Source organism: Pseudomonas syringae pv. tagetis (genome assembly GCF_022557255.1).
Classification (GTDB): Bacteria; Pseudomonadota; Gammaproteobacteria; order Pseudomonadales; family Pseudomonadaceae; genus Aquipseudomonas; species Aquipseudomonas caricapapayae.
The window spans coordinates 1,085,515-1,142,017 of record NZ_CP092923.1 but is presented as its reverse complement, the minus strand read 5'-3'; the positions used below and the strand labels follow the sequence as shown (position 1 = coordinate 1,142,017).

Sequence of the window (56,503 nt, the reverse complement as noted above, 5' to 3'; positions counted from 1 at the left end):
GATCCGCAGTTGCTCAAGGCAATCGACGACGCCCTGAATGCGCTTCAGGCCCAGGTGCAGGGTCTTGATGCAACCGCGGCCGCCGCACTGGGCCAGTGGCGCGAGCGTCATATCAGACAACCGCTCGCCAACAGCCCGGAAGACGTCAGTCTTGCCCTGCTCGGCAATCGCGCACTGTTGATGATCAAGCCCGAGTCAGCCGACAAGGCTATCGGCCTGTTCAGTTCGGCGTGGAACAAACTGGCGCGCAGTCGCCAGCTGACCATCGGCGAAGAAACCGCCATGCCGCTCAGCGAGGACGGTCGTGTCGCGTTGACGCGTCTGGGTGGCAAGCCCGGCACGGTGGATGTACTGGCGAAAACCGACTGGAGCGCCTCGTTCCCGCTGGGCAGCGTGGCCTATGACGGTCGCGTGCCGGTAACGGCGATGATTGATATCGCGGCGGCACCCGGCGCGTCGGGAACGCCACCGGTCGCCACGCTGTTTCTCAATGACTACCTGATCGGCGCAATGCAACTGACTGCCGACGGCAAGAAGGAACGCATCGAAGCAAGGATTCCGCAGTACGCACTGGCGGCGCAGAACACCTTGCGGGTGTCCTTCCAGCGTCAGCCGGTCAGTAACCAGTGTCTGGAGACGCCGCAGGCGTTCCCGATTTCGGTGCTGCCGACCAGCCACGTGGTACTGGACAAGGTTACTCCCGATGAAAACTTCTCGGGCATGGCCGCACGCTTCGCTGCGGACACTCAGATAATGGTTCCCAAGGGCTACCTTGAGCGCCCGGCCAGCAGCCTGCCGCAAGTCATCCGCATTGCCAGTGCTTCCGGTGTCTCGCCGTTGCGCGCTCAACTCAGCGTCAGCGATGACGCCAGTGTAGCGGTGACGCCCGCCAAAGCGTTTCTGGCCTTCGAACTGCCAGTCAAGGACGGCGCCGAGTCGGTCAAGGCCAGCAACGACGGTCATCTGCTGATCAATCACAAAGAACAGACGCTGCTCGACCTCAAATCCCTCAATCACCTGGCCTCGCTGCAAGTGATCGACGCAGGCGGCCAGCACGGCATGGTCTATCGCACACTCGGCGGCCAGGCACCGATTTTCGAGCGTCCGCTACTGCTGGAGCGCGGTAACGCCACCGTGCTTGCCGACAACGGCCCGATCGCCACCTTTGACGCCAAGGATCCGACCGGCAGCCAGATGATCGAGGACGAGGAAAGCACCGGCCTCGACGCCTGGCGCAAACCGTCGCTGCTGTGGCTGATTCCGGCTGGCATCGTACTCTTTCTCATCCTGTTGCTGGCTGGCCGTAGCGCCCGTCGCAATCGCTCGTAACGGGCCGCCGCAATGACGTCGCTCTATTGGCCTTACTGGCTGGCCCATTACTACAGCGTGCTGGAAGTCGCGACGATCGTTGTCGGGCTGATTATCCTGGTATCGAGCATCGACGACCTGTTCATCGACATCTGGTACTGGGCCAGGCGGCTGTACCGCAAGTTCACCGCCGAACGCCGCTACCGGCCACTGACTGCCGAGCAGTTGATGGCCCGCGACGAGCAGCCGCTGGCGATCATGGTCCCGGCCTGGCTGGAATATGACGTCATCGCGCCGATGATCGAAAACATGGTATCGACGCTCGATTACCAGAACTACGTGGTATTCGTCGGCACCTACATCAACGATCAGCGCACCATTGATGAAGTGGAGCGCATGCGCCGCCGTTACAAGCAGTTGCACCGCGTAGAAGTGCCGCACGCCGGCCCGACCTGCAAGGCCGACTGCCTGAACTGGGTCATCCAGGCGATTTTTCTGTACGAGAAAACCCACGCCGTACAGTTTGCCGGGACCATCCTGCACGACAGCGAAGATGTACTGCACCCGCTGGAGCTGCGCCTGTTCAATTACCTGCTGCCGCGCAAGGACATGATCCAGTTGCCGGTCGTGTCGCTGGAGCGAAACTGGTACGAATGGGTGGCCGGCACCTACATGGACGAATTTGCCGAATGGCACGGCAAGGACCTTGTCGTACGCGAAAGCATGACCGATACCGTGCCTTCGGCTGGCGTAGGCACCTGTTTCTCGCGGCGCGCACTGATGGTGCTGGCGGATGAAAACCAGAATCAGCCCTTCAATACCGAAAGCCTGACCGAAGACTACGATGTCGGCGCGCGGTTGGCGAAATACGGCATGCAGGCGATCTTTGTGCGCTTCCCGGTGCAGTTTCGGGTGCTGCGCAAATCCTGGTTCCGCAAGCCCTATGAGTCGACGCTGGAGATGCCCCTGTGTGTGCGCGAATTCTTCCCGGACACCTTCCGTACCGCCTTTCGCCAGAAAGCTCGCTGGACGTTGGGCATCGGTCTGCAAGGCTGGGAGCAAATGGGCTGGAGCGGTTCGCTGGCCAACCGCTATTTGTTGTTCCGGGATCGCAAAGGTGTGGTGACCTCGTTCGTCAGTATCCTCGCTTATGCGATTCTGATTCAGTTGCTGGCGCTGATCGTCCTGCGCTCCAGCGGGCTGTGGAACACCAGCTTTCCGACCCCGTTTGAAACCAGCGGCCTCATTCAGTATCTGCTGGTGGCTAACGGCATCGCGTTGCTGTGGCGAATTCTGCACCGCTGCTACTTCACCACGGTTCTCTACGGCTGGCAGCACGGCCTGCTGTCCATCCCGCGCATGGTGGTTGGCAACTTCGTCAACTTCATGGCTGCGGCACGCGCCTGGCGGATGTTTCTGGTGGGCAAGGTGCTCAACCGCAAGCTGGTCTGGGACAAGACCATGCACGACTTCCCGTCGACCGATCTGGTGGCTGCCGCACCACGACGCCTGGGCAGCGTACTGCTCTCCTGGCAGGCCATAAACGATGAAAAACTGCAGACCGCATTGACTGAACAGCAGACTCGCCAAGTGCCACTGGGCAGGATTCTGTTAAGTCATGGCTGGCTCGATGACGAGACCCTGGCTGAGGCCATTGCGTTTCAAAACGACCTGCCGCGGGTCTTCGACATCGCAGGCAAACGTTCGGCAACCAGTGTCCTGGCCGACGAGTTCTGCCTGCGCTGGCGCGTCGTACCGCTGCAGATGAATGCGCTGGGCCGCCAGGAAATTGCGGTCGCCAGCCCGCTACCGGATGAAGGCCTGCAGCAGATTACCGAACAGTTGGGGGCCGAGCCGGTGCAACTGATTGCGCGTGAAAGCGACATCGTCGCGCAGCTGCGTCAGCTCCAGGCGGTAGAAGGCCAGCCGTTGCCGGCCACTGCCCCGCTGCTGGGTGATCTGTTGATCGAGCAGGGTTTGCTGGACCGCGATGTATTCCAGAAAGCCATGCTCGGTTATCGCCCGCATGTGCATGGGCGGATCGGCGATTACCTGGTCGATATCGGCGTACTGCCCAGAGAAACCATCGAACAGGCGGTGGCACGCCAACACAACCATTACCGGTCTGACGATCATACGGAGCAGCCACTATGAAGCGTCCCTTCATCCTGTCGCTGCTGGTGAGCGGCCTGAGTCTTGTTTCGCCGCTCAATCAGGCAGAAACACTGCCTCTGCCGTTGACCGGTCCTGCGTATGCCATCGCCAACGAAGCCTACCTAGCGTACAACCGCAAGGACTACGACCTCGCTATCGCCAAGGCACGCGAGGCGTTGCGTCAGCGAGGCGATGCCGACCAGCTGCGCGATCTGATTGCGCTGGCCGAACGTGACAAATACCGTCGCGATCACCCTGCACGCTTCCCCAAGGCCCGCCCCAAGCCCGGTTATCTGGAAGGTAATCAGGCGCTGCGCGCGTATGCCAACCGCGACTACGACGGCTCGGCAAGCCATGCGCGCAAAGCCATTGCCCAGGCACCGAACAATCTCGATTACCGCATGATGCTGATCGAAGCGCTGCAACGTCAGCAGCGTCTGGACGAAGCGCAGGTGGCGATCAACGAGGCGGAGCAGGCACTCGGCGCACAGCCGGTGTTGACTCGTCGCCGTCAAGCGATTCAGGAGCAGGTAGCGGTCGACAAGGCGGCCACCGGCTATAAGGCACTGGCACGTGGCGACAACGAAACCGCGGTCAGCGAAGCCCGTGACGCTGTCCGCAGCTTCCCGAAACAAATGGCCTACCGCAAGCTGCTGGTCAGTGCGCTGATTGCTCAGGGGCAGTACGCCGAAGCGCGCTCTGCGGCAACTGAAGCACTCGCGCTGAATGGCAACGATGCCACGCTGCTCGTCCAGCGCGGGCAAATGCGTCAACGCCTGGGCGATCAGGACGGGGCCCGTCAGGATTTTTCCCAGGCCATGGCGGTTGGCAATCTGCCGCTGCGTGAACAGGCTTCTTTATATGCCGCCATGGGCCAGCCGAGCGAAGCGCTGCAACGTTTGCAGAAAGCTCGCGATGCGGGCGAACTGCAACCGGGCGATGAGGTGCAGATTGCCTACTTCCTCAGCCAGGCTGGCGATGATCGTGGCGCGCTGAACGAATTCAAGCGCGTCGACCGAAGCTCCGGACTCAAGCCGCGTGAAGTTCAGGACGCGGCCTACAGCGCCATGCGTACACCGGACGACGTGCAAGCCATCGCCTACTTCAAACGGGTACTCGACTACCAGCGGACCGGTGATTTGCAGATGCCGGCACAACAGGTGTTCGATACCCGGCGTGCTGTCTCCGACCTTTCCCGTGAATGGGGCTTGACCAACACCACAACCTATCGCGGTGCAAGCACCAGCAGTGGCAGCGGCCTGAACAGCGCGCCAAGCAGCAACACGGACAGTGTGCAGAACAGCACCGAGGTGTTCTGGCGACCATTCGGCTACCGCTATGCGCGCTTCGTCGAGCTTTACGGGCGCGTAACCGACACATTGTGGAGCAAGGACGGTGAGTCCGACACCGGCGCGGATGCCTTGCAGGGTGCGCTGGGCATCAGGGTCAAGCCGTTCACTGCGGTCAACGTCATCGGTGCCTTTGAACGCACCTTCCCTCTGGGCAACTCAAACGCCGATGGCGACTGGCTTGTGCGCCTTGGCTATGGCTCCAGCATCGGCACCGATTTGCGCGTCGATGTACCAAGCTGGTGGACCTCGCAGCTGTACGCTGAGGGCGGGCGTTATCTGCAGGACAAGCGCAACTATTTCAACAGTGAATGGCAGGTCGGACGCAGCTTTCGTCTGGACAGCATCAGCCCCAGGCTGGTGGTATTCCCACATGTCGTCGCCGCAGTGGACTACGATTCAAAGATGCGCAGTGAAGTCGACAGCCTGGGCCGCAGCAGTACGTCATCCGGCAACGCTGGCGGCATAGGGGTGGGTGCTGGCGTGCGCTACTGGTTCCGCGAGGACACGTACAAGGCCCCCCAGTCGTATGTCGATTTCTCGGTGCAGTATCGCGAGAAAGTATTTGGCGAAGACCGGGCAGAAGGCGTGTTCGCACGCATGACGTTCTCGTGGTAATCATCCCGAGTGACCCATCAGGGAGTAATGTTTGAAGGCTTTGGCCGCACTGCTGCGACAGCCAACGTTGATCAGGACCTCACTGGCCGCCGTGCTGGTGGGTGCTCTGACCCTGGCCTCCAGCGAGCTTTATCAGTTGATACAGCCCAAAGGGCCGGGAGTCGTCGGCATCGTCTGGCAACCCGATAACGCAACGGTGGGTATAAGTGGCAATTGGGACAGGCTCGGCGCACGGCAATTGCTCGTGCAGTGGACGGCGGTCGATGACCAGTCGTTCATACCGGGCACCCAGATGCCCCATGTGCCGGTGCTGCCGGACTGGGCGCGGATCGGCAAGGAGCCTTGGGCGCAAGAGGTGATTCTCGGGCTGGCCGGGTACTTCAGCGAAAACCGTTCACGGGACAATATCGAACAGTTGGCGCTGCTGTCGGCGCAACTGGCCAAGGTGAAAACGCCACTTAATGTAACCGGCTGGTATTTTCCGGCCGAGGTCGACCCCAGCTGGAGTCGCGCAAAGGAGTTACCCGCGCTGCTGGCGAAACTGCCCAGACCTTTGTGGATCAGCATCTACGATGGCGCCAACATCGGCCCGATTGCCACTGCGGACTGGCTGAAAACCTGGCTGCCGGACGATATCGGCGTGTTCTTTCAGGATGGCGTAGGTGTGTATGCCCGCACCGCTCCGGTGGCCCGAACCTATGCAGACGCCTTGCGCAACAGGCTGGGCAAGAATCGGGTCAGAATCATCGTCGAAGCGTTTCGCCCGCAAGTGGGCGGCGGTTTCCGCCCAGCGACGGCTGCCGAACTGAAGCCGCAGATCGCCGCCTTCGATGGCTATCCGCTGTACCTGTTCGACGGCCCGCATTATGTGACGCCCGACTTGATAGAAGCCCTGAACAAGTAGAAACAAGTGACGCTGGACGAAATTCCCGCGCGGGGCTACAAAGAGTCTTCGTACTGGATTTTGAGCCGCACGGAGTGGTCGATGACTCCACGTCAGCATTGCCTGTCCTGCCTGCAAAAAACGCCACCCCTGGTGTTTGAGGCCGCGCTATGGGTGTCGACCGAGCATGACGCGCACTTTGCGCGACATGAGGTGATGAGCGACATGGACCAGTTGCAGCGCCAGATAGGCGCTGCGCTACCTGTCCTGCCCACTCCCGAACTCGCGCAACCCCTGTTGCGACAACTCAATGCGCTGGGGTTCCAGCAGGATGACTGGAACCCGCCCAAGCCCGATTCAGCGCTCCTGCACAAGGTCGTGCAACAGCGCCGAGGCCAGCCGTTGGGGCTGGCGATGGTCGCTCTGGAGATTGCACGGCGGCTGGAGATTGCGCTGGAAGGGGTAAACTTTCCGGGTCACTTCCTGCTGCGCGTGCCGGGTGCCGATCATTTGCTCGACCCCTGCAGCGGGCGCAGACTTTACCCCAAAGACTGCCGCGAACTGCTGATAAGGCAATTCGGCCCGACCATGCAGTTGCGCGCCGAGCACATGACGCGTGCCACACCGACCAGCATGCTGCAGCGGCTGTCACGTAACCTGAGGCACCTGCATCAGATCAACGACGATTTTCTCGCTGCTCTCAAGGACGCAGACCGAATCGTCGAGCTGGGCCAGGCGACCAGCAGCGATCACCTGGCCCGTGCCAGCCTGTATAAATTCCTGGAATGCCCGCAGGCCGAACGTTTCGACCTGGAGCGCGCGCTGTTGCTCAGTGAAGATCCGCTGCAACGCTTTGAGCTTGCCCAGCGCCTTAGCCGGCTGCCGGCAAGTAACAGGTTTCATTGAACCGCGTACGCTCTTTCTGCGAATTGTTACCTGCCCGGTAAGGGTGCATATCCCCTGCGGGGATTTTTCAGCGCAACGAGGGCAGGTAACCTGCGCGCGTTGAATCGACGTGGATTTGCAAGCTCCCTTGATCCTGCGTTTTGTTTGGCCGCTGCCTGTACAGGTACAGCGGCCTTTTTTATTGCCTGGGCAACCTCACGCCTTGGCATTCGGTGATCGTTTGACCAGCCCCTTGTTTTCCATATCCTTGATCTTGCGCATGTCGTAACTGTCGCCCGATTCGGCGAATGCCTGAAGATTCTGCATGATATGGATCGTCTTTATGTAATCCGGCAATAATATCTTGGCGTAAGGATCTCCGCTCATTGCCTTTTCTTTCATTTCAATGATCCGATTGGCAAAAAACTCCAGCGCATTGATTTCCTTGGCTGGATCGACAAGTTTGCCTTTCTTGTCGAACTCATCACCGGTTCGGCTCATGAGTTCGGCGGTGTGATTGTCGATCATGCCGAACTTGTACAAGATCATTCCGGCCCTGTTGAGGTCCTTCGGGGTAATCTGTTCGGGATTGAAGCCCTTGAACAGCGGCTTCATTTTGCGTTTCTCCATTGCCAGCGAATTAAGCGCAATTGCGTTTTCACCCACTTCCTGCAAAACCTGAATGACCTGTGCGGCAGCCTTTTTTATCTTGAGTCTTGCCGGGGGCGCGGCGACAGTGACCGGTGGCAAGTCACCCCACATTGTTTTGGCCATGTGATACTCCTGATATGAATGTAGTCAAACTTCATATCGGAGCTGACGCTGCCTAATTAATAGGCATAAAGAAATCCATCCCGTGCCTACAGTGTCACAAGACCGTTCTTACAACAGAAAGCAAAAACCCTTATAAAAAATTAAGTAATTATAAGCCCCATTGGCCAGACAAACACTTTTCTCTCCGCTGTCCGTCGTCTATAAGAACCTGATTAATTAACGTACTTTTGCAGATTGGCCATCATTTCTTTCAACGCCTCGATATTATCAGCGGGGTGCGCGGCGTTATCGAAATCCCCAATTGTCTGCCACTGCGCGGCGACGTCCTCGGGGCTGAAACCTGTCTGCGGGTCGAAGCAGGCTCCCTGACTGCGCTGCCAGCGGACCTTGCCGATCCAGCCGCCGCCCACTTCAAACAGGTCGCCGCTGCCCAGACATTGTTCACTGCCCAGGTACACCACCAGCGGGCTGACCAGTTCAGGTTTGAGCAACTCGAACACATTGGCCGGTATCAGGCCTTCGGTCATGCGTGTGCCGCCCGTTGGCGCTATGGCGTTGACAAGAATCCGGTTCTTGCGACCTTCCAGCGCGAGGGTGCGCGTCAGCCCGTAAAGCCCGAGCTTGGCCGTTGCGTAATTGGACTGTCCGAAGTTGCCGTAGATGCCGGACGTCGATGACGTGAAGATCACCCGTCCATAGTTCTGCTCGCGCAGGTGCGGCCAGGCGGCATGGGTCACCTTGTAGGCACCCTCGACATGGACGCGATAAACGAGATCCCAGTCGGCATCCTCCATTTTGGCGAAGGTCTTGTCGCGCAGGATGCCAGCGTTGTTGACCAGTACATCGATACGACCGAAAGCATCGAGCGCGTGCTGCACTATCCGCTCGCCGTCGATCACCGAGTCATGGTTGGCTATCGCCGTGCCACCGGCCTCGCGTATCTCGGCCACGACACGATCGGCAGCCGACGCACTGGCCCCTTCGCCATGCGCCGAGCCGCCCAGATCGTTGACCACCACGCGCGCGCCATGTCTGGCAAACAGCAGCGCATGAGAGCATCCCAGCCCGCCACCGGCACCAGTCACAATCACGACTTTATCTTCGAAACGTACCGACTCGCTCATCGCAGGCTCCAGGCTTAAAGGAAACGTTGCGATGAGTGTCGTCCAGGCACCTGCCGGTCACAATCAATACTCGCTGTGCTGAATCATGCTTGATAAAGCAGCAGGATGATTTCAGCCCAGGTGCTTGATGAACGCTGCCAGCCAGGGCTCGGCGTCGGTTTCCGGGGTCACGCTTTCACTTCCGTCCAGCCGCAGCATGTCCTGCACTTCATTCACACCCAGTTCAGCGAACAATTCGCGCATCTGCTCGCCGCCGGCACAGAAGGTGTCACCGTAGCTGGCATCACCCAGCGCAATCACTCCTCCCGGCAAACCGCGCAACCTGGCAGGCAGAAGATCACGTAACTCAGAATGGAGCGGCACGAGGTTGTCAGGCAATTCGCCCATTCCCGTGGTCGACGTCACCGCAAGGATTGCCTCGGGCCCGAAGGCCAGCACGTCAGGCAACGTCAGCCGAGGGTTGACGAGTGTCTCGTGACCCGCGGCACGCAACAGTGCAGAGGCGTGTCTGGCAACTTCTTCGGCCGATCCGTAGACCGTTCCACACACGATGGCAACTTTCATGGCTATTCCTGCAGTAGCTTAAAAAAAGTGAAACATTATGCCTTAGAATGCCATCTGAATTTTCTACGGACCATTATGCCTTTGGCCTGCACGGAAACCGCATGGCAAAGTTGAAACATTAAAAGGGAACAATACGATGAGCGGTCAGAACAACTTGCGGAATCAATGGTCTTTGTTCTCAATAACCGGTCAGACCGAGTCATCCGCCAATGCAACCTGATTCACTCCTCACACAGGCTGAACTGGACTTCATCCAGAGCATGCAGCGCAATCCGAAGCTGAACGTACGCGACAGTACGCGCAGTCTGTTGGTCAATGGCGGGGTTCAGATTCAGGATCTGCTGACGCGTCTGGCCGCTCACGAGCAGGTGACGATCCATGCGCAGTTCGAAAACCAGCAGATGAATTTCCCTCTGCACCTGGTGGAGGACGAATTTCATGCACTGCACCTGGAGCTGGGCGCACCGAGTATTTTCGAGGAAGGCCCGAAGATTCGCCCGTGGCGACTCGTGCTGGAAGAGCCTATCCCGCTCGAAACAGAAAAAGGCGCATTGACGGCGCTCTGGGTACACGAGCTGTCGTTCAAGGGCGTGCTGCTTGAGTACCGCAAGGAAGGCAAGCTGCCGAGAAACTTTTCGGCCTGGTTCAACCCGCCAGGTCATGCGCCTATTCCGATGCGCGGCAAGCTGGAGCGAATGACCGAGCCCAATGTCGGTGCCTATCACTTCAGCAAGCACGGCAAGGACGACGCCGAGCGTTTGCGTCAGTACATTCTGCAGGAGCATCGTCGCAAGCATCCGTCCTTACACAAGTAATCCGCCGACGCAGCAAATCTCTACCGGTCGCGCAGCGTTTAAGGAATAATCCTTGCTTGCCTTTCAAGTGAAGCTGTCGCGACCCATCACCCCGGATCGCGGCATGTGACCTCCCTACCCGGGAATCTCACGCCTCTACCGGAGATACACAATGTCTACCTCCCCCGTCACCCTGATGGTTGCCCGCCGCGTGGCGCATGGTCGCTACCATGAAATGATGGCCTGGTTGCACGAAGGCGAACAGTTGGCCACGGATTTCCCGGGCTATCTGGGCTCTGGCGTGCTGGCTCCCCCGCCTGGCGATGATGAGTTTCAGATTATTTTCCGCTTCACCGATGAGCACACCATGCACGCCTGGGAGCATTCCGCCTCCCGACGCTCCTGGCTGGTGCGCGGCAGCGGTCTTTTTGCGCAACCTTCGGAACATCGCGTCAGCGGTATCGATGGCTGGTTTGGCGCAATCGATCAGCGCCCGCCCCGCTGGAAACAGGCCGTTGCGATCTGGCTGGCGTTTTTTCCGGTATCACTGATCTTCAACTTCCTGCTCGGTCCGCTGCTCAATCATCTGGACCTGCTGCCTCGTATCATGATCAGTACAGCGGTGCTCACCCCGCTGATGGTCTATCTGTTCATTCCCCTGTCCACGCGTCTGCTCGCGCCCTGGCTGCAAAGCGCACCAGCGACACCTGCACGCCCGACACAGTCGCCATCCCCTCGCTGATATCGAAAAGACCTGTACACGCCTGATACTCAGGTACAGGTCTTTGCAACCCCGACACACGCTCAATTCTCCATGACGCTTACGGACAGCGCTTGCTCACGCTGCCTCTACATGCGCTTGATATCACCCAGGGTTGTACAAAAAAATTCTCTGGTATAACTTTGCCTGTGAACCGGAAGAAACAATCGACCGTACAATCCCCGTCCACTTCGGACAACTGATACGTGAGCTGTCGATGGCCTTATCTTCTGCACCGATCCTGATCACCGGCGCCAGCCAGCGCGTGGGCCTGCATTGCGCCTTGCGCCTGCTCGAGCATGGGCATCGGGTTATCATCAGTTATCGCACCGAACATGCGAGTGTGACGGAACTGCGCCAGGCCGGAGCAGTGGCGCTCTACGGCGACTTTTCCTGCGAAACCGGAATCACGGCGTTTATCGATCTGCTGAAAACCCAGACCTCGTGCCTGCGTGCCATCGTTCACAATGCGTCCGAGTGGCTGGCAGAAACCCCTGGCGAAGAAGCCGAAAATTTCACCCGCATGTTCAGCGTGCATATGCTGGCACCCTATCTGATCAATCTGCACTGCGAGCATTTACTGAATGCCAGTGACGTCGCTGACATCGTGCATATCAGCGATGACGTAACCCGCAAGGGCAGCAGCAAGCACATGGCCTATTGTGCAACCAAGGCCGGCCTGGAAAGCCTGACGCTGTCCTTCGCCGCAAGGTTCGCCCCTCTTGTCAAAGTCAACGGCATAGCACCTGCGCTGTTGATGTTTCAACCCAGGGACGATGCAGCCTACCGCGCCAACGCCCTGGCCAAGTCGGCCATCGGCATAGAGCCTGGTGCAGAAGTGATTTACCAGAGCCTGCGCTACCTTCTGGACAGCACCTATGTCACCGGCACAACACTGACCGTAAACGGCGGACGGCACGTCAAGTAAGCCGCCCCGAGGAACATTCTGATGAGTTCATCCCTGCCACAGCACTACCGGGAAATCCTTCTGGGCCTCGGTGAAGATCCAGACCGTGAAGGTCTTCTGGACACCCCGAAACGCGCCTCCAAAGCGATGCAGTATCTGTGTCATGGCTACACCCAGAGCGTCGAAGAGATCGTCAATGGTGCCCTGTTCGCTTCCGATAACGATGAGATGGTGATTGTCCAGAACATCGAGCTGTATTCGCTCTGCGAGCATCACCTGCTGCCATTCATAGGCAAGGCGCATGTGGCTTATATCCCGACCGGCAAGGTACTGGGCCTGTCGAAAATTGCACGCATTGTGGATATGTTCGCCCGCCGCCTGCAGATCCAGGAAAACCTGACCAAACAGATTGCCGACGCCATTCAGGCAGTCACGGGGGCCGCAGGTGTCGCCGTGGTCATCGAGGCCAAACACATGTGCATGATGATGCGCGGTGTCGAAAAACAGAATTCGACCATGAACACGTCAGTGATGCTGGGTGCCTTCCGCGATTCGAGCACCACCCGCATGGAGTTTCTGCAATTGATCGGACGGAGCAGGCAATAATGGCAAGACTCGAACCTGGCACCGCACGCATCCGGGTCAAGGACCTGCGCCTGCGTACATTCATCGGTATCAACGAGGACGAAATCGTCAACAAACAGGATGTGCTGATCAACCTGACGATTCTCTACGCGGCACAGGAAGCCGTTCGGGATAACGATATCGAGCATGCACTCAACTATCGCACCATCACCAAAGCCATTATTCAGCATGTCGAAGGGAACCGCTTTGCCCTGCTGGAAAGACTGACGCAAGAAGTGCTGGACCTGGTGATGAGCCACGAAGCAGTGACCTACGCTGAGGTGGAAGTCGATAAGCCGCATGCGCTGCGCTTTGCCGAGTCGGTATCGATCACGCTCGCCGGTCAGCGCTGAAACTCTTATCATGGCGCGAACCGTCTATTTAAAGAGCCCGTCATGACCGAGCAAGAACGCCTCGAACTTGAAGCTGCAGCCTTCCGTCGTCTGGTCGCACACCTGGACAGCCGCAAGGATGTCCAGAACATCGACCTGATGAACCTGTCCGGCTTTTGCCGTAACTGTCTGTCCAAGTGGTACAAGGCCGCTGCCGATGAAAAGCACATCGACATCAGCCTCGATGATGCCCGCGAAGTGGTTTATGGCATGCCGTACAACGAGTGGAAAGCGCTCTACCAGAAAGAAGCGAATGCCGAACAACAGGCGGCGTTCGCCAAGGAAACCAGACATGACTGATCTGAACTCCCTGCGCAACAGCCTGCGCAGCGGCGAGCATGCATTCGCCGATACCCTGGCCTTCATCGCGCAAGGTTACGACTATCAGCCTCAGGCATTCAGAAATGGCAACGTTGACAACGCTGCCGGACAAAACGAAGGCTCTTGCAAGACACTTGGCCTGGCGTTACTGGAGGGCTTGAGCGACGAGGAGGCACTGCTGGCGTTCGGCGAACACTACCGCTCGGTGCAAGCCACCCCCGAAGGCAGCGACCACGGCAACATACGTGCGCTGATTGCGAATGGTCTGGCGGGTGTGAAGTTTGAAGGCGAGCCGCTCAAGCGCAAGGTTTGATCAAGCCCCTGTAAACCTGTCGTTGCTCACGGTCCAGCGTGGCAGTGTCTTTCCGACACTCCACGCTTGATCCGGTGCGTGCCGACTTGCATCGGCACGAGAGTGAATCAGACGGCAATCAGAACGATACGTCTGCCAGCCCGTCCAGGTAACGCTCTACGTCCAGCGCTGCCATGCAGCCCGCACCGGCCGAGGTAATTGCCTGACGATACACGTGGTCGGCCACGTCACCGGCAGCAAATACGCCTTCGACGCTGGTTGCTGTGGCGTTGCCTTCACGGCCGCCCTGTACGACCATGTAACCGTCCTTCAAGGCCAGTTGCCCGTCGAACAGCGAGGTGTTCGGTGTATGGCCGATAGCGATGAACACGCCGTCGACTTTCAGCTCGTCGCTGCTACCGTCATTGTTCTTCAGGCGCGCACCGGTCACGCCCATGTTGTCACCCAGCACTTCGTCCAGCGTGGCGTTGAGCTTGAGTTCGATCTTGCCTTCAGCAACGCGTGCGTGCAGCTTGTCGATGAGAATCTTCTCGGCGCGGAACGTTTCGCGACGGTGAACCAGGGTTACCTTGCTGGCGATGTTGGCCAGGTACAGCGCCTCTTCCACAGCGGTATTGCCACCACCGACCACCGCGACCTCACGGTTGCGGTAGAAGAAACCGTCGCATGTGGCGCACGCAGAAACACCCTTGCCCATGAAGGCCTCTTCCGAGGGCAGCCCCAGATAACGGGCACTGGCACCGGTGGCGATGATCAGCGCGTCGCAGGTGTAGGTTGCGCTGTCGCCCTGAAGGCTGAACGGCTTGCCGGCCAGATCAACGGAGTTGATGTGATCGAAGACGATTTCAGTCTCGAAACGCTCGGCGTGCTCACGCATACGCTCCATCAGCGCAGGACCGGTCAGACCATGGGGATCGCCCGGCCAGTTGTCGACTTCAGTGGTGGTGGTCAATTGACCGCCAGCCTGCATGCCGGTAATCAGCAGAGGCTTGAGGTTGGCGCGTGCGGCGTAAACCGCAGCGCTGTAACCGGCAGGGCCGGAGCCGAGAATAATCACTCGGGAATGACGTACGTCTGACATGACACACTCCTGTCGACCGACTGTTCAAGCCGCAATCGAAACAGCTGGATAAAAAAGGACCGCCGAAGCACTTGGGGAAGTGCCATTCACTCGGCGGATCCTGAAAGTTCTGACGCCTGAGACAGGTCCTGAAATTGGTGCCAAGCCTATCGGGGTAGCAAAGGTTAAGGAAATATCGTTTCACAATCCACCCCATAGGTCACTTCTATAGAATGACTGGGCGACAGCGATGTGCTCACATCAACATCCAGCCCCTACAGGCGCAGGCCACGCGCAGCGAACGGCCCTCGACGCTGACCGCCATCAGCTCTTTCATGCCTGTCACAAAGTCGGTAAGGTCACGCCTTTCAGCACCTGGAGGCTGCCATGCCCGCTCCCGCCCTCACCGGCCCGCAATACCTCAGAGAGGGCCTGAAACTGGTCCTCAGTCCTGGCTTGCGATTGTTCGTTCTGCTGCCATTGAGCATCAATCTGGTGTTGTTCTGCGGTCTGATCTATCTGGCGGTGCACCAGTTCGAGCTGTGGGTCGACACCTTCATGCCCACGCTCCCTCACTGGTTGAGCTTTCTCAGTTATATCCTCTGGCCGCTGTTCGTGGCGCTGGTACTGCTGATGGTGTTTTTCACCTTCACCGTGGTCGCCAATATCATCGCCGCACCGTTCAACGGTTTTTTGTCCGAAAAGGTCGAAGCCGTGGTTCGTGGCGTGGACGACTCGCCCGATTTCAGCTGGGCCGAACTGGTGGCCATGGTGCCACGCACCCTGGCCCGCGAAGCCCGCAAGCTGGGCTATATGCTGCCGCGCATGCTCGGGTTATTCATCCTGTCGTTCATCCCTGTGGCAAACATCATCGCCGCTCCGCTGTGGCTGCTGTTCGGCATCTGGATGATGGCGATCCAGTACATTGACTACCCCGCCGACAACCACAAACTGGGCTGGAACGAAATGCTCGGCTGGCTGAAAAGCAAACGCTGGCAGAGTCTGAGCTTCGGCGGCATTGTCTACGTCGCCTTGCTGATCCCGGTGGTCAACCTGCTGATGATGCCTGCGGCAGTGGCAGGTGCGACATTGTTCTGGGTGCGCGAGCGCGGGGCGGATGCGTTGCCGGTGACGCAGGCAAGGGGCTGAAGGCTTGAAAGGCCGGACCGTGCAATACGGCCCGGCCGATCTGAAGAAAAAATCACACGCTATATATAGTTACCGCACTCGACCTTTCCGACTGAGGCTCAATGAGGCCTCAACCAACCCGTTCATGTGAAGCCCGCTTCCATCGAACACGCCGACACATGAAACTTAACAAGGATGTTAAATCATGAATACTCCAGTAAACCCAGCGGCATTTGCTACCCAAAACACTGCAACCGTCGAAGAAAAGATTCGCGCCTTTCTGATCAGCGAACTGTCTGAGTGGTCGATCAACCCGGATGATGTGTACATCAATGGTGTGAACAATCCCGAAGAGCGCCTGGTCATCAGTTCCGCGTCCCTGACTGCCGAAGCAGTAAACCGCGTTTTCGAGAAAGACGCCCCCGCCTACTCCAGCCACGCAGCAGGCCTGTTCACCGTGGCTTACTCGTATGCCGACGAACATCGCCTCGCTGCACCGGACCTGGCCAAGGTGGGTGAAGTGATCGGCCAACTGGTCAATGACCTGGGCTGATTGCTCTGATTGACTGGCCGAGTGACGACAAAGCCTGAAAGAGTGCCGAATAGATAATGGATGATCTGTTCGGCACTTCAATTGGCGTCAGTAGTATCTACCCTGCAGCAGACGCAGAGAGGTAGGTCGGTATACTCATCAACCAGATAGCACACCCGGCAAGAATCCATATGCCATTGACCCATGTCAATCTTGAGTTGGTACGTCCCTCTGGATCAAGCGCCGCGGCATTCATCTTCGACTGCACCAGCATTAAATTAAATGTTTGCGCAGTTGCCAGCAGAACGGCCCATACCAGAAAGCCGCCGACCGGTTTGAATTGCATATGCCCAGAGACACCTTGCGAAAGCACCATCCCCGCAATAGTCAACGCCAGCAACACCAAAGCGCTAATCGCCCAGTACGCCATGTGGCCACGACCCTGTCGGCGCAGACTTTTGTCCACAGTACGAAATAGCGGAAAGGCGTAAATAACGGCGAAGATCACACGCGCAACGGGCCACACTTTACTGCCTGAAAACTTCTTGTTCAGCGACCAGTTTCGATAAAACCAGTAAATCGCGAAAAAGCCCGATGTCAAAAGGTACAGAATGAAGAATTTCTTTAGAGACACGACATAAAATTCCGGACCGCTACTGCCCGACTCATCTTTTTCCAGGCTGGCTTTCGGTGGCGCATACATTAAATCTGACATTTCATATCCCTTTGAAAAGAGAGCGAATGCTATCAGACGAATCAAAACCCTGCAAAAAATATAGCTATAAAGAAGCCTCCTACAAACAAAAATCTCAAGCCTTACAACCATGATCGAACTCGTCTACCTGACCGCCGGCAAGCCGTTGCCGCTAAGAACACACGTTGCCAGCGTTTCAAAAAGTTTCATGTAGGCCGCCTCTGCAGGCTAAAAAAATCAGCACCCTGCCCACTCAACTCAAGCGTGCAGGACCAAACTAACATGTCAAGATTGGCATTACGCTTGCTCTGTTGCATCTAGATAACAGAATGCCATAGAGTAATGGAAAGTAAGAGAGGACCGTTGAAATGACCTATAGCAACTCTACGCCGTTTCTGAACGTTACACCGTTGGGAGTGCGATAAAAAACAACACCACTCACCACCCCATCGATACCTGGAATCCTCGCTAACGTGCTCCAAATTATCTGATCACCCTATAATTCTTTACTGTGCTACTGGAAAAGTCGTAACACCCGAGTCAAGCGCTTACTTTGAGGAAACAGAGAGCTGGGTGCATAAAGAGAGAAGCCCCCTTTATGAAGAGGAGTACTTGAAAGGTACGCCCGCCGCTAAAATCCTTGAGAAAATATTAAACTTTAACGACTCTCTTCCCAAAAAATTTCGAGACATGGCTAATTGGTAGCATGGGCGCACTACACACCGTTGGGAAATCTTGTAAACTGTTGCAGGACGCCAATACACCTCACCATGTTTTTTTATAAACAACATTTTACAATCACTCTATTTACCTATTGGCTATTACGCACAATTTCACGCCCGCTAACCTATCTCCCGGCGTCTTATCACCAATCCATCACACAACCGCCACATAACCGAAATGTAATCAGTCGACACTGCTCCCATGAGCCAAATTCTTAATGTCACCCTGATTACTGAAACCTTTACTCCCGAAATCAATGGCGTTGCCAATACCCTTGGGCGACTTTGTGACGGGTTGCGATTACGCGGGCATCGGGTTGAACTGGTCCGGCCGCGCCAGAATGACGAGACTCATGCGGGTGCTGCGGAAGACCTGCTGTTGTGCCGGGGCTGGCCAATACCGGGCTATCCAGGGTTGCAATGGGGTCAGTCTTCGATGCACAAGCTGTTACGGCGCTGGCAACGGCGTCGGCCGGATGTGCTGTACATCGCCACCGAAGGCCCGCTGGGGCTATCGGCATTACGGGCGGCGCGGCGCTTGGGGATCGCAGTGATCAGCGGCTTTCACACCAACTTTCCGCAATACACGCAGCAATACGGTATGGGGTTTATCACGCGATTGCTGACTCATTACCTGCGCTGGTTCCATAACCGTTCGCGCATGACCCTGGTGCCGAGCGTCAGTCAGAAGCTGGAGCTGGAGCGGCGTGGCTTTGAAAGGATTGAACTGTTGTCTCGCGGCGTCGACAGCCAACTGTTCACACCCGCCAGACGCTCGCAGTCGTTACGCGAGAGCTGGGGCCTGCAGGCAGGTGACATCGGGGTCATACACGTCGGACGACTTGCGCCAGAGAAAAACCTGGGGCTGCTCAATGCCAGCTTCACAGTGCTCAAGGACAGTTACCCACAACGCAATATCAAACTGATTGTCGTGGGCGATGGACCTCAGCGGTCACAGCTTGAGCAACAGATCCCGGACGCGATCTTCTGTGGAACTCAGCGGGGCGAGGTGCTGGCGATGCACTATGCCTCGGCAGATATGTTTCTGTTTCCGAGCCTGACCGAAACGTTCGGCAATGTGGTCCTGGAAGCGCTGGCCTCAGGGCTGGGTGTCGTCGCTTACGATGAGGCCGCTGCCGGGCAGCACATCCGCCATGGCCACAATGGTGCGCTGGCGATGCCGGGTGACCAAACGGCGTTTATCGACGCGGCGCGCTGGTTGCTGGAAGACGACGAGACATTGCGTCGGGTGCGCCTGAACGCCCGGCAACATGCGAGTCGCCAGGGCTGGACAGCGATTATCGATCAGTTCGAGCGTCAGTTGCGTGAGGCGTGCCCCGGCGAAAATACCGCTCACGTCAAAGAAATCAGGCACGCAGCCACCAAGAAGATCAGACCAGTGTCATCAGTGCGTCTCGACTGAATGGCAGGATGTCTTGCTCGCGTCCCTCGCGCACTTTCACTGCCCAGTCCGGATCGACCAGCAGGGCACGCCCCACTGCCACCAGATCAAACTCGCCGTTGCCCAGCCGCTTCAGCAGATTCTCCAGACTGGCCGGTTGCGCGATCTTGTCGGTATTGACCATGAATTGAAGGAACTCGCCGTCCAGCCCGACACTACCGACGGTAATGGTCGGCTTGCCGGTCAGCTTGCGCGTCCAGCCCGCCAGGTTCAGGTCGGAGCCTTCAAACTCAGGCTCCCAGAAACGCCGGGTCGAGCAGTGGAAGATGTCCACGCCAGCGTCAGCCAGAGGTTGCAGGAATTCACCCAACGCTTCCGGTGTCTGCACCAGCCGCGCAGTGTAGTCCTGCTGTTTCCATTGCGAGAAACGGAAAATGATCGGGTAGTCAGGTCCCACTGCGACACGCACGGCCTTGATCAACTCGATGGCAAACCGCGAACGGTTGGCGAGGCTGCCGCCGTATTCGTCAGTGCGCTGGTTGCTGCCTTCCCAGAAAAACTGATCAATCAGATAACCATGGGCCCCATGGATTTCGACGCCGTCCATGCCAATCGCCTTGGCATCGGCGGCGGCCTGGGCAAAGGCAGCCACAACATCGTCGATGTCCTGCCTGTTCATGCCATGCACCAGCACCTGACCGTCCTTGACCTTCTCCATCGGCCCGTAGGCAGGCACGCTTGCGTGCGGCTCGGTACCGGGACGGCGCACTGCGCCTACGTGCCAGAGTTGCGGGACGATCCTGCCGCCCTCCGCATGCACCGCCTCAACGACCTTGCGCCAACCGGCCAGCGGCGCATCACCAAAAAACTGCGGAACGTCTGGATAGCCATTGGCAGCCTTGTGATTGACCGTTGTGCCTTCGGTAACGATAAGGCCTACACCTGCCGCCGCACGACGCCGGTAATACTCGACAACCTTCGAGTTGGGCACATGCCCCGGCGAGAACGAACGGGTCATAGGCGCCATGACTACCCGCGACGACAACGCCAGGCTGCCCAGGCGCAAAGGCGTAAACAAGGCTTCTACCGACATGCGGAACTCCGGACATAAGTGGATTGCACTGCGGCGACAGGCGCCAGATCAGGCGCGCAGGATATCGCCGGGCGTCAGCAATGGCCCAGTACTATTGATCTGGCTGATTTGAGTGCAGAAGCTGCGAAGGCAGAAGAAAGCCGGGCGAGCAATCGCTACCCCGGCCACATGATCAGTTTTGCGCCAAGGCCTTTTCGATGGCCAGAATCACCGCGGGATCATCCGGCGGAGTACGCGGAGAGAAACGCGCGCTCACCCCACCGTTCTTGCCAACCAGAAATTTTTCGAAATTCCAGGTGATGTCCCCGGGAAACTCGGCACCTTCGCCCGCCAGCAGGCGGTAAAGCGAATGCCGCTCTGGCCCGTTGACATCGAGTTTTTCACCCAGAGTAAACGTCACGCCGTAATTAAGTTCGCAAAATTCGGCAATCTCTTTTTCGGTACCCGGTTCCTGCCCGGCAAACTGGTTGCACGGCAGCCCGAGGATCTCCAGGCCCTTGTCCCTGTATTGCTGATAGAGGTTTTCAAGTGCTGCGTATTGCGGCGTCAGCCCGCATTTGGACGCGACGTTGACTACCAGAACCACTTTATTCTTGAAATCCGCCAGCGGCAGTTCCTGACCACCCAGCGCTTTCAATTTGATGTCGTGAAAAGCACTCATGAGAACCTCTTTTGAAACAAGTAACCCAAGGCCACAACCTGAAAAAAGGCACCGTGACCGCACGCGTAACGAAAGTCGTCATCGCAGAACAGCCAGGGCGCCTTTTCAGTGACCTGAGCCTGGGGCTGTTTCCGTTCCAGCGCGGCCGCGATGAAACGGGAACGGACCCTGACCGAACAAATCAGTGTTGATGACCGCCTTCACCGTGAACATGGCCGTGAGCCATTTCTTCTTCGCTGGCATCGCGAATTGCCACAACCTTCACGTCGAAGTTCAGGCGCTGGCCTGCGAGCGGGTGATTGCCGTCAACAGTGACGTCATCGCCATCCAGATCGCGGATAGTCACGATCTGCATGCCGCCATCCGGGCCGGAAGCGTGAAACTGCATGCCGACTTCAAGTTTGTCGACACCTTCGAACATGCTGCTGCTCAGGGTGCTGACCAGCTCGGCAGAATATTCGCCGTAGGCATCTTCCGGCTCGACGGCGACTTTCAGCTCGTCACCGACGTCCTTGCCTTCCAGCGCCTTTTCCAGGCCAGGGATGATGTTGCCTGCACCTTGCAGGTAAACCAGCGGCGCACCACCGGCAGAGCTGTCGATGACCTCACCAGCGTCGTTGGTCAGGGTATAGTCAATGGAGACAGCCTTATTGGCGGCGATCGGCATGGGGACAAGACCTTTTGCTTAAGATTGAAGAACGAGCAAGTTTAACCAAGCAATCGCCCGAAAGCGAACGCAACTCTGACAGACGGCCCTGATTGGAAAGTTCAACGGTTATTGGCTTCAGGCAGGATGAAGAAGGGCACTGGATTGCGCTACTGTCCTGCGGCCACACTCAACACCTGCGTCACCAGCCACCGTGGCAGTCGCGTGCCTGGGTGCTGGACCCGATAAAACGTCAACAGATGACAGGTCAGGCCTTTCGTTGCGGCTGGTGTGCGAACGCTGCAGATAACGATAGTCTTGCCGCAGAGAAATCGCGCTAGACGATTTCCGGACTTTTTCGGTCGGCAGCTGTTCCCTATGTGCTGCGACCCTTGCACTGCTCAATCGAGAAGCCAGTATGCAGACTTTTTTCATCGCCCCCACTGACTTTGGCGTGGGGTTGACCTCCATCAGCCTGGGCCTGGTGCGCACGCTGGAGCGCGCCGGCTTGAAAGTAGGTTTTTTCAAACCGATTGCCCAGCCACATCCCGGGGATCTTGGCCCCGAGCGCTCGACCGAACTGATGGCCCGCACCCACGGCCTCAAGCCGCCCAAGCCTCTGGGCCTGGCGCATGTCGAGCGCATGCTCGGCGACGGGCAACTGGATGAGCTGCTCGAAGAGATTATCAATCTTTACCAGCAGGCCGCTGTCGGCAAGGACGTGCTGGTCGTCGAGGGCATGGTCCCGACCCGTAGCGCGAGCTACGCCGCGCGGGTCAATCTGCATTTGGCCAAGAGTCTGGACGCCGACGTCATCCTGGTCTCTGCGCCGGAAAACGAAGTGCTTGCCGAGCTGTCGGGAAGGGTCGAGTTACAGGCTCAGCTGTTTGGCGGACCCAAGGACCCTAAGGTGCTGGGCGTCATACTCAACAAGGTCCGCACCGAAGAAAGCATGGAGGTCTTCGCCTCGCGCCTGAAAGAGCACTCGCCGCTGTTGCGCAGTGGCGATTTCCGGCTGCTGGGCTGCATCCCCTATCGCGCCGAACTCAATGCACCGCGCACCCGTGACGTGGCCGAGTTGCTGGGCGCGCAGGTGCTGAACGCGGGCGACTACGATCAGCGTCGTATGTCCAGAATCATTATCTGTGCCCGTACGGTGCTCAACACCGTACCGCTGCTCAAGCCGGGCGTGCTGGTGGTGACGCCGGGCGACCGTGACGACATCATTCTGGCGGTAAGCCTGGCGGCAATAAATGGTGTACCGCTGGCTGGCCTGCTGCTGACCAGCGATACCGTGCCCGACCCGCGCATCATGGAGCTGTGCCGGGGCGCATTCCAGGCCGGTCTGCCTGTGCTGTCGGTCAGCAGCGGTTCCTATGACACGGCAAACCGCCTCAATCAGTTGAACAAGGAAATCCCCATCGATGACCGCGAGCGCGCGGAAAACATCACCGATTTCGTTGCCAGCCACCTCGACGCTAGCTGGCTGCATCAACGTTGTGGCACACCCCGCGAGCTGCGCCTGTCACCCGCGGTGTTTCGCTATCAACTGATCCAGCGTGCCCAGGCAGCCAATAAACGCATCGTCCTGCCGGAAGGCAACGAGCCGCTGACCATTCAGGCAGCCGCCATCTGCCAGGCGCGTGGCATTGCACGCTGCGTGTTACTGGCCAGACCAGAAGACGTGCAGGCTGTCGCGCAGGCGCACGGGATCGAACTGCCGCAGGGGCTCGAAATTCTTGATCCGGAGCTGATTCGCGAGCGCTATGTCGAGCCGATGGTAGAACTGCGCAAAAACAAAAGCCTGAACGCACCCATGGCCGAGCAGCAGCTCGAAGACCCGGTGGTGATCGGCACCGTGATGCTGGCGCTGGACGAGGTCGACGGGCTGGTGTCGGGCGTTGTTCACTCCACCGCCAATACCATTCGGCCTGCCCTGCAACTGATCAAGACCGCACCGGGCTGCACGCTGGTGTCTTCGGTATTTTTCATGCTTTTCCCCGAGCAGGTGCTGATGTATGGCGACTGCATCATGAACCCGCACCCAAGCGCCAGCGAACTGTCCGAGATCGCTCTGCAAAGCGCCGATTCAGCCACAGCGTTCGGCATTTCGCCACGGGTGGCGATGATCAGCTATTCCAGCGGCAACTCGGCCAGTGGCGAAGAAGTGGAGAAAGTCCGCGAGGCCACGCAACTGGCTCGGGAGACCCGGCGCGATCTGTTGATCGACGGGCCGCTGCAGTATGATGCTGCCGCCAACGAGCACGTCGCCCGGCAGCTGGCTCCGGGCAGCCTGGTGGCAGGACGCGCCAACGTGTTCGTGTTCCCGGACCTGAACACAGGCAATACCACGTACAAGGCGGTGCAACGCAGTGCCGACTGCGTAAGCCTTGGCCCGATGCTGCAAGGCCTGCGCAAACCGGTGAACGACCTGCCTAGAGGCGCACAGGTCGACGACATCGTCTACACCATTGCGCTGACAGCCATCCAGGCGGACACGCTGTCCTGATACCCGATCATGGTGCCGCAGAGCAGTCTGCGGCTTCCGACAACTTCCGGAGCCATCTCCTTCATGGATTTCCTGCCTGCCCCGTTACGCGGCGTCATTGCCTCGCTGTTGCTGGCGCTGAACACCATCATCTGTTGCTCGGTGCTGTTCGCGGTCACGATTCTCAAGATCTGCCTGCCCTTCTCTGCTGCACAGCGCTTCACCGACTGGCTGATGAGCCACATTCATGAAATCTGGATCGGTAACAACAATGCCTGGATCAGACTTCTTTGCCATACCCGCTGGCACCTGAGCGGCCTGGAAGGACTCGATTACCAGCACTCGTATCTGGTCACCAGCAATCACCAGAGCTGGGTTGACATCATGGTCTTGCAGTACGTGCTCAACCGGCGCATTCGCCCGCTGAAGTTCTTCCTCAAGCAGGAGCTGATCTGGGTCCCGATCATCGGTCTGGCGTGGTGGGCTTTGGGCTTTCCGTTCATGAAGCGCTACTCCAAGGCTTACCTTGCGAAACACCCGGAAAAGAAAGGCAAGGACCTGGAAACCACGCGCCGCACCTGTGCGAAATTCCGCCACAACCCCGTAGGAATTTTCAACTTCGCCGAAGGCACGCGCTTTACGGCCGGCAAACACGCCCAGCAGAACTCGCCGTTTCGCCACTTGCTAAAACCCAAGGCGGGCGGCATTGCCTTCGTGCTTGATGCGATGGGCGAACAGCTGGAGTCGATCATCAACGTGACCATCCACTATCCGGGCGGGCAACCCGGCTACTGGGACCTGCTGTGCGGCAACGTGAGGGAGGTGGTCGCCCACTTCGAAGAGATCAAGATTCCGCAGCAGTTTCTCGGCAAAAACTACGACCAGGACGCTGAATACCGACTGGAATTCCAGCAGTGGATCAATGCGTTATGGGAGGAGAAAGACAGGCTGCTGGACAGACTGCATAAGCAGTATCCAGCGCGGCATTGATATTGACTGGTGAGAAGTGGAAGCGAGCTTGCTCGCGAAGGGGCCATCAAGGCCGCCGCAAACCTCGCGTTTCAGCTATCGACTGTTGTGCCAACGCTCCGCGTCGGCATGCCGTCCTGGACGCTGCGCCTCCTGCTCACGTCATCGCATTGCGACGCAGAGCGTCACACAATGCATTCCCACGCTGCCGTGAGAGACGATAGGTAGCGGGTGTGCTACCTATCGTTTCCGAGGCGTTCGGCTTAGTACTGCTGACCCGGAATCGGCTTCAGGTTGACCTCTACGCGACGGTTCTGCGCGCGGCCGTTGACGTCGGCGTTGCTGGCAATCGGCTGGTCGGGGCCTGCGCCACGCACCGAGAGGTGCGACTGGTCAACGCCCTGCGAGGTCAGGTACGTCGCTACGCTCTGAGCGCGCTGTTGCGACAGGTCCATGTTGTGCTGACGGCTGCCGGTGCTGTCTGTGTAACCGACGATTTCAATGTTGTTCTGGTTGAACTGCTTCAGCGAACTGGCCAGGTTGTTGAGCGGCGAATAGAAGCTGCTGGCGATGGCCGAAGAGTCCGTCGCAAACGTGATGTTGCCCGGCATGATCAACTTGATCTGATCACCCTGACGCTGCACCTCGACGCCGGTGTTGGCCATGCTCTCGCGCAAAGCCGCTTCCTGCTTGTCTGCGTAGTAGCCGTAACCTGCCGATGCAGCCCCCGCAACGGCAGCACCGATCAATGCGCCCTTGCCACGATGGTTATGATCAATGGCTGCGCCTGCTACCGCACCGGCCAATGCGCCGAGTCCGCCGTATTTAGCGGTTTTGCTCATGCCACCGGAGCTTTGTGCCTGGCCTTGATTGTCATAGGGATTGGGTGTCGCACAGCCGGACAGCATGGCTACGGCGGTGGCGACAATGATCAAACGACGCGAGGTAAACATTCAGGAGCTCCTGGTTTTGACGAACGCTGGTAACCGGATTAGAGCATGCCGTCTGTCAAAAATTCCTTAACCCCGGCTGAACCGCCCGTACTACGGCGCTTCGCGCGTTTCATTCAACGTCGTTCCTCACGGATGTAAGGTTCCCCCAGCGCACCCGGCTGGCTGCTGGATTGACGCTTGCCGCTTGCCACCCAGACCATGACCAGCAGCGTGACGGCGTAAGGCGTCATCAAGACAAAATACTGAGGAAGACGCACGCCCGTTGCCGCCAACTGCGGGATCAGCGCCTCGATACCGCCGAACAGCAATGCGCCCGCCAGGGCGCGCCACGGCGACCAGCGTGCGAAGATCACCAGTGAAACCGCGATCCAGCCACGTCCGCCCGTCATGTCCGCAATCCACATTTTGGTACTGAGCACGGCAATGAAGCCACCCGCCAGCCCCATCAAGGCAGACCCGGCGACAATCGCCGCCAGACGATAACCCGATACGGAAATGCCCGCTGCATCGGCGGCCTGCGGGTTCTCGCCAACGGCCCGCAAACGAAGCCCGGTCCGGGTGCGGTCAAGCAGCCAGACCACTGCAATGAAAACCACCACAGTCAGGTACACCATCGGATTCTGAACAAACACCCGGCCCACCACCGGCAGCTCGGATAACGGCCATAGTTCTACCGCCTGCAAGCCACTGACCGGTCGATTGGTCCAGCCAAGCAGGGTGCCCAGCAGCCCGGTCAAGCCCTGGCAAAAGAACACCAGAGCCAGCCCGGCAATCACCTGATTGATCCGCAGGACCAGCACCATCAGCGCAAACAATAACGAAACCAGACCTGCCGCGACCATCGACGCCAGCAGTGACAGGCCCGGCGACCCCAGGCTCAGCTGCATCCCGATGCCCGCCAGCGCACCGACCAGCATCAGCCCTTCGACACCCAGCGCCAGTACGCCACTGCGCTCGATGAGGATCAGGCCCAGTGCAGCCAGCGCGAACGGCACGGCAAAGTCCGGTGCGCTGCCCAGCCAGTGGGAAATAAGCTCCATCAACGTTCTCCTGCCTGAATGCGACGCAGGCGATGGCGGATAAAAAAGTCCGACGACGCGACGCAGATCACCAGGATCGCCTGGATCAGTTGCACCATCGAAAACGGAATCTGATAGAAGACCTGCAGGTTGCGCCCGGCCACGAACAGCATGGCGATCAGCAACGCGACCACAGTGGCGGCTACCGGATTGTTGCGGGCCAGAAAGGCGATGAGGATTCCGGAAAAACCGTACCCCTGATAGAACGACTGGGTCAGGCGACCTTCCTGTCCCGACGTCACGACAAACCCCGCGAGCCCGGCCAGCGCACCTGAAAGCAGCACAGTGCCGATAATCATCTTGCGCACCGGCACGCCTACGGCTGCGGCGACGTTCGGGTTGGCATCGACGAAACGCAGGTACAGACCGGCCCGCGAGACGCCGACAAACCACAGCGTCAGGCCGGTTACCAGCAGCGCCAGCGGAATCGCTGCGTTATACCCGGCAAACAGATCGGGTAATCGCTCAAAGCTCTGGAACGCAGGCGAGTAGGGAAAGTTGTCTCGTGGATCTTTCCAACTGCCGTAAACCAGGTGCAGCAGGAAATTGGCGGCGATGTAATTGAGCATCAGGGTCGAGATGATCTCGTTGACCTGCCATTTGAGCTTCAACAGAACCGGCCCCAGCCCCCACAGCAATCCACAGAACACGGCCGCCGCCATCATCAGCGGCAGACGCAGCAACTCAGGCCCTACCTGAAACAGCGAAATCGCCGTAGCCCCGATAGCCCCCCAGATCATCTGGCCTTCCAGGCCAAGGTTCCAGAAGCGCGCCCGAAATGCCATGCACCCGGCCAGTCCGACCATAATCATCGGCGATGCCTGAAACAGCACGGCCTTGAAGTTTTGCGCATCGAATACCGTCTGAACGACGAACTCGTTGAGCAACTCGTCCGCAGGCACGCCGGCACCAATCAGGATTGAAGTACAAATGGCCAACCCGATCAGCAATGCAAGGGCAATGATCAGCGCCTGCAAAGGCCAACCGGTCTGTTGACGGAGTTCCAGGGTGTAGCGCCGCGACAGCAACGGCTGCCGCACGATTTTCGGGGCAGCTACAGGGGATTGTGCTATTTCATTCATGGCTCACCATCGCTTTGCCGATGGCTTGACGGTCGGCGGGGTAATCGAACTCGGCGACGATGCGCCCGCCATTCATCACACCGATACGGTCAGCCAGGGCCAATACTTCGTCCAGATCCTCGCTGATCACCAGCACCGCAGCGCCAGCGTCCCGAGCGGCCCGTAATCGGGCATGCACCGCCTGTGTGGCACGCACGTCCAGACCCCGGCTCGGGCTATGCACCAGCACCAATTGCGGGTCGCGGCTGAATTCGCGGGCAATCACCAGTTTCTGAGCGTTACCCCCCGACAACAGTGCGGCTTTCTGATCGAGAGAACGCACGCCCTGCACATCGAAGTCCGCCACTGCGCGCTGCGCATCCTGTTTCAGGCGTTTGTAGCCCAAACGCCAGAAAGAGCCGTACTGGCCACTGTGGATATTGCCGACGCCAAAGTTCTCGGCCACCGACAACGACCCGGCCAGCGCCGCGCCATAGCGGTCCGCCGGGATAGACGCGATACGCAGTTGCCGGCGCTGGTCGGCCGAGGCGCTGCGCAAATCGCCGAAAGCGGTCATGTGGATTTCACCCTCGGTGACGTGCGGGAGCCCCATCAATGCATTGGCGAGTTCGGCCTGGCCATTGCCGCCAACGCCTGCAATACCGTAGATCTGACCCGCGTGCAGAGCCATGTTCACGCCATTGAGCGCGCTGCTGCCGACACTGCGCAAATCGCGCACCTGCAAGCGCAGTTCACCAGGCGTCGCAGGGTGATGCTCGGCGACCGACACCGATTCGCCCACGGTCAGTTGCACCAGTTGCTCGACACTTACCTTTTGCGGATCGAGGGTCTTCACGGTGCGCCCGCCGCGCATCACGGTCACACGGTCGGCATAGCGTTTGACATCAGCCATCTTGTGCGTCACCAGAATCACCGCTGCACCCTGCCGCGCGAAGGCCTGAACGGTCAGCAGCAGGCGCTCGGCTTCCTGATCGGTGAGGACTGCGGTTGGCTCATCGAGAATCAGGATCCGCGCGCCGGCCAGCAGCACTTTGAGAATCTCGACACGCTGCTGTTCAGCGACCGACAGGCTGTCGACGGTCCGCGTCGGGTCAATCGCAAAACCCAGCGCGCCGGCCTTGTCGACAATCTCCTGTTCCAGTGCGCGCAGACGCTTGCGATAGCTGCCTTCACCGGGTTGCTCGGGCAGCGCCAGCAGAACGTTCTGCGCCACCGTAAAGGGCTTCACCAGCTTGAAGTGCTGGTGAACCATGCCGATCCGGTAGCGGCTGGCATCCCTTGGCCCCTGAAGCTGAACCGGGTTGTCGTCCAGCAACAGCGTGCCGGTTTCCGGTGCATACAGCCCGGCTGCGATGTTCATCAGCGAGGACTTGCCTGCACCATTCTCGCCCAGCAACGCATGCACTTCGCCCCAACAGGCAGTGAAGTCGGCATCGATCAGCGCCTTGAAACCATCGAAAGATTTGCTGATACCCGTGAGTTGCAGCGCGTTGACCTGACTCATTGCTGAGTCTTCACGCCTTCGACGAACCAGTCCATTTTCCATAGATCCGGGTCAGACAGCTGCTGACCCGCCGCAACTCGCTCTTTGCCATCGCGATCGGCCAGCGGACCGCTGTAGATGATTTTCCTGCCTGCCAGCAGCTCGGCGCGCTCGGCTTCGATCTTCTTGCGATTGTCGTCGGAAATGATCGGGTCTTTAGTCAGCGTGATATCGGTACCGCCCTGCTGCATCGACAACAGCGCACCGTTGGCGGCAGGCGTCCAGTTGCCAGCAATGACTTTCTTGAGTTCTGGCCCCAGGAAGCGATCCCACACCCACAACGAAGAACAGACGGTCGCCTTGGGGGCGAATTCGCTGAGGTCGCGATGGTGACCGGTCCCCTGAATGCCGCGCTCTTGAGCAACGATCTGCGGTGTCGGACTGTCGACGTGCTGGCCGACCACGTCGACGCCGTTGTCGATCAGCGCCATGGTTGCCGCGCGCTCCTTGACCGGATCGTTCCAGGCTCCGGTGTAGACCACGGTAAGGGTGGCTTTCGGATTGATCTGCCGCGCCCCCAGTTCATAAGCGTTGATGGTCCAGTTGACCTGGCCGAACGGGTTGGCAGCGACGAAGCCCAGTTTACCGGTCTTCGAGGCAGCGCCTGCAGCCATGCCGCACAGATACTGGCTCTCGTAAGTACGGCCATAAAACGATTCGAGGTTGGCCGCATTGGTGGTGCCCGAGCCATTCAGGAATGCGACATCAGGGTATTTTTTTGCCAGCGCAAGGAAGGTGTCGGAATAGCCGAACGCGGTACCGACGATGATGTTTGCACCGCGCGCGATGAGTCGGTCGACCACGGGGGTAATGGCTGCTGCGTTCTCGGGCACGCTTTCCACGAACTGGATTTTTGTGTCCAGTTCCTTTTCCAGCTTCACCCGCGCCTCGTCGAAGGCCTGAGTCCAGCCGCCGTCATTGCGCGGGCTGATATACACCATGGCGATCTTCGCAGGCCCTTTGAGGGTCAATCCTTCAGCCTGAGCGAGGCTGACTGTCCCGAACGCTACGGCCGCACACAATGTCCCGGGCAACAGTTTCTTGTACATAGACGTTTTCCTGAGGGTAATGGCCGATGAGGACAGCACTTGGCCGACTCTCAGGCTTTAGCAGCATCCATGCCACTCCCCGAAAAACATTATGCGACAACGACCTGACCTGATCGCACCGTTGAAAACAGATCAAACGGTCCGAATCAGAGCACTTGGTTTGTGCATGACGCACATTTGCTGCCCGTCCGGAGTGCGCGTCCAGGAACAAGCGCGGCATTCAGGCGTTGCGCGGCAAAATCCCGTCCAGAACCATGCTGCGCAGGCTCGCCAGCACTTCCTCGAAAAACGCCGGATCGTCCAGCGTCTTGCCGGTGACCGCCTCGACCTGAGTACGGAAGTCGGCGTAATGCTGAGTCGTCGCCCACAAGGTAAAAATCAGATGGTGCGGGTTGACGGGGGCCAACCGGCCGCTGTCGATCCAGTGCTGAATCACTGCCACCTTGGCCTGCACCGTGTCGCGCAACGGATGCTGCAACTCGCCCTGAATAAGTGGTGCGCCCTGCATCACTTCCATGCAGAACAGCCGTGATTCGGCCGGATGATCACGAGACATCTCCAGCTTGGCCTTGATATAGGCACTGATCGCCTGAACCGGCTCCTTGTCGGCGGTGAAGTGCACCAGCGGACTCAGCCAGACCTCAAGCAGCTGACGCAGCACGTTCAGGTAGAGATCGTCCTTGCTGCTGAAGTAGTACAGCAGGTTGGTCTTGGAAACGTCCGCCAGGCTCGCGACCTGATCCAGACTGCTGCCGTGCACGCCGTAGCGGGAAAATATCTCCAGCGCCGCATCGAGAATCAGCGTGCGCTTGCCTTCCATCAGACGCATGCGCCTTTTCAGGGACGTCGCACTGGGCTCGCGGGTCGTCTTGACCACAGTCTCTGGCTTGACCTTGCGTGCACGCTTGTTCGCGGGTTCAGCCAAGGGAGGTTTCTTGTTCACGCACATCCATCCAGTGATGCCGAAATAAGCGGGCATCTTAACGGGCGCAGCTGTTTTGTCGATACGGATTACCTGCCCCGTCAGACCTGCCCCATCCGCGTGCACCCTGCACAAACCAAGTGCTCTGATTCAGACCAAATGGTCTGAAAAACTTTCAGTAAATTTATAAGCCATTGAATAAAAACGATAAAAATTCTTGGCCCGCTTAATGCAAAAGCCGATTACGAAGACGATTCAAATGCCGCCAGTCGTCTTGGCATGCATCGACCCACGCAGAGAGGCCTTATATGGACATCGGTATCTTCATCCCCATCGGCAATAACGGCTGGCTGATTTCCAGCAACGCCCCGCAGTACATGCCGACTTTCGAGCTGAACAAACAAATCGTGCAGAAGGCCGAGGGCTACGGCTTCGACTTTGCGCTGTCGATGATCAAATTGCGGGGCTTTGGCGGCAAGACAGCGTTCTGGGAACATAACCTGGAGTCGTTCACGCTGATGGCCGGGCTGGCAGCCGTGACCAGCAAAATTCAACTGTTCGCTACAGTCGCCACCCTGACCATCCCGCCCGCCATTGCAGCGCGCATGGCGTCGACGATCGACTCGATTTCCAACGGACGCTTCGGCATCAACCTGGTCACTGGCTGGCAGAAGCCGGAATACGAGCAGATGGGCCTGTGGCCCGGCGATGAGTTCTTCCACACCCGCTACGAATACCTGGCCGAGTATGCCCAGGTCTTGCGTGACCTGTGGGCTACCGGCAGCAGTGATTTCAAGGGCGAACACTTCAGCATGCAGGACTGCCGCGTCAGCCCTCGCCCACAAGCCGACATGAAGCTGATCTGCGCGGGTCAAAGCGAAGCGGGCATGGCGTTTTCAGCGCAATACGCCGACTACAATTTCTGCTTCGGCAAAGGCGTGAACACCCCCACCGCCTTTGCGCCTACCGCTCATAAATTGATCGAAGCCAACGAAAAGACCGGTCGCAACGTCACCTCCTGTGTGCTGTTCATGATCATCGCCGACGAAACAGACGACGCGGCACGCGCTCGCTGGGAACACATCAAGGACGGTGCCGACGAAGAAGCCATCGCCTGGCTGAGCGAAAAAGGCTCGGCGGATAAAAGTGCCGGTTCCAATCTGCGACAGATGGCCGACCCGACCTCGGCGGTCAACATAAACATGGGCACGCTGGTCGGGTCGTGGGCCACAGTGGCTCGAATGCTCGACGAGGTCGCCACTGTACCGGGAACTCAGGGCGTGATGCTGACGTTCGATGACTTCGTCAAAGGCGTCGAAGACTTTGGCGAGAAGATCCAGCCGCTGATGACCAGCCGCAAGCACATCGTGCAGCTCAAGGAGGTGGTCTGATGAACACCTCGACAGCTGTCGCAGGCGTTGACCTGCCGGACCCGCAGCCCGCCCGCGAGCTGCCCGCCCGTCCCGAACCGCTGCGCATGAAACCCGGCGAAACCGCGCTGGTGGTGGTCGACATGCAGAACGCCTACGCGTCGCTCGGCGGGTATCTGGATCTCGCCGGGTTCGATGTCAGCAGCACCGGGCCGGTCATCGCCAATATCAACAAAGCCTGTGCCGCAGCACGAGCTGCAGGTATCCCGGTGATCTTTTTCCAGAATGGCTGGGACCCGGCCTATGTCGAGGCCGGCGGCCCCGGCTCTCCGAACTGGCACAAGTCCAATGCTCTGAAGACCATGCGCAAACGCCCTGAGCTTGACGGGCAACTGCTGGCCAAGGGCGGCTGGGACTATCAACTGGTCGATGAACTGAAGCCACAGCCTGGCGACATCGTGGTGCCGAAAATCCGCTACAGCGGTTTCTTCAATTCCAGCTTCGACAGCGTGCTGCGCAGCCGCGGGATTCGCAACCTGGTGTTCACCGGCATTGCCACTAATGTATGCGTTGAATCGACATTGCGCGACGGTTTCCATCTGGAATATTTCGGCGTGGTGCTGGCGGATGCAACCCATCAGGCAGGTCCGGAATTCGCTCAGCAAGCCGCGCTGTTCAACATCGAAACGTTCTTCGGCTGGGTGTCCAGCGTCGATGACTTCTGCTCTACCTTCAGCCCTGTCGGGCAACCTTCGTGAGGACTCCAGCATGACCAAGAAAGCGATCATCCCAGCCGGCACTAGCAAGCCCATCGCCCCCTTCGTTCCGGGTTCCATGGCCGACGGCGTGCTCTACGTCTCGGGTACGCTGCCGTTCGACAAGGACAACAATGTGGTGCACGTCGGCGACGCAAGCGCACAGACGCGCCATGTGCTGGAAACCATCAAAAGCGTGGTCGAAACGGCTGGCGGGACGATGGACGATGTCACCTTCAACATGATCATGATTCGTGACTGGTCCGACTACGCCAAGGTCAACGAAGTGTATGCCGAGTATTTCGCCGGCGAGAAGCCAGCCCGTTACTGCATCCAGTGCGGCCTGGTAAAACCCGATGCCCTGATCGAAATCGCCAGTATCGCCCACATCGGCTGAATCGCACCGTGGGCAGTTGACGCCCACCCGGAGAAAACCCATGTTCCATGAGTTTCATGCCTGCCAGCATGCCGACGCGCCCACACTGGTGCTCAGCTCCGGGCTGGGTGGGTCCAGCCGCTACTGGGCGGATGACCTGGCGCTGCTGACCCGCGATTACCGTGTGCTTGTCTACGATCATGCCGGGACCGGACGCAGCCCTGCGGTTCTGCCGCCGGACTATTCGATCCGGCATATGGCCGTGGAGTTGCTGACCCTGCTCGATTCACTTGGCATCCAGCGCTGCCATTTCATGGGCCATGCACTGGGCGGTCTCGTGGGCCTGGAGCTGGCGCTGCTAAGGCCGGAGCTGCTGCAAAGCCAAGTGTTGATCAATGCCTGGAGCAGCCCCAACCCACACAGCGCGCGGTGCTTTTCAGTGCGCAAAAAACTGTTGTTGAACAGCGGGCCGGAGGCCTACGTACAAGCGCAGGCGTTGTTCCTCTACCCGGCAGACTGGATAGCTGCCAACGGTGTCCGACTGGCCGATGACGAGGCCCATGCACTGGCGCACTTTCCCGACACCGACAACCTGCTGCGGCGCATTCATGCGCTGGAGAGCTTCGACGTGGAGGCTGACCTGGCACATATCCGCACGCCGACCCTGCTGATTGCCAACCGCGACGACATGCTGGTGCCGTGGCAACGATCGCGGCATCTGGCCGAAGCCCTGCCCAATGCCAGCCTGGTGTTGCTGGAATATGGCGGCCACGCCTCGAACATTACCGATCCGCTGCCCTTCCAACGCGCCGTGCTCGACTTCCTCAGCGCACAAACCTGAAAGGACTCATCCCATGCCTGCCCACTCTCAAGCCCATGCCAGCCTGCCAGACACTGATCCGGTCAGTCAGTCGGCGTTTCGCGATGCAATGTCCAGCCTCGCCGCCGCCGTCAACGTCGTCACCACAGACGGCCCCGGTGGTCGTGCCGGCTTTACCGCCACAGCTGTCTGCAGCGTGACCGATCAACCACCGACGCTGCTGGTATGCATCAACCGCAGTGCCTCGGTCTATGAAACCTTCATCGAGAATGGCCTGCTGTGTGTCAATACGCTGGGCGACAGTCAGCAGGACCTGTCCAACCTGTTCGGCGGCAAGACTTCACAGCAAGAGCGTTTTGCCTGTGGCCAATGGGAAAGCGGAGTGACCGGCGCACCGATACTGGACAAAGCCAAGCTGGCGCTCGACTGCAAGATCACCCAATCGGTCAGCGTCGGCACCCATGACATTCTCTTTTGCGAAGTGATGGATATAAGGCATCAGAGCGACTCGGACGCGCTGGTGTACTTTGCCCGCCGATATCACCATTTGTCGGGCGGCGTACCCGTCGCGTGAAATGCTTTCAGGCACTCGATTACGTCAAAAATCCTGCAGGGCAGCCACTCTGAAACCGTCAGGCAGTGCGATTGACGTGTTGTTGACACACAATAAACAGGCATATTTTTTTGCTGGCAGCACCGTATACTGGCATTTCGAAATCAGGATGATCCTTGCAGTCAACGAGGTGACATCATGTCGTTCGGTAGCGCCTGCACCCTGCCGCTGGCATCAGCCAGCAACCCGCAGCCTGCTTGTTGCGCCCGCCCGTTGCCTGCCATGCCAACGCACGCGGGTGACTGAGCATGCTGAAAAAAATCCCTGTCGCCGACCTTGTCCTCGGCATGCACATCCATAAAGTCTGCCGCCGCTGGACGGACGATCCGTTCTGGACAGGCCTGGTCGAAGTCATGCTTGATGACGTCGAAGTGCTCAGGCGCATCCAGCAATCGGACACCCGGAACGTCTGGATCGAAACCGGCAAAAGCCGTGCAGTTGTACCTCAGGCCTCATCGACACCAGCCGTCAAGGACACCGCCCCAGCCAGTCTAGACAAGGAAGTCCTGCGCGCCCGAGCTATCTGCGGGAGGGCCAGAAACGCAGTCATGGCCATGTTTACCGAGGCCCGCATGGGCCAGGCCATGGATGTCGACAATGTGCAGTTACTGGTGGAAGAAATCTCCAGTTCGATCCTGCGCCATCCGCATGCGCTGATCAGCCTGTCACGCCTGAAGACGTCCGACGAATACACCTACATGCATTCGGTGGCGGTCTGCGCACTGATGGTCGCGCTCGCCAGACGCATGGGTCTGCCTGACGACCAAGTGCGCGAAGCGGGTGTTGCCGGGTTGATGCACGATGTCGGCAAAATGATGATCGCACCGGAAGTGCTGAATAAACCGGGCCGCCTCACTCATGAAGAGTTCGAGATCATGAAGGCTCACCCCGAACTGGGCCTGCAGATCCTCAAAGAGACTCAACCTGTGGCGGCAACGGTCATGGACGTGTGCCTGCATCACCACGAGAAGGTCGACGGCTCGGGTTATCCCCACGGCCTGAAGGGTGATCAGATCAGCATCTTTGCGCGCATGGGCGCAGTCTGCGATGTCTATGACGCGATTACCTCCGACCGCCCGTACAAAAAGGGTTGGGGCGTTGCCCACTCGATTCGCGAAATGGCGTCCTGGAAAGGGCATTTTGACGACATCGTGTTTCAAAGCTTCGTCAAAACCGTGGGCATCTATCCGATCGGCACGCTGGTCCGCCTTGAAAGCGGGCGTCTTGGCGTCGTGGTCGAGCAAAGCGAGGCGTCGCTGCTGAAACCAAAGGTGAAGGTTTTCATGTCGGCGCGCACCGGCAAGACGTTCGCCGCGCAGATCATCGACCTGGGCTGCTTTGCCGATCCGGACGCGATCGTCAAAATCGAAAAGCCCACCGACTGGGGGCTGGCAGAGGTCGATACGCTGTGGGCGGGCAGCCCGGCCTGACCACCACGATGAATCAACCGGCCGGCTAACCCAGCAAGCCCAGCACCTTCGCTCTCGCCACCGCCTGGGTACGCCGTTCGACCCCCAGTTTGCTGTTGATATGGCTGGCGTGCGTCTTGACGGTGTGCAGGGAAATGAACAGTTGCTCGCTGATCTCCTGATTGGAACAGCCCTGCGCAATCAGTTGCAGCACGCCCAGTTCGCGGACACTCAGGCAATTGCTGCCATGCGCAGGCTCGGCTGCCGCCGTGCAAGAGGCCGGTAGCTTTTCCAGCAAGGCGTCGCGAACCCTGCAGGGCGGAACCTGAAGCAGTTGCTCATGCAGCCATTGGGAATGCTCACTCAGCAACGCTCTGAAAGGTAACAGTGCCCCGCCGGCCGCTGCGTGCAGGCTGCGGAGCAACAGCGCTCGCGCCTCGTCGTGCCGTGTCTGAGTCAGCAGCAGACCGATTTGCCGGGTCATGGCGAGCAGCCCGAGCAGATGCGCGCCCACCTCCTGAGCGCACCGTTCGAGCGCCTGCAAGCGCTGCTCGCTGGCAACGCTGTCACCTTGTGTCTGTTCCAGTACCGCACGCTGCAATTCAATGTGTTGCGGCAATTGTGGGTGACACTCGGGGCCCGCAGCGCCCGCCCCTCCGCTGTAGGTCTGAGTCAGGCGCAGCAGCCAGGCTTCGGCAAGATCCATGCGCCCTTGCAACAGCCACAATTCGCACTTGACCAGGGTAATCATCGCCAGATAGTAGACCGGTGGTACGTCCCAGATATGCATCAGGCGTTCGGCCTCGGCAAGCTCGGCGAAGGCTTCGGCAAATTGTCCGGCGCATCCCTCCATGGTGGCAATCACACAGTGGCCGATCAGCACGCTGATGTCGCGACAGGCGCGTGCTTCGGCCAGACCGGCCAGCAATAGAACCCGCCCCTGATCCACCTGCAGGCGCAGGGTCAGCAAATAGCCTTCGTACAGCGTCAAGCGCGCACGCACCGCGTACAGGCGCACGGTGGACAGCCCTTTGAGACGCTGCTGTCCACGTCGCACTTCGTCCAGCGCACGCAGAATTTCGCCACGGGCCTGGAGGACTCTGGCACGGTCGTAATGCGCCAGCGCCTCGAACAACGGGTTGGCAACACGCTGCGCCAGCTCCAGCGCATCACGATTCAGCACACGGGCTTGCCACAGATCTCCCTTGGCAACCGCAAGGTTGGCCAGTGTCGACAGGCAGACCAGCCGCTGGCCATAGCGTTTTTCCGGCAGGCTCAGCAAAGCCTCAGTGCAATAGCGTTCCGTCTTTTCACTGTCCCCGCGGCCACGCGCGATGATGCCGCTGAGTGCCAGCCACTGGGCAAGCATGGATTTTTGTGCGGTCGCCGAGGGCGCAGGCAGGAACCGGCTCAGTTGATTGGCCAGTTCCTCGGCAGCATCCAGTTGGCAGGCCAGCCCCAGTGCCCAGGCGTAAAGCACAATCAAGCGTGGCGTACTGGTCAACAGCTCATCCGGCAAGTCCATCTTCCAGCGCAGCAACATGCCGACATTCTGCTCGGCCAGCAGTTGCTCTTCGGAGAGGTTCTGCACCAGATTGGCGGCCACATCCAGGTGACCGGCGCGTAATGCCTGCTCGACCGCTTCGTCCAGTTGCCCCTGGGCACTGAACCAGCGACAGGCGTTGAGGTGCAGACGGGTCGGTTGCGACCCGCCAGTCTGCCGTGCGCGCAACAGATCGGAAAACAGATGGTGATAGCGAAACCAGTGCCCCTGCTCGTCCAGAGGCACCAGAAATACCTGGTGCGCCTGCAGATAAGCCAGCATCTCGACGCTGTCATGGCTGTCACGCGCAGCATCGCACAGCTCGGCGCAAAATCGCTCCAGACACGCAGTGTCATAAAGAAACGCCTGGACCTCGGCTGGCAGGCAGTCGATCACTTCCTCGAGCAGATACTCGCGAATCAGCACCTCACTGCCACGCAGTGTGTGTGACAGGGTGCTCTCATCCCCGGCCCCGGACGCCGCCAGCAACCAGAATCGCAGCCCGGCCACCCAGCCTTCGCTGCGCTGGACAAGGCTTTGCAACACCTCGCTGTCGAGCGAGCTGCTGTGCCGATCCAGCACCGCCATGGACTCGGCATGCGTGAGGCGCAGGTCCTGCTCGTTGAGCTCGAGCAACTGCCGGGTCAGACGCAGGCGTGCCAGGTGCCACTCAGGACGCTGTCGACTGGTCACCATGATCACCAGTCCAACCGGCAAGTGGTTGAGCAGGAACTGCAAGCAGCGGTCAAGAACCGGACCCTGTGCCAGATGATAATCATCAAGCACCAACAGTAGCGGCTTGCTCAGCATCAGGTGCATGGCCAGTTCGTCGAGCAGACCGTCGAGCCACTCCTCGAACGCGAACGGTTGGTGACGCTGACGCATTTTCAGCAAGCCCATTGCCTGCGTGCCCAGTTGCGGAAAGAACTGCTGAAGGCTGGCCAGCAAACGTTCGAGAAAACGACCGGGGTCACTGTCGCGTGCGCTCAGACCCAGCCATGCGTTCTGCCACTTGTCCGGCAGCCCCTGACAGAACTCGACGGCCAGCGAACTCTTGCCGAACCCGGCCGGAGCACACACCAACAGCAACCTGCCACTCAACCCCTGATCGAGGCGTTGGCACAAGCGGGGGCGAGGAACATAAGCCTCAGGGAGAGGTGGACGGAAAAATCGCCCTTCCAACGCAGGAATCGCGCTGTCTGCGAACCCTTGCATTCGGGACAGATCAGTCATGGCCGGCTCGTGTGAAGATCGTTGTTTCGGCATCGCGGTGTTCCGAGACTAGCGGGTAAAGCGTTTCTTTTGAAAGGTCATCACCGAAAAGACTGTAACAAAATTCCTACAGTTTATAAGTCAGCGTCCTGAAAATGAAAAAGCCCCAATCAAGGGGCTTTTCAGGAGCACGAGGCAGACGTCCATTCACAGCGTGTATCGATCAGGTATCAACGAACGCCTTCCTGACGCAGTGCATTGGGGGTGAAGTCGCTGGTGCCGGCAGTGAAACCGAACTCGTACGCCCGCTTCTCTTCGTTTTTCATGCCCAAAGCCACATAGCGGCCGGATTGCAGGTCATACAGCGTTTCCACCGCGTACCACGGCACCTGCTGGTCATAATAGTTTTCCGCATGCGCTTCGGCAACGCGCCACAGCTGACCACGCCCGTCGTAATGGTCGATAACGGCAGCCTGCCAAGTGTCTTCATCGATGAAGAAGTCACGCTTGGCATAGATATGCCGCTGACCTTCCTTGAGGGTGGCGGTGACGTGCCACACGCGACGCAGCTCATAGCGGGTCAGGTCCTGATTGATGTGGCCAGCCTTGATGATGTCGGCGTACTTGAGCGTCGGATCGTCCAGCTTGTGGCTGTTGGACGCTATGTACATTTCCTGCTTGCCGATCAGCTTCCAGTCATAGCGATCCGGCGCACCGTTGTACATGTCCAGATTGTCGGAAGTACGCAGACCATCCGAAGCGGTGCCCGGCCCGTCATAGGAAACCTGCGGGGCACGTCGCACACGCCGCTGACCGGCGTTATACAGCCATGCCGAACGCGGTTCGGCGACCTGATCCAGGGTTTCGTGCACCAGCAGCACGCCGCCCGCAAGACGTGCCGGAGCAGTCACTTCCTGCTTGAAGTAAAACAGGATATTACCTGGATTTTTCGGATCGAAATCCCTCATCTTGTCGCGAAACACGAACTGATCGGAGAAGTACACCAGACTGTAGGAGCCGTTGGGCTGCGGCGTGGCCTGAGTGACCAGACGCTTGACGCTGCCGCCGCGGTAACGGGTGATGTGGTTCCAGATGACTTCGACACCATTGGCCGGAATCGGGAACGGGATGGCCGTGTCGAAGTTCTCCAGGCCGCTGCCGCCGCCGACCAGTCTGGTGGTCGTGGCGTTTTTCCTGATGGCGGCGAACACCTCATCCGGCACAGTGGCACCGCGATGGGTCGGGTAGACCGGGATCCGGTAACTGTCGGGATAACGCTTGAACATTGCATACTGACCGGGTGCCAGTTTGTCCTTGTACTGCTCGACATTGGCCGCGGTGATGATAAACAACGGTTTTTCGCTGGCATACGGGTTGGCGAGGAACCCCTTGCTGTCCACCGCTCCGGCATTTTTCGGCAACGGGCTCCAGGCAGGAATGGTGTTGGCCGCGTTGCCGGCTTTTTCCGCGCCCATCGGCGTCAGCGACGTCCCCAGCTTTGCCGCGTCCGATGCTGAGACCGCCGCCATCACACCGGTCGCCAGCAACGACATGCCCAGAACCCCAGCTTGCAACAGACTTTTTGTTATTTTCATATTCATCGTCATCCTGAAAACCATGTTCTTAGAAGTTCATGCCAAAGCTGAGCGCTACGAAGTCACGGTCATCAACCGTGGTGTATTTGCCATCAAAGAAGTTGGTGTAGGAAAGGTTGGCGGTGTACGTGTTCTGGTACTCGGCATCGAGCCCCAGGCTGACCGCCTTGCGACCCTCCTCGAAGTTGCCGCCAGGGCCGGGGGAATAGCCTTTGACGTCATGCGACCAGGCCACACTCGGCTTGAGGTTTACCCCCGCAAACACGCTGTTGTAATCCCAGATGGCGCGGGCGCGGTAGCCCCAGGAGTTGGCAGTGGTGAAACCGTCGTCTTCGCAGTAGCGGGTCAGGTTGTTCTGTTCGGTACCGGTCAGCGTGCCTGCGTTCAGCGTCGCGCACTGCCCGCCAGGCAGAGGGCCCGGTCCATACACGGGGTCGCGGCCGTAGCGAATTTTGGACGTGCTTTCCAGGCCCCCCACATGTGTCCAGCCGACTTCACCGACCACCGTCAGACGCTCGGCCCCCATGACCTGGTCAAAAAACTGGGTGAAGGTGGTTTGCAGCTGGGTGATCTCCTTGCGGCGATAACCGGGCTGATCGGTATTGGGCTGCCCGCTCAGCAGCGATACATTGGGGTTGAGCGGGGAAATGCCCGAATACAGGATATCGGTGGTGTTGACCTGAATCGGTGCGTTGGGGCGGTAGCTGATCTCGCCGCTCCACGCCGTGCCGGTAGGCAGGGTGGTCGAGAAGCTCAGGCCATAAAGGCGGATGTCTTCCGGGTACTCGACGTAATAACTGGAGTTGCCGGCCACGACAACCGGCAGCAAGGTCGGTGCCAGCGCTGCGGCAGTGCTGGCAGGCAAACCGTTGCGAACCAGTGAGCCCACCAGCCCTTGCGGGCTGAACGAAGCTGCCGAGCCGCCGCGCCCGCTGAAAATCGGCGCACGGCTGTGGTAATTCATCATGTAGGCACCGAACTCGGTGTCCAGCGGTTCGAAGTTGTAACGCAGGGCAAAACCGAACTGGCCGCTGTCACGCGCATCGCGGTCCGGACCACGGCGCACAACCGCGCCCTCATCGGGGTTGCCGAACACCACGCCCTGCTGCGACAGCGAGTTGAAGACCGCACCGCGTGCGCCCGCCGGCAAACCGGCAGCGGTCAGTGAACTGTTCAGGCCGCTGCGGCTGCGCAACACGGCGAGGTTGTTGTTGCAACCGTCGGCAATCACATCTGGCTGCGAAAAGAAGGTGCCGCAGTTATCGACGACCGTCTGGTCCCATTCGAGCTGGTAGAAACCCTCGGCAGACAGGTTGTCGGTCAGGCTCTGCGACAGGTAGAACATGTTGACCGGAATCAGGCCTTCCTTGATTTCAGAGCCTGGACGCCGGAAGGCCGAGACATCGACCGGGTTGACGCTGTTGATGCCGCCCTGAATGAAGGTACTTTCACCCCAACTGATGACCTGCTTGCCGAAGCGCACAGCGCCCGGTTGATCGGCGATCGAATAGTTGTGATAGACAAATGCGTCAAGCAACTGAAACCCGGATGACTTTGCGCCCTCCTTGCGGCCCGAGTCACTGATGTCCTTGAACTCGCGATTTTCATCCTTGAGTTCAAAGTCGTACCAGTATTTGCCACGCAGGAACACGCCGGTATCGCCGTACTTCAGTTCCAGATCATGGATGCCCTTGAAAATCTTCGAAAACGTTTCCCCCCGTTTGAAGTTCAAGTGACCGTCATCGGAAGTCTGCGACAGACCACGTCCGCCGTTGTTGGCACCGATCAGGTTTTTATTGGGGTTTGCGGTCGACCAGTTGGCGCCCACCGACAGCGATGAATCGAAACTGCCTTCGATCTCACCGACATTGAAGGTCACGCCAAAGGCCGGGCCGGCGAGCGAGGAAGCAAGGCTGACGGCCAGAGGCAGCCTGGCCCGACGCCAGAATGGGGGTGTGCTTGTCATCGACGCTACTCCTTGTGTTTTATTGTTATGGCAGTGGGAAAATCCAAAAACGACTCAGTCATCGAATCAACACACACAGCCAGCTCGCTCTTGCTCATTCCCTGTGCCGACTATAGCCAGCACGCCCTGACGCTAGATCCCTCTAAAGTGTGATTTGCAGGGCCAACGCCTCTGGCCCGCCCGTTTCCGGGAGGCCGCTGAAAAACGTGTGGCGGGGAGGATGGGGCGTAATCTGGAAATTTGGCAAGTGACAGAGCAGGACCTGCAGCGCAGACACTTGCCGCACCGGACGGGCACGGCAAGCATGAGCGCTCAGAGCGTCGACAGAAACGCGCTGTTGCTTTTTTGCCACTCGATGATGTCCAGGCGCATGCGCTTTTTGTCCAGCTTGCCGACGCTGGTCTTGGGAATTTCGGTAACAAGCGCGATCTGGCTGGGAATTGCCCACTTATTGATGTGACCTTGCTCGACAAACGGCTTGAGGTGCTCCTTCAATCCTTTGGCATCGAGTTGATGGCCATCGCGGATCACCAGCAAGGCAAACGGGCGTTCGCCCCATTGCGGATCGGCGATCCCGACCACGGCCACTTCGCGCACGGCTGGATGGCGACTGCACAGGTCTTCGAGTTCCAGCGAAGAAATCCATTCACCACCGGTCTTGATCACGTCCTTGATACGGTCGCGAATATCGATGAAGCCCATAGCGTCCAGCGTTGCCACATCGCCCGTATGCAGCCAGCCATCCGCCCACAGTTCAGCGCCTTTCTCGGGCTCACGGAAATAGCTTTCGGTCAGCCACGGCGCACGCAGGACCAATTCACCCTGGGTCTCGCCATCGGCCGGGAGAACGTTGCCTTGCAGATCGACGATGGCTGCCTCCACCAGCATGACGGGAACACCCGCCTTGATCCGGTAGGTGATCCGCTCGTCCTCACTGCTGGCCTGCAGTTCGTCATTGATGTGCGCGATGGAAATCAGCGGCCCGGTTTCAGACATGCCATACGCGGCAGTCAGCTGGATGCCCTTGGCCTTGGCGGCCTGATACAGGCTGCGGTTCAACGAGCTGCCGCCAATGATGATTTTCCAGCCGCCGAAATCTGCATTCTGGGCGGATTTGGCGTTGAGCAACATTTGCAGGATGGTCGGCACACAGTGGGAGAACGTCACCTTCTCCTTGCGCCAAAGCTCTACCAGCAGTTCGGGCTCATAGCGGCCGGGGTACACCTGTTTCAGGCCCAGCAGGGTAGCAACGTAGGGAATGCCCCAGGCATGCACGTGGAACATCGGAGTGATAGGCATGTAGACATCATCGCTGCCCAGCAGCCGTGGTGTGTCGACGCCCCCCAGGGTGGCCGCCCCACCCATGGTGTGCAACACGAGCTGGCGATGGGTGAAGTAGACCCCTTTCGGGTTACCCGTCGTGCCTGTTGTGTAGAACATGGTCGCGACCGAATTTTCGTCGAAATCCTCGAAGACGTACTCGGGGCTGGCGGCCGCCAGCAGGGTCTCGTACTCGCCGACAAGGTTTGGCAGATCGGCAGTCTTGTCTGGCAGATCCGTCAGCAGCAGGGTCTTTTCGACCGTAGTCAAGTGTCCGGACATCGCCTGATACAGCCCCACAAACTCGCTGTTCACCAGCACCAGGCGGTCATCGGCATGATTGATGGTATAGACGATCTGCTCGGGAGAGAGCCGCACATTGACGGTATGTATCACCGCGCCGATCATCGGGATCGCGAACATGCATTCCAGATAACGGTGGCTGTCCCAGTCCATGACCGCCACGGTATCGCCCGCCTTCACGCCTGCAGCCGTGAGTACGTTGGCCAGACGGCAAATGCGTTCGTTGAGCGTGGGGTAGGTATAGCGGACGGAGTCGCGGTAAACAATTTCGCGCGTCTTTTCATAACGACCGCCGGACAACAGCAGGCGCTTGATCAACAGAGGGTACTGGTAAGCGCTATCGGCTGGCGGAAGAACACGAGTCTGTAACATATGAGCCCCTTTTCAAGTCCACAGGCGAAGCTGGAATATGGACTCTAGAGCCCTCCGCTGCCAGTGAAATCAGTAAAAGGGATGATTCAGGCGGCCTCTCGCTGTCTCCGAGAGGCGCCCAAAGGCTGTGCATGATCAGCAAAGCCCTCATTGAATACAGGTTTCAGCGTACTTCGGTGAGCGCCAGTTTGATGCCCAGCGCAACCAGCACGCCGCCCATTGCCCGATCAAACCAGTGCCCCATGCGCGCAAACCCCGCGCGTACCCGCGCCTGACTGAACAGGCGCGCCACCAGACAGAACCAGGCGGCCGTCGCCACTGCGAGGTAAACACCATAGCCGCCCTGCACCAGCAGCGGTGTGTGCGGATTGATCACTACCGTGAACAGCGAGAGGAAAAACAGCGTTGCCTTGGGATTAAGTCCGTTGGTAACAAAACCGCTGATGTAGGCCCCCTTTGCCGTGCGCTCGCCAGGGGCTGCCTTGATGGCGGCATCGTCTGTTTCGGCAGCGGGTCTGGCTCGCAGGGCCTTGATACCGATGTACAGCAGGTACGCGGCTGCCGCCCATTTCAATGCGTTGAACAGGACGATGGACTGGGAAACGATAATGCCGATACCCAGCAACGAATAACCCACATGAAGGAAGATGGCCGAACCGACGCCCAGCGCTGACCAGGTGCCCGCCTTGCGTCCATGCGTCACGCTCTCGCGCACCACCACCGCAAAGTCCGGACCGGGGCTGGCCACAGCCAGCAGGTGGATCAGCGCGACGGTGAGAAATTCTGCCCAATACATGTGGGGCCTCCTGGAGGATTGAAGTCTGACCCGGCAGATTACGCTGTCTGATGTCTTCGCAACAGGTGCCAGCATTGATGCGAAGCGTCCTTTGGGCGACGCAGAGCGTCGAGAACTGCATCCCCACGCTGGAGCGTGCGGAACGATAATCTCAACTACCGTGCGACGCTCCGCGTCCTCTCGCAACGCAGAACATCAAGAACCGCATCCCCACGCTGGAGCGTGCAAAACGATCATCACAACCATCGTGCGACGCTCCGCGTCGCATGCCGTTCTGGACGCTCCGCGTCCTCCTGCCCCATATCCTGTTAGACTGCGCGCTTTTTCAGGAGCCATTCCATGGACCCGCGCAGTGAAGTGTTACTCCGTCAGGCCGAGCTGTTTCAGGGCTCGCTGTTGCTGGTGGGGCTGCCCGCCGACGACCTGCTCGGAAAACTGCCGGGCGCGCGTGGATGGTGCTGGCATGCCGGTGATCAGGCCGCGCTGGATGCGCGGTTTGAGGGCCGCGTGGATTTCGGCGTTGAGGCGCCAGAGACCGCCTTCGAAGCTGCCGTACTGTTCCTTCCCAAGGCTCGTGACCTGACCGACTACCTGCTCAATGCACTGGCCTCGCGTCTGGCCGGGCGCGAGCTGTTTCTGGTCGGCGAAAAGCGGGGTGGTATCGAAGCGGCGGCAAAGCAACTGAGTCCGTTCGGTCGCGCACGCAAGCTCGACAGTGCCCGCCACTGCCAGCTCTGGCAGGTCACCGTCGAGAACGCACCGCAAGCCGTGACACTGGAAAGCCTGGCCAGGCCCTACCAGATTGAATTGCAGGACGGCCCGCTGACCGTAGTCAGCCTGCCGGGCGTTTTCAGCCATGGCCGACTTGATCGTGGTTCGGCGCTTTTGCTGGAAAACATCGACAAACTGCCGAGCGGCAATCTGCTCGACTTCGGCTGTGGTGCCGGCGTACTCGGTGCAGCGGTCAAGCGTCGCTACCCGCATAACGATGTCGTCCTGCTGGATGTGGACGCTTTCGCAACGGCCAGTTCACGCCTGACCCTGGCCGCCAATGGCCTGGAAGCGCAGGTGCTGACCGGTGACGGAATCGACGCTGCACCGATGGGCCTGAACACGATCCTGAGCAACCCGCCGTTCCATGTCGGGGTTCATACCGATTACATGGCGACGGAAAACCTGCTGAGAAAAGCACGCCAACATCTTAAATCAGGCGGCGAACTGCGCTTGGTGGCCAATAATTTTCTGCGTTATCAGCCACTGATCGAAGAGCATGTCGGGCAATGCGAAGTCAGGGCCCAAGGCAACGGTTTCAAAATCTACAGCGCCAGGCGCCCTTGAAATAAGCACTTGCCGAAACGTTTTCGCGGAGGCAGAATCCGCTCCGTCCTAGGGGAGTAGTCTCCCACGAGCGCCATGCTCGTCCGGCACGTATCAACATACTTGGTCCTCAGACCATGGTACGTGCGACCCGGAATCCGCTCAGACGGATCGGTGGTTTGACAAGACCTATGACACGAACACCTTACCCGGGGCGGGGAGGTCGTACGTGTCATAGCCGTGTCGACCCGCCCCTTAGGAAACCTGATGCTGGAATCATTCTTAATCCCTACCGCAGTGGTTGCGCTCGCCGAGATCGGTGACAAGACGCAGTTGCTCGCGCTCATTCTCGCCGCACGCTTTCGCAAGCCATGGCCGATCATCGCGGGCATCGTCGCCGCAACCCTGGCCAATCATGCGGCAGCAGGCGCTGTAGGTGCATGGTTCAGCAGCTTCCTGTCAGACGCAGTGCTGCACTGGATCCTCGCCGCCAGCTTTACCGCCACGGCGCTGTGGACACTGGTTCCGGACAAGATGGATGACGAAGAAGCCAGTACGGCACGCAAATTCGGCCCGTTCATGACCACGTTGATCACCTTCTTCATCGCTGAAATCGGTGACAAGACGCAGATCGCCACCGTGATGCTGGCTGCGCAATATTCCTACCTGTGGCTGGTGATTCTCGGTACCACCGTAGGCATGCTGCTGGCCAACGTGCCGGTGGTGCTGGCGGGTAATTTTGCCGCCGAGAAATTGCCACTGACGCTGATCCGCCGCCTGGCTGCCTGCGCGTTCTTCGTGCTGGCGCTGGTGGCGGTGTACAAGGCAATGCAGGTCAGCGGCTGGGTGTGACCCATACCCGGGGCGTTGCGCAAACGCGCCACGCTACGGGATTTGGGCCGATCAGGATTTAGGGGCTTGCTCATACAGCGGCATCACCTTGGGGATCGCGGCCTGCAGCGATGCGATGCGACTCTGGGATGCCGGGTGAGTACTCATGAACTCGGGCTGCGAGCCCCCCGCGTTCTGAGTCATCTTCTGCCATAGAGTGATGGCCGCATTGGGGTTGTAACCCGCACGTGCGGCCAGCTCCAGGCCGATCAGGTCGGCTTCGTTTTCATTGCTGCGGCTGTTGGGCAAGGTCAAGCTGTAGTTGACCACGGTGTCGGCCAGCGCCAGGCTGTCCTGACCCAGCCCCAGAAAGGCACCCGCCCCCTGTTTGGCCATTGCCACACCGTAGGCCTTGGACATCGCTTCACGCCCGTGCTCGCGCAAGGCATGGGCGATCTCGTGTCCCATGACCGCGGCAAGTTCATCGTCGGTCAGCTTGAGGGTGTCGATCAGGCCGGTATACACGAAAATCTTGCCGCCCGGACCACAGTTGGCGTTCAGCTCATCGCTCTTGATCAGGTTGACTTCCCACTGCCACTGAGCCGAGTCCGGCCGCAGTTTCGGGGCCTGGGCAATCAAGCGGTCAGCGATTGCGTGAACACGCTTGGCATTTGCGCTGGTGGTATCCAGCACCCCTTTGCTGGTCGCTTCGCTGACGGTCTGCTGATAGGACTGGGCGTACATTTTGTTGACTTCGTCAGTCGAGAGCATGCTGAACATGTACTGTTTGCGCTCCACACCGACCGAGTCGCCACTGGTGGTATTCACAGCCTGACACCCGCCGAGCAGCAACGCGGCGCTCAAGGCACAGAAGGCAAATGACTGACGCATGGTGAATCTCCTTGTTTATGAAACGGTCATTACCGGGGCAGACCTCTGCGCCAGATACCGGCCAACTGGCATCTTGGGCTTTGAGAGAGGTGGATGGTTCCCGAAGGTATGTCCCGTTTGTATCAGATGTGCTTCAAAGCGGATATCGGATTTGTCTGATTCGCCGCTTTCAGGTCTGCGCGCCTAGCTCAAAGGGGTAAGGCACTCAGGCGCATTGAGTTTCGGGTCATTGACCAGGTTGGCCAGAGGCCGCTCTCGCAATGCAGTCTGCGGGGCGGCCAATAATGCTTGCAGGGTTGGCAATGGCGTATCGGCGGCCAGCCAGTCCTTCTGTCCTTGAGCATCGAGAATCAAGGGGCGACGCTGGCTCGCGGCTGCCTGGGTGACCACCGCCACGCTCAGATAGGTATGCCCCTGCACCGGATACGCCTCCCATATTGCCGCAAAAAACAACGCAGCCCCCTCCCCCGGCGTCAGCCAGAACGGTCGCTTGCGCACCGTGCCGCGCCACTCGTAAAAGCCGTTGGCGGGCAGCAGGCAGCGGCGATGGGTAAAGGCGTCGCGAAACATCGGTTGCTCGGCCACCGTTTCGGCCCGTGCGTGGGCCGGGGTCTTCGACAGGTCGGTAAGCCAGGCCGGGGTCAGCCCCCAGCGCGCACGCACCAGCTCGATACCGCCCTCGTTCTCGGCAGCGCGCATGATCAACACCCAGTCGGCTGGCGAAATGTTCCATTGCGCCTGTTGATCGGCAGGAAAACCGGGCAAGGCGGCAAAGGCAGGGGTCCAGCGAAACAGGGCGAAGCGTCCACACATGGGGGGTTATCAGACTCTTTTGATCGTGCTCAACACACGAGGATGTCGGGAAAATCATCCGGCAGCTCATCGCCAGACAAGGGCGAGGCGCTATTGTACGCAGTGATCAGCTCGCGTGCCCGTGCGACCTGTGCATCGTCGACCTTGAGCGCCAGAAGCCCGAGGCCCGGCAGCTCGCCCATCGCACCGAGCAGATCGCGACCAGCCAGATGCGCCTTGACGCCCTCGCTGGCGAGCATTGCCAGCAGCAACTCGGCCTCCATCAGGTTCTCGGGCTCATAGATCTTCTGCATCACTCGTTCTCGCTGCGAACGTCCAGATTCCAGTCTTCGCCGTCGGTCTGCAGGTTGAAAATGATCGGGCGGCAGCAGACCGGGCAGTCTTCAATATACTGTTGATCGCCACCGGACAGGTCCAGTACGGCTTCGACAGGCTCCCCGCAATAAGGGCAGTCGTAACTCTCTAATTCCTGCATCACGGTCTCCGGGATCAGTTATGCGTATAATTGCCCCATTCTTCAGAAGGCTGTTTTAACAAATCCGTCTTCTTTTTACCCTATCCGATTCCAACAAGAGAGCATGATGGGCGAATTTGATGCCATCCGACCTTACAACGATGCAGAAGTCCCCGCCGTCTTGGCACGTCTGCTGAGCGACAAAGCCTTTCTCGCAATTCTGACCCGATTTCGCTTTCCCCGCCTGGCGGGTGCGTTCGGCTGGCTGCTGCAGCCAACGCTGGCGCGCAAACTGCGCCGCGAGTTTGCCGGTATCGACTCGGTCGCCACGCTGCAGGACAAGGTCGAGTATTACGTCGACCATACCATCGAGCGCGCCACCGACGGGGTCACCTACACTGGCGTCGAACAGCTCAAGTCCGGTTGTGCGTACCTGTTTCTGGCCAATCACCGCGATATCGTCATGGACCCGGCATTCGTCAACTATGCCGTGTACCACGCAGGCCTGCCAACACCGCGCATTGCCATTGGCGACAACCTCCTGCAGAAGCCCTTCGTCAGCGACCTGATGCGCCTGAACAAGAGCTTCATCGTGCATCGCTCGATCAGCGGGCGGCGCGAGAAAATGGCGGCCTATCAATTGCTGTCGGCCTACATCAATCACTCGATTACCAAGGACTGCCAATCCATCTGGATCGCTCAGGCCGAAGGCCGTGCCAAGGATGGTGACGACCGCACCGAGTCGGCGATCCTCAAGATGTTTCACATGAGCCGCAAGGATGAGCCGTTTGGCGACGTGATTCGTTCTCTGAACCTGATCCCGGTATCGATCAGCTATGAATACGACCCGTGCGACAGCGCCAAGGCCCGGGAGCTGTACATTCGTGCAACCACCGGCTCTTACACCAAGACGCCGGGCGAAGACGACGTAAGTATCGCTCTGGGAATCACCGGTTATAAAGGCCGCGTACACGTCAACTTCGCACCGCCGATCACCGAGCAGTTCGAGGACACCAAGCAACTGGCCATCGAGATGGACCGGCAGATTCTCGGGGGCTATCGCCTGTTTCCGGTGCATTACCTTGCGTACGCACAATGGAGCGCTGCCGACCCGAGTCTCGACGTTCCGCCAGTTGCGACCCTGTTTCCCGCCGATGAGCTGGAGCGCGCCCGGGATGAATGGGAAGGCCGCCTGGCTGGCGTGCCGGTCGAACATCGCCCTTACCTGATTCAGCAGTACGCGACACCGGTCCGCAACCAGTACCGCGTCAAGGCTGGGCTGCCACTCTAATGTGTCCGGGAAAAACCTGACCTATCGTTCCTCACGCTCCGCACAGGCATGCAGTTCTGGACGCTCTGCGTCCGACCTTGAGCGCTTCAGCGCGCCGTGACGCAGAGCGTCACCCAAGGCATTCCCGCGCTGGAGCGTGAGGAACGACAGGTGTACGGGAGGGCGCACATCATGCCCATGCTCCGCGAGGTCATGCAGCCCCGAAACATCCAGCATGACAATTCTCTGCCGGTGTCACCCCAGCGTCATACTTCGCCTGCATTGTGTGGCTCCTCAAGAAACGGACTTCCCTCTTTTTGGAGCTTGTCATGCTGCACGCAAAAAATCAGGACCGCCTTTATCTCATTGCCCCGAGCGATGAGCAGCAAGAATTGATCGATGGCCTGGCCTTCAACGTTCAGGACCGCCACTGGCTGGTCTACTGCGCACTGGGCGGGCATGCTCATCATGATTTGCCGGATCTGGACCAGGCCACCGGTTTCAGTTTTCTGGATTTCTATCAACAGGCGGCCTGAGCCTGACAACGGCTGCGTCGCCGGTCCCGAAAAAGCAAAAAGCCCGGCCCCTTCGACAAGGGCCGGGCTTTTCTTTTTTATGCGAGCCTTACTGCGCTAGGGTAGAACCGATGGTTGCGTCCTGGAAGACGCGGGTCAGCGCATCGCTCAACACGTCACTCACCAGCTTGGTGTTAGTTTCCTGGTTCGGGGCCATACCGAAACGCTGGTCCAGCGATGCGGCATAACGACCGCTGTAGCTGCGCCCGTTATTGCGCACGTCAGCGCGGAACGTCGAGCTGATGGTGGCTTCAGTCACGTACAGACCTTCCTTCGGTGACTGGTACTTCAGGTCTGCCAGGGTAACGGTCAACTGCGGAGCGTTGCCACCTTGTGTCGGCGTGAAGCCCAGCAGGCGCACTGCCGCTTCAGCTTGCGCCTGGAGCTTGGGAACGATATCTGCACCGTTGACGCTGATGGCGCTGGTTTCCGGGTACATGCCGCCACGGGTACCTAGCGTCGGGCCAGGGCGGCCATCGACGACACGCACGACCACAGGCTGACCACGCCCTACGGCGGCGAGCTGTGCGTTGAGCTTGGGAGTGGGGCTGAGTTGTTGCGGACTGTGGGCACAGCCCGCCAGGGTCAAACTGCTTACAGCAAGCAAACCGAACAAAATGCGACGCAGCATGCTCATTTCTCCATGGGCCAGACACTGAATGTGCCGCAGTATAGCGGCCAGTCACAGCCGCTAACCAGAGGCCGCTGACCGTTAGGCTTCGGACATCCGGCCTGCATCGGGGTTCACGCGACGGCGCGGGCTGAGATTGATGCAGCACGATGTAATCAGGGCGTCACATCCGGTCGGCAAACTCGCCTGCATCGCCCAGACGCTCATCCACGTCACAGGAGCTGCGCCATGAATCTTTTCCAGTCTCTGTTTACCGCACGCCGCCAGCATCGCCACTATGCACGCATTGATCAGGCAGGCATCTGCCGCGCGTTCAAGCATTGCGCGCAACGTCCGGCGGGTGTCGAGTGGGTCGAAGTGACCGAGCAAAGACTCGGCTGGCTGAACCAGCCTCTGCCTGCCAGCGCCCGAGTGACGCAGCGTAGCGCGCGCTCGACACGCGGCCAGTTGCTCACCGCCTGACCCGATAGCGAATAAAAGTCATTTAAAGCGATCAATTCCTGCCATTTCATCGCTATAATCTCCCCCCGATTATAAGGACGTCTCCTGATCGGGCCTCGCAGCATTGCTAATCGTCGTATTAGCGCCTTCGTACTGCCCACAGAGAGCCGCCCACACAGGTCATGTGCGCACGAGTGTGCCCGATGAACGGCGAAGAATGCTCGAATCGTATCGAACCTTTCTCGCCTGCCAGCGCCTCACTCTTTAGGCTCCTGACCTGCCAGCGCTGTCATCGCAGCCATTTTGAGGTTTGGTTCACGTTTCCAAAAGGACGTGAAAAACGGGTTTCACTACTTCACAAGAGTGTGGCGAGCAAATGAATAGGTACGCGTTTGTAAATGCACCATCAGCGTCTGAACCGGCTCTCTTGAACAGGACTGACCGCGGCTGCGCCTCCATGACCGGAGCCTGACGCCATCGACAGGAGTCCATCGCATGACGGCCTCCCTGACGATGGTCGAATGGCCTCGCAGGCCTGGAAATGCGTTCATGAAGCATTGATGAACCATGACCGGGCCTGACCGGGACCTGCGCTTTAGATGCGGAAAATTGCGAAGAATCGGTCAGGCGATCCTGGCCAGGAAAGCGAGGGCACCCTTTTGATCCAGACCCCGAACACCTGGCAACCAGCCTCAGGATCGTATGCCGTCAATTTGGTGCTGCAGATTTTGGAGACGCGTTAATGGCGCATAACGAAGCAGTCGACGTAGTACTGGTCGGAGCGGGCATCATGAGTGCCACTCTGGCGGTATTGCTCAAGGAGCTCGACCCCGGCCTCAAGCTGGAAGTCGTTGAGCTGATGGATTCCGGTGCTGCCGAGAGTTCCAACCCGTGGAACAACGCAGGTACCGGCCACGCCGGTCTGTGCGAGCTGAACTACACCCCGCCTGCGGCCGATGGCTCCATCGACATCAAGAAAGCGGTGCACATCAACACCCAGTTCGAGGTCTCGAAACAGTTCTGGGCCTATCTGGCGCGCAAGGGCACCTTCGGTTCAGCCAGATCATTCATCAACCCGGTCCCGCACCTGAGTTTTGTGCAGGGTGAAAACGGCATCTCGTTCCTCAAGACCCGCTTTGAAGCCATGAGCAGGCATCACGCGTTTTCTTCGATGGAGTACACCGAAGACAATGCGAAGCTGGCCGAATGGATGCCGCTGATGATGCCCGGGCGGCCTGCTGACGAAAGAATCGCCGCAACGCGCATGATGAACGGCACAGACGTCAACTTTGGCGCACTGACCAATCAACTGCTCAGCCACCTGTCCAGCGCTCCGGACACGCAGATCAAATACCGCAGCCGGGTCACCAACCTGACCCGCAACGGCGCAGGCTGGATCGTGAGCGTCAAGGACGTGAACGGCGGCGGCACCCGTGAGATAGACGCCAGATTCGTGTTCCTCGGTGCCGGTGGCGCAGCGTTGCCGCTGCTGCAGTTGTCAGGCATCGAAGAGAGCAAGGGCTTTGGCGGCTTCCCGGTCAGTGGCCAGTGGCTGCGTTGCGACAACCCGGAAGTGGTCAAGCATCATCAGGCCAAGGTCTACAGTCAGGCAGCCGTGGGCTCCCCGCCGATGTCGGTGCCGCATCTGGATACCCGCGTGGTCGATGGCAAGAAATCCCTGTTGTTCGGACCGTATGCCGGCTTCACCACCAAATTCCTCAAGCATGGCTCGTTTCTCGACCTGCCGCTCTCGGTACGCCTGGCCAACATCAAGCCGATGCTCGCGGTAGCCCGTGACAACATGGACCTGACCAAGTACCTGGTCAGCGAAGTGATGCAGTCGATGGAGCAACGCTTGGAATCGCTGCGCCGCTTCTATCCGGAAGCGAAAGCTGAAGACTGGCGTCTCGAAATTGCCGGCCAGCGGGTGCAGATCATCAAGAAAGATGCGCAAAAAGGCGGTGTGCTGCAGTTCGGCACCGAGCTTGTTTCGGCGAAGGACGGCTCACTCGCCGCCCTGCTGGGTGCTTCGCCGGGCGCTTCGGTCACTGTATCGATCATGCTGGAACTGCTGGAACGTTGCTTCCCGGAGAAAACCCGCACCGAGTGGGCAGCCAAACTCGACGAGATTTTCCCGGCCCGGGAAAAACTCCTGGAAACCGATGCGCAGTTGTACGAGCGTATCAGCACCCAGAACGACGAGGCCCTGGAACTGGTCGAGAAAAGCAGCCAGGAGCACAGTTTCGCCTGACCTGCTTCAAGGCCCCTGAGCCTGCTGCACAGGCGGCTTGCTGTATAGACAAAAAGCCCCGTGAACTCCTGCGAGTCACGGGGCTTTTCGTTGCGGATGTCAGTCAGAGGTTTTTCGACAACACGGCAATGTGCTCCGGACCAATCCCGCAGCAGCCGCCGATGTGCGTAGCACCGCGTCTGACCCAGTCCGCAGCCCATTGCTGATAGCCCTGAGGATCAAGGTCTTCACGCAACTCATCCAGACCATCGTTGGCTTTGGCATCCTTGGGTTGCGGCGGGAAAGCATTGGCATAGGCACCAATGGCGATGTCGACATTCAACGACTTGAACACTTCGCGCGCCGCGTCGATTGCACCGCCGATCACCTCTGGCTGGCTGCAGTTGAACAGCAGCGTCGCAACCCCCATCTGCGCAGCGGCCTTTGCCGCGTCGGCAACCGGCTCGCCTGAGCGCAAACGCGGCACCTCGTCGGTGTCTTCATCCTGAAGGGTAAACGACAGCCAGAACGGCTTGCCGTCATTGGGCAGCCCGGCGCGGATGGTCTGCGCTTCGAGTATGCAGCTCTGCGTTTCGGCCAGCCACAGATCGACAAACGGCGACAGCCCGGCCACCAGTGGCTTCAAAATATCGGCTGCCCGCTCAGGCTTGTACAGATCAGGACGATAGGAGCCGAACAGTGGCGGAATGGAGCCCGCCACCCGGGCCCGTCCACCCGAAGCGTCGGCCGACGCGCGCGCAAGTTGCCCGGCCAGCGCTGCGAGTGCCTGCCCCTCGCGGGCAAAGC

Annotated in this window: 54 protein-coding genes, 2 pseudogenes and 1 riboswitch (2 of these 57 running past the window's edge); of the genes and pseudogenes, 31 read left to right on the top strand and 25 right to left on the bottom strand. The window is 59.1% G+C overall.

Annotation, left to right across the window (positions count from 1 at the left end; all coding sequences use genetic code 11):
• The 5 genes from MME58_RS05095 to MME58_RS05075 all read left to right on the top strand — a co-directional run.
• Positions 1-1,329, top strand: the 3' portion of a protein-coding gene (locus tag MME58_RS05095) for a cellulose biosynthesis cyclic di-GMP-binding regulatory protein BcsB (protein ID WP_054984416.1). 885 nt of this gene lie to the left of the window's left edge; only the last 1,329 of its 2,214 coding nucleotides appear in the window; the start codon falls outside the window, past its left edge; the stop codon is at positions 1,327-1,329.
• Between the two features lie 12 nt (positions 1,330-1,341).
• A complete protein-coding gene (locus tag MME58_RS05090; RefSeq protein ID WP_055007270.1) occupies positions 1,342-3,462 on the top strand; it encodes a glycosyl transferase family protein in 2,121 nt (706 codons plus the stop codon).
• The gene (locus tag MME58_RS05085) at positions 3,459-5,429 is read left to right on the top strand and encodes a bacteriophage N4 adsorption protein A (protein WP_055007269.1); all 1,971 of its coding nucleotides are present in this window, start codon (positions 3,459-3,461) and stop codon (positions 5,427-5,429) included. Before MME58_RS05090 ends, MME58_RS05085 begins: the two co-directional genes overlap by 4 nt.
• 31 nt (positions 5,430-5,460) lie before the next feature.
• Positions 5,461-6,333: an alpha-amylase family protein gene (locus tag MME58_RS05080; protein WP_055007268.1), complete on the top strand. Its 873-nt coding sequence runs from the start codon at positions 5,461-5,463 to the stop codon at positions 6,331-6,333.
• A gap of 81 nt (positions 6,334-6,414) precedes the next feature.
• On the top strand, positions 6,415-7,218 hold the full coding sequence (locus tag MME58_RS05075) for a SirB1 family protein (protein WP_054984420.1): 804 nt from the start codon (positions 6,415-6,417) through the stop codon (positions 7,216-7,218).
• Positions 7,219-7,413: 195 nt separating this feature from the next.
• On the opposite strand, the gene MME58_RS05070 is transcribed toward MME58_RS05075, so the two are convergent.
• The 3 genes from MME58_RS05070 to MME58_RS05060 form a co-directional block, all read right to left on the bottom strand.
• Complete coding sequence (locus tag MME58_RS05070; protein ID WP_082427655.1) at positions 7,414-7,971, bottom strand: hypothetical protein; 558 nt, start codon at positions 7,969-7,971, stop codon at positions 7,414-7,416.
• Between the two features lie 212 nt (positions 7,972-8,183).
• Positions 8,184-9,095, bottom strand: a complete 912-nt coding sequence (locus MME58_RS05065) for an SDR family oxidoreductase (RefSeq protein WP_055007267.1) — start codon at positions 9,093-9,095, stop codon at positions 8,184-8,186.
• Between the two features lie 111 nt (positions 9,096-9,206).
• The gene (locus tag MME58_RS05060; protein ID WP_054984422.1) at positions 9,207-9,659 is read right to left on the bottom strand and encodes a flavodoxin; all 453 of its coding nucleotides are present in this window, start codon (positions 9,657-9,659) and stop codon (positions 9,207-9,209) included.
• A gap of 209 nt (positions 9,660-9,868) precedes the next feature.
• Here MME58_RS05060 and MME58_RS05055 point away from each other — a divergent pair, with 209 nt between their 5' ends.
• From MME58_RS05055 to MME58_RS05025, 7 genes are all read left to right on the top strand, one after another.
• A complete protein-coding gene (locus MME58_RS05055; RefSeq protein WP_054984423.1) occupies positions 9,869-10,474 on the top strand; it encodes a hypothetical protein in 606 nt (201 codons plus the stop codon).
• Positions 10,475-10,625: 151 nt separating this feature from the next.
• Complete coding sequence (locus MME58_RS05050) at positions 10,626-11,195, top strand: putative antibiotic biosynthesis monooxygenase (protein ID WP_054984424.1); 570 nt, start codon at positions 10,626-10,628, stop codon at positions 11,193-11,195.
• 235 nt (positions 11,196-11,430) lie between these two features.
• Entirely contained in the window at positions 11,431-12,141 is a 711-nt protein-coding gene (gene folM / locus MME58_RS05045; RefSeq protein ID WP_055007266.1) for a dihydromonapterin reductase, read from the top strand.
• 21 nt (positions 12,142-12,162) lie between these two features.
• Positions 12,163-12,726: a GTP cyclohydrolase I FolE gene (gene folE / locus MME58_RS05040; protein WP_054984425.1), complete on the top strand. Its 564-nt coding sequence runs from the start codon at positions 12,163-12,165 to the stop codon at positions 12,724-12,726.
• Positions 12,726-13,097, top strand: a complete 372-nt coding sequence (folX, locus tag MME58_RS05035) for a dihydroneopterin triphosphate 2'-epimerase (protein WP_054984426.1) — start codon at positions 12,726-12,728, stop codon at positions 13,095-13,097. The genes folE and folX overlap by 1 nt, the downstream gene beginning before the upstream one ends.
• Positions 13,098-13,139: 42 nt before the next feature.
• Positions 13,140-13,436, top strand: coding sequence for a DUF1244 domain-containing protein (locus MME58_RS05030; protein ID WP_054984427.1), 297 nt, complete (start codon positions 13,140-13,142; stop codon positions 13,434-13,436).
• A complete protein-coding gene (locus tag MME58_RS05025; protein WP_055007265.1) occupies positions 13,429-13,770 on the top strand; it encodes a HopJ type III effector protein in 342 nt (113 codons plus the stop codon). Before MME58_RS05030 ends, MME58_RS05025 begins: the two co-directional genes overlap by 8 nt.
• Positions 13,771-13,888: 118 nt before the next feature.
• Here the strand turns inward: MME58_RS05025 and trxB are convergent, their stop codons facing one another.
• Entirely contained in the window at positions 13,889-14,851 is a 963-nt protein-coding gene (gene trxB, locus MME58_RS05020; protein ID WP_055007264.1) for a thioredoxin-disulfide reductase, read from the bottom strand.
• Between the two features lie 366 nt (positions 14,852-15,217).
• Here trxB and cysZ point away from each other — a divergent pair, with 366 nt between their 5' ends.
• Both cysZ and MME58_RS05010 read left to right on the top strand, forming a co-directional pair.
• Entirely contained in the window at positions 15,218-15,979 is a 762-nt protein-coding gene (cysZ, locus tag MME58_RS05015) for a sulfate transporter CysZ (RefSeq protein WP_055007263.1), read from the top strand.
• 184 nt (positions 15,980-16,163) lie between these two features.
• Complete coding sequence (locus MME58_RS05010) at positions 16,164-16,511, top strand: hypothetical protein (protein WP_055007262.1); 348 nt, start codon at positions 16,164-16,166, stop codon at positions 16,509-16,511.
• A gap of 97 nt (positions 16,512-16,608) precedes the next feature.
• On the opposite strand, the gene MME58_RS05005 is transcribed toward MME58_RS05010, so the two are convergent.
• On the bottom strand, positions 16,609-17,205 hold the full coding sequence (locus MME58_RS05005) for a hypothetical protein (protein WP_055007272.1): 597 nt from the start codon (positions 17,203-17,205) through the stop codon (positions 16,609-16,611).
• Between the two features lie 431 nt (positions 17,206-17,636).
• Between MME58_RS05005 and MME58_RS27550 the strand changes: the two are divergent.
• Positions 17,637-17,889 (top strand): annotated as a pseudogene (locus MME58_RS27550) (hypothetical protein).
• A gap of 219 nt (positions 17,890-18,108) precedes the next feature.
• Complete coding sequence (locus MME58_RS05000; RefSeq protein WP_055007261.1) at positions 18,109-19,329, top strand: glycosyltransferase family 4 protein; 1,221 nt, start codon at positions 18,109-18,111, stop codon at positions 19,327-19,329.
• On the opposite strand, the gene MME58_RS04995 is transcribed toward MME58_RS05000, so the two are convergent.
• The 3 genes from MME58_RS04995 to MME58_RS04985 form a co-directional block, all read right to left on the bottom strand.
• The gene (locus tag MME58_RS04995; protein WP_055007260.1) at positions 19,298-20,401 is read right to left on the bottom strand and encodes an NADH:flavin oxidoreductase; all 1,104 of its coding nucleotides are present in this window, start codon (positions 20,399-20,401) and stop codon (positions 19,298-19,300) included. The genes MME58_RS05000 and MME58_RS04995 overlap by 32 nt on opposite strands.
• Positions 20,402-20,573: 172 nt before the next feature.
• Positions 20,574-21,062 (bottom strand): glutathione peroxidase, encoded by a 489-nt coding sequence (locus MME58_RS04990; protein WP_054984435.1) that lies wholly within the window; start codon positions 21,060-21,062, stop codon positions 20,574-20,576.
• A 181-nt stretch (positions 21,063-21,243) separates the two neighbouring features.
• Entirely contained in the window at positions 21,244-21,729 is a 486-nt protein-coding gene (locus tag MME58_RS04985; RefSeq protein ID WP_054984437.1) for an FKBP-type peptidyl-prolyl cis-trans isomerase, read from the bottom strand.
• A gap of 14 nt (positions 21,730-21,743) precedes the next feature.
• On the opposite strand from MME58_RS04985, the pseudogene MME58_RS04980 reads away from it, so the two are divergent.
• From MME58_RS04980 to MME58_RS04970, 3 genes and pseudogenes are all read left to right on the top strand, one after another.
• Positions 21,744-22,049, top strand: a pseudogene (locus MME58_RS04980) (DUF3565 domain-containing protein).
• A gap of 77 nt (positions 22,050-22,126) precedes the next feature.
• A complete protein-coding gene (pta, locus tag MME58_RS04975) occupies positions 22,127-24,217 on the top strand; it encodes a phosphate acetyltransferase (RefSeq protein WP_055007259.1) in 2,091 nt (696 codons plus the stop codon).
• 63 nt (positions 24,218-24,280) lie between these two features.
• Entirely contained in the window at positions 24,281-25,186 is a 906-nt protein-coding gene (locus MME58_RS04970; RefSeq protein WP_055007258.1) for an acyltransferase, read from the top strand.
• 242 nt (positions 25,187-25,428) lie between these two features.
• Here MME58_RS04970 and MME58_RS04965 read toward each other — a convergent pair whose 3' ends face one another.
• The 6 genes from MME58_RS04965 to rutR all read right to left on the bottom strand — a co-directional run bounded on the left by MME58_RS04965 (position 25,429) and on the right by rutR (position 31,820).
• Entirely contained in the window at positions 25,429-26,118 is a 690-nt protein-coding gene (locus MME58_RS04965) for a YiaD family glycine zipper/OmpA-like lipoprotein (RefSeq protein WP_054984440.1), read from the bottom strand.
• Positions 26,119-26,231: 113 nt separating this feature from the next.
• Positions 26,232-27,158: an ABC transporter permease gene (locus MME58_RS04960; RefSeq protein ID WP_055007257.1), complete on the bottom strand. Its 927-nt coding sequence runs from the start codon at positions 27,156-27,158 to the stop codon at positions 26,232-26,234.
• Positions 27,158-28,279, bottom strand: coding sequence for an ABC transporter permease (locus tag MME58_RS04955; RefSeq protein WP_055007256.1), 1,122 nt, complete (start codon positions 28,277-28,279; stop codon positions 27,158-27,160). The genes MME58_RS04960 and MME58_RS04955 overlap by 1 nt, the downstream gene beginning before the upstream one ends.
• On the bottom strand, positions 28,272-29,783 hold the full coding sequence (locus MME58_RS04950) for an ABC transporter ATP-binding protein (protein WP_054984443.1): 1,512 nt from the start codon (positions 29,781-29,783) through the stop codon (positions 28,272-28,274). Before MME58_RS04950 ends, MME58_RS04955 begins: the two co-directional genes overlap by 8 nt.
• The gene (locus tag MME58_RS04945) at positions 29,780-30,871 is read right to left on the bottom strand and encodes a BMP family ABC transporter substrate-binding protein (RefSeq protein ID WP_055007255.1); all 1,092 of its coding nucleotides are present in this window, start codon (positions 30,869-30,871) and stop codon (positions 29,780-29,782) included. The genes MME58_RS04950 and MME58_RS04945 overlap by 4 nt, the downstream gene beginning before the upstream one ends.
• Before the next feature lie 220 nt (positions 30,872-31,091).
• Positions 31,092-31,820 carry a pyrimidine utilization regulatory protein R gene (gene rutR / locus MME58_RS04940; protein WP_054984445.1) on the bottom strand — a complete coding sequence of 243 codons (729 nt, stop codon included), beginning with the start codon at positions 31,818-31,820 and terminating at the stop codon, positions 31,092-31,094.
• 281 nt (positions 31,821-32,101) lie between these two features.
• Between rutR and rutA the strand changes: the two genes are divergently transcribed.
• The 6 genes from rutA to MME58_RS04910 all read left to right on the top strand — a co-directional run bounded on the left by rutA (position 32,102) and on the right by MME58_RS04910 (position 37,157).
• The gene (gene rutA / locus MME58_RS04935) at positions 32,102-33,184 is read left to right on the top strand and encodes a pyrimidine utilization protein A (protein WP_055007254.1); all 1,083 of its coding nucleotides are present in this window, start codon (positions 32,102-32,104) and stop codon (positions 33,182-33,184) included.
• Complete coding sequence (gene rutB / locus MME58_RS04930; protein ID WP_054984447.1) at positions 33,184-33,921, top strand: pyrimidine utilization protein B; 738 nt, start codon at positions 33,184-33,186, stop codon at positions 33,919-33,921. The genes rutA and rutB overlap by 1 nt, the downstream gene beginning before the upstream one ends.
• 10 nt (positions 33,922-33,931) lie before the next feature.
• Entirely contained in the window at positions 33,932-34,315 is a 384-nt protein-coding gene (rutC, locus tag MME58_RS04925; RefSeq protein WP_055007253.1) for a pyrimidine utilization protein C, read from the top strand.
• Between the two features lie 40 nt (positions 34,316-34,355).
• On the top strand, positions 34,356-35,135 hold the full coding sequence (gene rutD / locus MME58_RS04920) for a pyrimidine utilization protein D (RefSeq protein WP_055007252.1): 780 nt from the start codon (positions 34,356-34,358) through the stop codon (positions 35,133-35,135).
• A gap of 13 nt (positions 35,136-35,148) precedes the next feature.
• On the top strand, positions 35,149-35,688 hold the full coding sequence (gene rutF / locus MME58_RS04915) for an NADH-dependent FMN reductase RutF (RefSeq protein ID WP_054984450.1): 540 nt from the start codon (positions 35,149-35,151) through the stop codon (positions 35,686-35,688).
• Positions 35,689-35,975: 287 nt separating this feature from the next.
• A complete protein-coding gene (locus MME58_RS04910) occupies positions 35,976-37,157 on the top strand; it encodes a cyclic di-GMP phosphodiesterase (RefSeq protein ID WP_055007251.1) in 1,182 nt (393 codons plus the stop codon).
• A gap of 25 nt (positions 37,158-37,182) precedes the next feature.
• Here the strand turns inward: MME58_RS04910 and MME58_RS04905 are convergent, their stop codons facing one another.
• The 5 genes from MME58_RS04905 to MME58_RS04885 all read right to left on the bottom strand — a co-directional run bounded on the left by MME58_RS04905 (position 37,183) and on the right by MME58_RS04885 (position 46,243).
• Positions 37,183-39,912, bottom strand: a complete 2,730-nt coding sequence (locus MME58_RS04905; protein WP_055007250.1) for a winged helix-turn-helix domain-containing protein — start codon at positions 39,910-39,912, stop codon at positions 37,183-37,185.
• Positions 39,913-40,121: 209 nt separating this feature from the next.
• Positions 40,122-41,486, bottom strand: coding sequence for a DUF1329 domain-containing protein (locus MME58_RS04900; protein WP_054984453.1), 1,365 nt, complete (start codon positions 41,484-41,486; stop codon positions 40,122-40,124).
• Positions 41,487-41,514: 28 nt separating this feature from the next.
• Positions 41,515-43,452: a DUF1302 domain-containing protein gene (locus MME58_RS04895; RefSeq protein WP_055007249.1), complete on the bottom strand. Its 1,938-nt coding sequence runs from the start codon at positions 43,450-43,452 to the stop codon at positions 41,515-41,517.
• 312 nt (positions 43,453-43,764) lie between these two features.
• On the bottom strand, positions 43,765-45,447 hold the full coding sequence (locus tag MME58_RS04890; protein ID WP_122297196.1) for a fatty acid--CoA ligase: 1,683 nt from the start codon (positions 45,445-45,447) through the stop codon (positions 43,765-43,767).
• A 163-nt stretch (positions 45,448-45,610) separates the two neighbouring features.
• Positions 45,611-46,243: a LysE family translocator gene (locus MME58_RS04885; protein WP_054985725.1), complete on the bottom strand. Its 633-nt coding sequence runs from the start codon at positions 46,241-46,243 to the stop codon at positions 45,611-45,613.
• 339 nt (positions 46,244-46,582) lie between these two features.
• Between MME58_RS04885 and MME58_RS04880 the strand changes: the two genes are divergently transcribed.
• The gene (locus MME58_RS04880) at positions 46,583-47,581 is read left to right on the top strand and encodes a class I SAM-dependent methyltransferase (protein ID WP_055005669.1); all 999 of its coding nucleotides are present in this window, start codon (positions 46,583-46,585) and stop codon (positions 47,579-47,581) included.
• A 38-nt stretch (positions 47,582-47,619) separates the two neighbouring features.
• A riboswitch (yybP-ykoY riboswitch) is annotated at positions 47,620-47,758 on the top strand.
• A gap of 69 nt (positions 47,759-47,827) precedes the next feature.
• Complete coding sequence (locus MME58_RS04875; RefSeq protein WP_054985727.1) at positions 47,828-48,412, top strand: TMEM165/GDT1 family protein; 585 nt, start codon at positions 47,828-47,830, stop codon at positions 48,410-48,412.
• Between the two features lie 51 nt (positions 48,413-48,463).
• On the opposite strand, the gene MME58_RS04870 is transcribed toward MME58_RS04875, so the two are convergent.
• The 4 genes from MME58_RS04870 to MME58_RS04855 form a co-directional block, all read right to left on the bottom strand.
• A complete protein-coding gene (locus MME58_RS04870; RefSeq protein ID WP_054985728.1) occupies positions 48,464-49,282 on the bottom strand; it encodes a M48 family metallopeptidase in 819 nt (272 codons plus the stop codon).
• Between the two features lie 183 nt (positions 49,283-49,465).
• Positions 49,466-50,095, bottom strand: a complete 630-nt coding sequence (locus MME58_RS04865) for an SOS response-associated peptidase (RefSeq protein WP_054985729.1) — start codon at positions 50,093-50,095, stop codon at positions 49,466-49,468.
• A gap of 29 nt (positions 50,096-50,124) precedes the next feature.
• Complete coding sequence (locus tag MME58_RS04860; protein WP_054985730.1) at positions 50,125-50,388, bottom strand: putative signal transducing protein; 264 nt, start codon at positions 50,386-50,388, stop codon at positions 50,125-50,127.
• Positions 50,388-50,570, bottom strand: a complete 183-nt coding sequence (locus tag MME58_RS04855; RefSeq protein WP_054985731.1) for a CPXCG motif-containing cysteine-rich protein — start codon at positions 50,568-50,570, stop codon at positions 50,388-50,390. The genes MME58_RS04860 and MME58_RS04855 overlap by 1 nt, the downstream gene beginning before the upstream one ends.
• A 103-nt stretch (positions 50,571-50,673) precedes the next feature.
• Between MME58_RS04855 and MME58_RS04850 the strand changes: the two genes are divergently transcribed.
• Positions 50,674-51,840, top strand: coding sequence for a 1-acyl-sn-glycerol-3-phosphate acyltransferase (locus tag MME58_RS04850; protein WP_055005670.1), 1,167 nt, complete (start codon positions 50,674-50,676; stop codon positions 51,838-51,840).
• 308 nt (positions 51,841-52,148) lie between these two features.
• Complete coding sequence (locus MME58_RS04845; protein ID WP_054985733.1) at positions 52,149-52,355, top strand: hypothetical protein; 207 nt, start codon at positions 52,149-52,151, stop codon at positions 52,353-52,355.
• Between the two features lie 88 nt (positions 52,356-52,443).
• Here MME58_RS04845 and MME58_RS04840 read toward each other — a convergent pair whose 3' ends face one another.
• Positions 52,444-53,025 (bottom strand): YajG family lipoprotein, encoded by a 582-nt coding sequence (locus MME58_RS04840; protein ID WP_054985734.1) that lies wholly within the window; start codon positions 53,023-53,025, stop codon positions 52,444-52,446.
• Positions 53,026-53,253: 228 nt separating this feature from the next.
• On the opposite strand from MME58_RS04840, the gene MME58_RS04835 reads away from it, so the two are divergent.
• Both MME58_RS04835 and mqo read left to right on the top strand, forming a co-directional pair.
• Positions 53,254-53,487: a hypothetical protein gene (locus MME58_RS04835; protein WP_054985735.1), complete on the top strand. Its 234-nt coding sequence runs from the start codon at positions 53,254-53,256 to the stop codon at positions 53,485-53,487.
• A gap of 721 nt (positions 53,488-54,208) precedes the next feature.
• Complete coding sequence (gene mqo / locus MME58_RS04830) at positions 54,209-55,717, top strand: malate dehydrogenase (quinone) (protein ID WP_055005671.1); 1,509 nt, start codon at positions 54,209-54,211, stop codon at positions 55,715-55,717.
• A gap of 103 nt (positions 55,718-55,820) precedes the next feature.
• Here the strand turns inward: mqo and MME58_RS04825 are convergent, their stop codons facing one another.
• On the bottom strand, positions 55,821-56,503 hold the 3' portion of the coding sequence (locus MME58_RS04825; protein ID WP_054985737.1) for a homocysteine S-methyltransferase family protein. The gene runs 214 nt beyond the window's last position; only the last 683 of its 897 coding nucleotides appear in the window; its start codon lies beyond the right edge, outside the window — the gene reads right to left on this strand; the stop codon is at positions 55,821-55,823.

What these genes read in the sequence shown, in the direction of transcription:
- folX (WP_054984426.1), top strand. Translation starts at nt 12,726, where the DNA reads ATGGCAAGACTCGAACCTGGCACCGCACGCATCCGGGTCAAGGACCTG.
- MME58_RS04855 (WP_054985731.1), bottom strand. Translation starts at nt 50,570, where the DNA reads ATGCAGGAATTAGAGAGTTACGACTGCCCTTATTGCGGGGAGCCTGTC.
- MME58_RS05055 (WP_054984423.1), top strand. Translation starts at nt 9,869, where the DNA reads ATGCAACCTGATTCACTCCTCACACAGGCTGAACTGGACTTCATCCAG.
- MME58_RS05060 (WP_054984422.1), bottom strand. Translation starts at nt 9,659, where the DNA reads ATGAAAGTTGCCATCGTGTGTGGAACGGTCTACGGATCGGCCGAAGAA.
- MME58_RS05005 (WP_055007272.1), bottom strand. Translation starts at nt 17,205, where the DNA reads ATGTCAGATTTAATGTATGCGCCACCGAAAGCCAGCCTGGAAAAAGAT.
- MME58_RS05030 (WP_054984427.1), top strand. Translation starts at nt 13,140, where the DNA reads ATGACCGAGCAAGAACGCCTCGAACTTGAAGCTGCAGCCTTCCGTCGT.
- MME58_RS04955 (WP_055007256.1), bottom strand. Translation starts at nt 28,279, where the DNA reads ATGAATGAAATAGCACAATCCCCTGTAGCTGCCCCGAAAATCGTGCGG.
- MME58_RS04835 (WP_054985735.1), top strand. Translation starts at nt 53,254, where the DNA reads ATGAATCTTTTCCAGTCTCTGTTTACCGCACGCCGCCAGCATCGCCAC.
- MME58_RS05085 (WP_055007269.1), top strand. Translation starts at nt 3,459, where the DNA reads ATGAAGCGTCCCTTCATCCTGTCGCTGCTGGTGAGCGGCCTGAGTCTT.
- cysZ (WP_055007263.1), top strand. Translation starts at nt 15,218, where the DNA reads ATGCCCGCTCCCGCCCTCACCGGCCCGCAATACCTCAGAGAGGGCCTG.
- MME58_RS04885 (WP_054985725.1), bottom strand. Translation starts at nt 46,243, where the DNA reads ATGTATTGGGCAGAATTTCTCACCGTCGCGCTGATCCACCTGCTGGCT.
- MME58_RS04890 (WP_122297196.1), bottom strand. Translation starts at nt 45,447, where the DNA reads ATGTTACAGACTCGTGTTCTTCCGCCAGCCGATAGCGCTTACCAGTAC.
- MME58_RS04945 (WP_055007255.1), bottom strand. Translation starts at nt 30,871, where the DNA reads ATGTACAAGAAACTGTTGCCCGGGACATTGTGTGCGGCCGTAGCGTTC.
- MME58_RS05065 (WP_055007267.1), bottom strand. Translation starts at nt 9,095, where the DNA reads ATGAGCGAGTCGGTACGTTTCGAAGATAAAGTCGTGATTGTGACTGGT.
- MME58_RS04860 (WP_054985730.1), bottom strand. Translation starts at nt 50,388, where the DNA reads ATGCAGAAGATCTATGAGCCCGAGAACCTGATGGAGGCCGAGTTGCTG.
- MME58_RS04990 (WP_054984435.1), bottom strand. Translation starts at nt 21,062, where the DNA reads ATGAGTGCTTTTCACGACATCAAATTGAAAGCGCTGGGTGGTCAGGAA.
- MME58_RS05070 (WP_082427655.1), bottom strand. Translation starts at nt 7,971, where the DNA reads ATGGCCAAAACAATGTGGGGTGACTTGCCACCGGTCACTGTCGCCGCG.
- MME58_RS04985 (WP_054984437.1), bottom strand. Translation starts at nt 21,729, where the DNA reads ATGCCGATCGCCGCCAATAAGGCTGTCTCCATTGACTATACCCTGACC.
- MME58_RS05010 (WP_055007262.1), top strand. Translation starts at nt 16,164, where the DNA reads ATGAATACTCCAGTAAACCCAGCGGCATTTGCTACCCAAAACACTGCA.
- MME58_RS04865 (WP_054985729.1), bottom strand. Translation starts at nt 50,095, where the DNA reads ATGTGTGGACGCTTCGCCCTGTTTCGCTGGACCCCTGCCTTTGCCGCC.
- MME58_RS04895 (WP_055007249.1), bottom strand. Translation starts at nt 43,452, where the DNA reads ATGACAAGCACACCCCCATTCTGGCGTCGGGCCAGGCTGCCTCTGGCC.
- rutF (WP_054984450.1), top strand. Translation starts at nt 35,149, where the DNA reads ATGCCTGCCCACTCTCAAGCCCATGCCAGCCTGCCAGACACTGATCCG.
- MME58_RS05025 (WP_055007265.1), top strand. Translation starts at nt 13,429, where the DNA reads ATGACTGATCTGAACTCCCTGCGCAACAGCCTGCGCAGCGGCGAGCAT.
- mqo (WP_055005671.1), top strand. Translation starts at nt 54,209, where the DNA reads ATGGCGCATAACGAAGCAGTCGACGTAGTACTGGTCGGAGCGGGCATC.
- MME58_RS04870 (WP_054985728.1), bottom strand. Translation starts at nt 49,282, where the DNA reads ATGCGTCAGTCATTTGCCTTCTGTGCCTTGAGCGCCGCGTTGCTGCTC.
- MME58_RS04960 (WP_055007257.1), bottom strand. Translation starts at nt 27,158, where the DNA reads ATGGAGCTTATTTCCCACTGGCTGGGCAGCGCACCGGACTTTGCCGTG.
- folE (WP_054984425.1), top strand. Translation starts at nt 12,163, where the DNA reads ATGAGTTCATCCCTGCCACAGCACTACCGGGAAATCCTTCTGGGCCTC.
- trxB (WP_055007264.1), bottom strand. Translation starts at nt 14,851, where the DNA reads ATGTCAGACGTACGTCATTCCCGAGTGATTATTCTCGGCTCCGGCCCT.
- MME58_RS04850 (WP_055005670.1), top strand. Translation starts at nt 50,674, where the DNA reads ATGATGGGCGAATTTGATGCCATCCGACCTTACAACGATGCAGAAGTC.
- MME58_RS04840 (WP_054985734.1), bottom strand. Translation starts at nt 53,025, where the DNA reads ATGCTGCGTCGCATTTTGTTCGGTTTGCTTGCTGTAAGCAGTTTGACC.
- folM (WP_055007266.1), top strand. Translation starts at nt 11,431, where the DNA reads ATGGCCTTATCTTCTGCACCGATCCTGATCACCGGCGCCAGCCAGCGC.
- MME58_RS04950 (WP_054984443.1), bottom strand. Translation starts at nt 29,783, where the DNA reads ATGAGTCAGGTCAACGCGCTGCAACTCACGGGTATCAGCAAATCTTTC.
- rutR (WP_054984445.1), bottom strand. Translation starts at nt 31,820, where the DNA reads ATGTGCGTGAACAAGAAACCTCCCTTGGCTGAACCCGCGAACAAGCGT.
- rutA (WP_055007254.1), top strand. Translation starts at nt 32,102, where the DNA reads ATGGACATCGGTATCTTCATCCCCATCGGCAATAACGGCTGGCTGATT.
- MME58_RS04905 (WP_055007250.1), bottom strand. Translation starts at nt 39,912, where the DNA reads ATGACTGATCTGTCCCGAATGCAAGGGTTCGCAGACAGCGCGATTCCT.
- MME58_RS05075 (WP_054984420.1), top strand. Translation starts at nt 6,415, where the DNA reads ATGACTCCACGTCAGCATTGCCTGTCCTGCCTGCAAAAAACGCCACCC.
- rutC (WP_055007253.1), top strand. Translation starts at nt 33,932, where the DNA reads ATGACCAAGAAAGCGATCATCCCAGCCGGCACTAGCAAGCCCATCGCC.
- MME58_RS05050 (WP_054984424.1), top strand. Translation starts at nt 10,626, where the DNA reads ATGTCTACCTCCCCCGTCACCCTGATGGTTGCCCGCCGCGTGGCGCAT.
- rutD (WP_055007252.1), top strand. Translation starts at nt 34,356, where the DNA reads ATGTTCCATGAGTTTCATGCCTGCCAGCATGCCGACGCGCCCACACTG.
- MME58_RS04970 (WP_055007258.1), top strand. Translation starts at nt 24,281, where the DNA reads ATGGATTTCCTGCCTGCCCCGTTACGCGGCGTCATTGCCTCGCTGTTG.
- MME58_RS04880 (WP_055005669.1), top strand. Translation starts at nt 46,583, where the DNA reads ATGGACCCGCGCAGTGAAGTGTTACTCCGTCAGGCCGAGCTGTTTCAG.
- rutB (WP_054984447.1), top strand. Translation starts at nt 33,184, where the DNA reads ATGAACACCTCGACAGCTGTCGCAGGCGTTGACCTGCCGGACCCGCAG.
- MME58_RS04965 (WP_054984440.1), bottom strand. Translation starts at nt 26,118, where the DNA reads ATGTTTACCTCGCGTCGTTTGATCATTGTCGCCACCGCCGTAGCCATG.
- MME58_RS04910 (WP_055007251.1), top strand. Translation starts at nt 35,976, where the DNA reads ATGCTGAAAAAAATCCCTGTCGCCGACCTTGTCCTCGGCATGCACATC.
- MME58_RS04995 (WP_055007260.1), bottom strand. Translation starts at nt 20,401, where the DNA reads ATGTCGGTAGAAGCCTTGTTTACGCCTTTGCGCCTGGGCAGCCTGGCG.
- MME58_RS05000 (WP_055007261.1), top strand. Translation starts at nt 18,109, where the DNA reads ATGAGCCAAATTCTTAATGTCACCCTGATTACTGAAACCTTTACTCCC.
- MME58_RS05090 (WP_055007270.1), top strand. Translation starts at nt 1,342, where the DNA reads ATGACGTCGCTCTATTGGCCTTACTGGCTGGCCCATTACTACAGCGTG.
- MME58_RS04900 (WP_054984453.1), bottom strand. Translation starts at nt 41,486, where the DNA reads ATGAAAATAACAAAAAGTCTGTTGCAAGCTGGGGTTCTGGGCATGTCG.
- pta (WP_055007259.1), top strand. Translation starts at nt 22,127, where the DNA reads ATGCAGACTTTTTTCATCGCCCCCACTGACTTTGGCGTGGGGTTGACC.
- MME58_RS04875 (WP_054985727.1), top strand. Translation starts at nt 47,828, where the DNA reads ATGCTGGAATCATTCTTAATCCCTACCGCAGTGGTTGCGCTCGCCGAG.
- MME58_RS04845 (WP_054985733.1), top strand. Translation starts at nt 52,149, where the DNA reads ATGCTGCACGCAAAAAATCAGGACCGCCTTTATCTCATTGCCCCGAGC.